The organism is Labedella endophytica (assembly GCF_003990045.1).
Taxonomy (GTDB): domain Bacteria; phylum Actinomycetota; class Actinomycetes; order Actinomycetales; family Microbacteriaceae; genus Labedella; species Labedella endophytica.
This window is the reverse complement of record NZ_RZGZ01000001.1, coordinates 619,478-675,736: the sequence shown is the minus strand read 5'-3', so window position 1 is coordinate 675,736 and position 56,259 is coordinate 619,478. Positions and strand designations below refer to the sequence as shown.

The 56,259-nt window shown below is 69.0% G+C and carries 54 protein-coding genes and 4 tRNA genes (2 of these 58 only partly in view); 18 read left to right on the top strand and 40 right to left on the bottom strand.

Translation table 11 applies throughout. The features are described from left to right. The 6 genes from ELQ94_RS03195 to ELQ94_RS03170 form a co-directional block, all read right to left on the bottom strand. Positions 1–1,611, bottom strand: the 5' portion of a protein-coding gene (locus tag ELQ94_RS03195) for a choice-of-anchor M domain-containing protein (protein WP_127047051.1). 1,335 nt of this gene lie to the left of the window's left edge; only the first 1,611 of its 2,946 coding nucleotides appear in the window; the start codon lies at positions 1,609–1,611; its stop codon lies beyond the left edge, outside the window. Between the two features lie 41 nt (positions 1,612–1,652). Next, on the bottom strand, positions 1,653–2,594 hold the full coding sequence (locus ELQ94_RS03190) for an anchored repeat-type ABC transporter permease subunit (RefSeq protein WP_127047049.1): 942 nt from the start codon (positions 2,592–2,594) through the stop codon (positions 1,653–1,655). Beyond that, a complete protein-coding gene (locus ELQ94_RS03185) occupies positions 2,594–3,355 on the bottom strand; it encodes an anchored repeat-type ABC transporter ATP-binding subunit (protein ID WP_127047047.1) in 762 nt (253 codons plus the stop codon). Before ELQ94_RS03185 ends, ELQ94_RS03190 begins: the two co-directional genes overlap by 1 nt. Further along, positions 3,352–4,323, bottom strand: coding sequence for a choice-of-anchor M domain-containing protein (locus tag ELQ94_RS03180; RefSeq protein ID WP_127047045.1), 972 nt, complete (start codon positions 4,321–4,323; stop codon positions 3,352–3,354). The genes ELQ94_RS03185 and ELQ94_RS03180 overlap by 4 nt, the downstream gene beginning before the upstream one ends. After that, the gene (locus ELQ94_RS03175) at positions 4,323–5,906 is read right to left on the bottom strand and encodes an anchored repeat ABC transporter, substrate-binding protein (protein WP_127047043.1); all 1,584 of its coding nucleotides are present in this window, start codon (positions 5,904–5,906) and stop codon (positions 4,323–4,325) included. The genes ELQ94_RS03180 and ELQ94_RS03175 overlap by 1 nt, the downstream gene beginning before the upstream one ends. A 101-nt stretch (positions 5,907–6,007) precedes the next feature. Further along, on the bottom strand, positions 6,008–9,022 hold the full coding sequence (locus tag ELQ94_RS03170; RefSeq protein WP_127047040.1) for a choice-of-anchor M domain-containing protein: 3,015 nt from the start codon (positions 9,020–9,022) through the stop codon (positions 6,008–6,010). A 185-nt stretch (positions 9,023–9,207) separates the two neighbouring features. On the opposite strand from ELQ94_RS03170, the gene ELQ94_RS03165 reads away from it, so the two are divergent. The 5 genes from ELQ94_RS03165 (at position 9,208) to ELQ94_RS03145 (ending at position 12,425) form a co-directional block, all read left to right on the top strand. Beyond that, a complete protein-coding gene (locus tag ELQ94_RS03165; protein WP_127047038.1) occupies positions 9,208–9,516 on the top strand; it encodes an ArsR/SmtB family transcription factor in 309 nt (102 codons plus the stop codon). A gap of 20 nt (positions 9,517–9,536) precedes the next feature. After that, complete coding sequence (locus ELQ94_RS03160; protein WP_127047035.1) at positions 9,537–9,833, top strand: hypothetical protein; 297 nt, start codon at positions 9,537–9,539, stop codon at positions 9,831–9,833. Positions 9,834–10,038: 205 nt separating this feature from the next. Continuing rightward, on the top strand, positions 10,039–10,893 hold the full coding sequence (locus ELQ94_RS03155) for an alpha/beta fold hydrolase (RefSeq protein WP_127047033.1): 855 nt from the start codon (positions 10,039–10,041) through the stop codon (positions 10,891–10,893). Further along, positions 10,886–11,467, top strand: coding sequence for a TetR/AcrR family transcriptional regulator (locus ELQ94_RS03150; protein WP_127047031.1), 582 nt, complete (start codon positions 10,886–10,888; stop codon positions 11,465–11,467). The genes ELQ94_RS03155 and ELQ94_RS03150 overlap by 8 nt, the downstream gene beginning before the upstream one ends. Before the next feature lie 22 nt (positions 11,468–11,489). Next, positions 11,490–12,425, top strand: a complete 936-nt coding sequence (locus ELQ94_RS03145; protein ID WP_127047029.1) for a MerR family transcriptional regulator — start codon at positions 11,490–11,492, stop codon at positions 12,423–12,425. 314 nt (positions 12,426–12,739) lie between these two features. On the opposite strand, the gene ELQ94_RS03140 is transcribed toward ELQ94_RS03145, so the two are convergent. Continuing rightward, a complete protein-coding gene (locus tag ELQ94_RS03140) occupies positions 12,740–13,129 on the bottom strand; it encodes a MerR family transcriptional regulator (RefSeq protein WP_127047027.1) in 390 nt (129 codons plus the stop codon). A gap of 42 nt (positions 13,130–13,171) precedes the next feature. Continuing rightward, positions 13,172–14,680, bottom strand: a complete 1,509-nt coding sequence (locus ELQ94_RS03135) for a DHA2 family efflux MFS transporter permease subunit (protein WP_127047025.1) — start codon at positions 14,678–14,680, stop codon at positions 13,172–13,174. Positions 14,681–14,905: 225 nt separating this feature from the next. On the opposite strand from ELQ94_RS03135, the gene ELQ94_RS03130 reads away from it, so the two are divergent. Both ELQ94_RS03130 and ELQ94_RS03125 read left to right on the top strand, forming a co-directional pair. Further along, on the top strand, positions 14,906–16,246 hold the full coding sequence (locus ELQ94_RS03130; RefSeq protein WP_127047023.1) for an NtaA/DmoA family FMN-dependent monooxygenase: 1,341 nt from the start codon (positions 14,906–14,908) through the stop codon (positions 16,244–16,246). 30 nt (positions 16,247–16,276) lie between these two features. Then, positions 16,277–17,005: an NADPH-dependent F420 reductase gene (locus ELQ94_RS03125; protein WP_279432474.1), complete on the top strand. Its 729-nt coding sequence runs from the start codon at positions 16,277–16,279 to the stop codon at positions 17,003–17,005. A gap of 94 nt (positions 17,006–17,099) precedes the next feature. Here the strand turns inward: ELQ94_RS03125 and ELQ94_RS03120 are convergent. After that, positions 17,100–17,190, bottom strand: a tRNA-Ser gene (locus tag ELQ94_RS03120). Positions 17,191–17,324: 134 nt separating this feature from the next. On the opposite strand from ELQ94_RS03120, the gene radA reads away from it, so the two are divergent. Further along, positions 17,325–18,671: a DNA repair protein RadA gene (gene radA / locus ELQ94_RS03115; protein WP_127047020.1), complete on the top strand. Its 1,347-nt coding sequence runs from the start codon at positions 17,325–17,327 to the stop codon at positions 18,669–18,671. Between the two features lie 295 nt (positions 18,672–18,966). Then, positions 18,967–19,725, top strand: coding sequence for a GTP pyrophosphokinase (locus tag ELQ94_RS03110; RefSeq protein ID WP_243696844.1), 759 nt, complete (start codon positions 18,967–18,969; stop codon positions 19,723–19,725). A 26-nt stretch (positions 19,726–19,751) separates the two neighbouring features. Here ELQ94_RS03110 and ELQ94_RS03105 read toward each other — a convergent pair whose 3' ends face one another. The 3 genes from ELQ94_RS03105 to ELQ94_RS03095 all read right to left on the bottom strand — a co-directional run bounded on the left by ELQ94_RS03105 (position 19,752) and on the right by ELQ94_RS03095 (position 21,197). Continuing rightward, positions 19,752–20,162, bottom strand: a complete 411-nt coding sequence (locus tag ELQ94_RS03105) for a dehydrogenase (protein WP_127047018.1) — start codon at positions 20,160–20,162, stop codon at positions 19,752–19,754. A gap of 58 nt (positions 20,163–20,220) precedes the next feature. Then, the gene (locus ELQ94_RS03100) at positions 20,221–20,436 is read right to left on the bottom strand and encodes a hypothetical protein (protein WP_166404638.1); all 216 of its coding nucleotides are present in this window, start codon (positions 20,434–20,436) and stop codon (positions 20,221–20,223) included. A 116-nt stretch (positions 20,437–20,552) separates the two neighbouring features. Next, a complete protein-coding gene (locus ELQ94_RS03095; RefSeq protein ID WP_127047014.1) occupies positions 20,553–21,197 on the bottom strand; it encodes a hypothetical protein in 645 nt (214 codons plus the stop codon). Between the two features lie 200 nt (positions 21,198–21,397). On the opposite strand from ELQ94_RS03095, the gene msrB reads away from it, so the two are divergent. After that, positions 21,398–21,883: a peptide-methionine (R)-S-oxide reductase MsrB gene (gene msrB, locus ELQ94_RS03090; protein ID WP_127047012.1), complete on the top strand. Its 486-nt coding sequence runs from the start codon at positions 21,398–21,400 to the stop codon at positions 21,881–21,883. Further along, on the top strand, positions 21,880–22,398 hold the full coding sequence (gene msrA, locus ELQ94_RS03085) for a peptide-methionine (S)-S-oxide reductase MsrA (protein ID WP_127047010.1): 519 nt from the start codon (positions 21,880–21,882) through the stop codon (positions 22,396–22,398). The genes msrB and msrA overlap by 4 nt, the downstream gene beginning before the upstream one ends. Positions 22,399–22,493: 95 nt before the next feature. On the opposite strand, the gene ELQ94_RS03080 is transcribed toward msrA, so the two are convergent. Together ELQ94_RS03080 and ELQ94_RS03075 are read right to left on the bottom strand one after the other, a co-directional pair. Then, the gene (locus ELQ94_RS03080) at positions 22,494–23,051 is read right to left on the bottom strand and encodes an amino-acid N-acetyltransferase (RefSeq protein ID WP_127047008.1); all 558 of its coding nucleotides are present in this window, start codon (positions 23,049–23,051) and stop codon (positions 22,494–22,496) included. A gap of 193 nt (positions 23,052–23,244) precedes the next feature. Continuing rightward, positions 23,245–25,764, bottom strand: a complete 2,520-nt coding sequence (locus tag ELQ94_RS03075; protein WP_127047006.1) for an ATP-dependent Clp protease ATP-binding subunit — start codon at positions 25,762–25,764, stop codon at positions 23,245–23,247. Between the two features lie 192 nt (positions 25,765–25,956). On the opposite strand from ELQ94_RS03075, the gene ELQ94_RS03070 reads away from it, so the two are divergent. Both ELQ94_RS03070 and ELQ94_RS03065 read left to right on the top strand, forming a co-directional pair. Next, positions 25,957–26,586, top strand: coding sequence for a hypothetical protein (locus tag ELQ94_RS03070; protein WP_127047004.1), 630 nt, complete (start codon positions 25,957–25,959; stop codon positions 26,584–26,586). Further along, complete coding sequence (locus ELQ94_RS03065) at positions 26,586–26,816, top strand: helix-turn-helix domain-containing protein (RefSeq protein WP_127047002.1); 231 nt, start codon at positions 26,586–26,588, stop codon at positions 26,814–26,816. The genes ELQ94_RS03070 and ELQ94_RS03065 overlap by 1 nt, the downstream gene beginning before the upstream one ends. A 151-nt stretch (positions 26,817–26,967) precedes the next feature. On the opposite strand, the gene ELQ94_RS03060 is transcribed toward ELQ94_RS03065, so the two are convergent. The 5 genes from ELQ94_RS03060 to ELQ94_RS17535 all read right to left on the bottom strand — a co-directional run bounded on the left by ELQ94_RS03060 (position 26,968) and on the right by ELQ94_RS17535 (position 31,437). Further along, positions 26,968–27,702 carry a ZIP family metal transporter gene (locus ELQ94_RS03060; RefSeq protein WP_127047000.1) on the bottom strand — a complete coding sequence of 245 codons (735 nt, stop codon included), beginning with the start codon at positions 27,700–27,702 and terminating at the stop codon, positions 26,968–26,970. 61 nt (positions 27,703–27,763) lie between these two features. After that, positions 27,764–29,224 (bottom strand): cardiolipin synthase, encoded by a 1,461-nt coding sequence (gene cls / locus ELQ94_RS03055; protein WP_127046998.1) that lies wholly within the window; start codon positions 29,222–29,224, stop codon positions 27,764–27,766. 69 nt (positions 29,225–29,293) lie between these two features. Further along, positions 29,294–29,485, bottom strand: coding sequence for a hypothetical protein (locus ELQ94_RS03050; RefSeq protein WP_341807716.1), 192 nt, complete (start codon positions 29,483–29,485; stop codon positions 29,294–29,296). 32 nt (positions 29,486–29,517) lie between these two features. Next, positions 29,518–31,065 carry a lysine--tRNA ligase gene (gene lysS, locus ELQ94_RS03045; RefSeq protein ID WP_127046996.1) on the bottom strand — a complete coding sequence of 516 codons (1,548 nt, stop codon included), beginning with the start codon at positions 31,063–31,065 and terminating at the stop codon, positions 29,518–29,520. 54 nt (positions 31,066–31,119) lie between these two features. Then, on the bottom strand, positions 31,120–31,437 hold the full coding sequence (locus tag ELQ94_RS17535; protein ID WP_243696834.1) for a hypothetical protein: 318 nt from the start codon (positions 31,435–31,437) through the stop codon (positions 31,120–31,122). An 80-nt stretch (positions 31,438–31,517) separates the two neighbouring features. Between ELQ94_RS17535 and ELQ94_RS03035 the strand changes: the two genes are divergently transcribed. Next, a complete protein-coding gene (locus tag ELQ94_RS03035) occupies positions 31,518–32,114 on the top strand; it encodes a 4'-phosphopantetheinyl transferase family protein (protein WP_127046994.1) in 597 nt (198 codons plus the stop codon). Here ELQ94_RS03035 and ELQ94_RS03030 read toward each other — a convergent pair. The 15 genes from ELQ94_RS03030 to tilS form a co-directional block, all read right to left on the bottom strand. Beyond that, a complete protein-coding gene (locus tag ELQ94_RS03030) occupies positions 32,057–33,442 on the bottom strand; it encodes a M1 family metallopeptidase (RefSeq protein WP_208007509.1) in 1,386 nt (461 codons plus the stop codon). The genes ELQ94_RS03035 and ELQ94_RS03030 overlap by 58 nt on opposite strands. Next, complete coding sequence (locus ELQ94_RS03025) at positions 33,439–37,422, bottom strand: Pls/PosA family non-ribosomal peptide synthetase (protein WP_243696833.1); 3,984 nt, start codon at positions 37,420–37,422, stop codon at positions 33,439–33,441. Before ELQ94_RS03025 ends, ELQ94_RS03030 begins: the two co-directional genes overlap by 4 nt. 19 nt (positions 37,423–37,441) lie before the next feature. Then, positions 37,442–38,143, bottom strand: coding sequence for a hypothetical protein (locus ELQ94_RS17230; RefSeq protein ID WP_166404637.1), 702 nt, complete (start codon positions 38,141–38,143; stop codon positions 37,442–37,444). A gap of 108 nt (positions 38,144–38,251) precedes the next feature. After that, positions 38,252–38,977, bottom strand: coding sequence for a Rossmann-like and DUF2520 domain-containing protein (locus ELQ94_RS03015; protein WP_127046989.1), 726 nt, complete (start codon positions 38,975–38,977; stop codon positions 38,252–38,254). After that, a complete protein-coding gene (locus tag ELQ94_RS03010) occupies positions 38,974–40,605 on the bottom strand; it encodes a PH domain-containing protein (protein WP_127046987.1) in 1,632 nt (543 codons plus the stop codon). Before ELQ94_RS03010 ends, ELQ94_RS03015 begins: the two co-directional genes overlap by 4 nt. Then, a complete protein-coding gene (locus tag ELQ94_RS03005; RefSeq protein WP_243696832.1) occupies positions 40,602–41,336 on the bottom strand; it encodes a PH domain-containing protein in 735 nt (244 codons plus the stop codon). Before ELQ94_RS03005 ends, ELQ94_RS03010 begins: the two co-directional genes overlap by 4 nt. Beyond that, positions 41,296–41,769: a DUF3180 domain-containing protein gene (locus tag ELQ94_RS03000; RefSeq protein WP_127046984.1), complete on the bottom strand. Its 474-nt coding sequence runs from the start codon at positions 41,767–41,769 to the stop codon at positions 41,296–41,298. The genes ELQ94_RS03005 and ELQ94_RS03000 overlap by 41 nt, the downstream gene beginning before the upstream one ends. Next, on the bottom strand, positions 41,766–42,296 hold the full coding sequence (folK, locus tag ELQ94_RS02995; protein ID WP_243696831.1) for a 2-amino-4-hydroxy-6-hydroxymethyldihydropteridine diphosphokinase: 531 nt from the start codon (positions 42,294–42,296) through the stop codon (positions 41,766–41,768). The genes ELQ94_RS03000 and folK overlap by 4 nt, the downstream gene beginning before the upstream one ends. Then, positions 42,293–42,673 carry a dihydroneopterin aldolase gene (gene folB / locus ELQ94_RS02990; protein WP_127046982.1) on the bottom strand — a complete coding sequence of 127 codons (381 nt, stop codon included), beginning with the start codon at positions 42,671–42,673 and terminating at the stop codon, positions 42,293–42,295. Before folB ends, folK begins: the two co-directional genes overlap by 4 nt. 57 nt (positions 42,674–42,730) lie before the next feature. Continuing rightward, entirely contained in the window at positions 42,731–43,513 is a 783-nt protein-coding gene (folP, locus tag ELQ94_RS02985) for a dihydropteroate synthase (protein WP_127047285.1), read from the bottom strand. Between the two features lie 34 nt (positions 43,514–43,547). Beyond that, positions 43,548–44,147, bottom strand: coding sequence for a GTP cyclohydrolase I FolE (gene folE, locus ELQ94_RS02980; protein ID WP_127046980.1), 600 nt, complete (start codon positions 44,145–44,147; stop codon positions 43,548–43,550). A gap of 4 nt (positions 44,148–44,151) precedes the next feature. Further along, positions 44,152–46,158, bottom strand: coding sequence for an ATP-dependent zinc metalloprotease FtsH (gene ftsH, locus ELQ94_RS02975; protein ID WP_127046978.1), 2,007 nt, complete (start codon positions 46,156–46,158; stop codon positions 44,152–44,154). 147 nt (positions 46,159–46,305) lie between these two features. Then, the gene (gene hpt, locus ELQ94_RS02970) at positions 46,306–46,857 is read right to left on the bottom strand and encodes a hypoxanthine phosphoribosyltransferase (RefSeq protein ID WP_127046975.1); all 552 of its coding nucleotides are present in this window, start codon (positions 46,855–46,857) and stop codon (positions 46,306–46,308) included. A 117-nt stretch (positions 46,858–46,974) separates the two neighbouring features. Next, positions 46,975–47,769, bottom strand: coding sequence for an isocitrate lyase/PEP mutase family protein (locus tag ELQ94_RS02965; protein WP_127046973.1), 795 nt, complete (start codon positions 47,767–47,769; stop codon positions 46,975–46,977). Next, the gene (gene tilS / locus ELQ94_RS02960) at positions 47,766–48,818 is read right to left on the bottom strand and encodes a tRNA lysidine(34) synthetase TilS (RefSeq protein ID WP_424976766.1); all 1,053 of its coding nucleotides are present in this window, start codon (positions 48,816–48,818) and stop codon (positions 47,766–47,768) included. The genes ELQ94_RS02965 and tilS overlap by 4 nt, the downstream gene beginning before the upstream one ends. A gap of 175 nt (positions 48,819–48,993) precedes the next feature. On the opposite strand from tilS, the gene ppa reads away from it, so the two are divergent. Continuing rightward, positions 48,994–49,488: an inorganic diphosphatase gene (gene ppa, locus ELQ94_RS02955; RefSeq protein WP_127046971.1), complete on the top strand. Its 495-nt coding sequence runs from the start codon at positions 48,994–48,996 to the stop codon at positions 49,486–49,488. Between the two features lie 82 nt (positions 49,489–49,570). On the opposite strand, the gene ELQ94_RS02950 is transcribed toward ppa, so the two are convergent. After that, a complete protein-coding gene (locus tag ELQ94_RS02950) occupies positions 49,571–50,950 on the bottom strand; it encodes a peptidoglycan DD-metalloendopeptidase family protein (protein WP_127046969.1) in 1,380 nt (459 codons plus the stop codon). A gap of 266 nt (positions 50,951–51,216) precedes the next feature. Between ELQ94_RS02950 and ELQ94_RS02945 the strand changes: the two genes are divergently transcribed. The 3 genes from ELQ94_RS02945 (at position 51,217) to ELQ94_RS02935 (ending at position 51,594) form a co-directional block, all read left to right on the top strand. Next, positions 51,217–51,289, top strand: a tRNA-Glu gene (locus ELQ94_RS02945). Positions 51,290–51,364: 75 nt separating this feature from the next. After that, positions 51,365–51,441, top strand: a tRNA-Asp gene (locus ELQ94_RS02940). An 80-nt stretch (positions 51,442–51,521) separates the two neighbouring features. Beyond that, positions 51,522–51,594, top strand: a tRNA-Phe gene (locus ELQ94_RS02935). Positions 51,595–51,728: 134 nt separating this feature from the next. On the opposite strand, the gene ELQ94_RS02930 is transcribed toward ELQ94_RS02935, so the two are convergent. The 5 genes in view from ELQ94_RS02930 to ELQ94_RS02910 are tightly spaced (at most 58 nt apart) and all read right to left on the bottom strand, a layout consistent with a single transcriptional unit that may run on beyond the window. After that, positions 51,729–52,565: an aldose epimerase family protein gene (locus ELQ94_RS02930; protein WP_127046967.1), complete on the bottom strand. Its 837-nt coding sequence runs from the start codon at positions 52,563–52,565 to the stop codon at positions 51,729–51,731. A gap of 5 nt (positions 52,566–52,570) precedes the next feature. Next, entirely contained in the window at positions 52,571–53,548 is a 978-nt protein-coding gene (locus tag ELQ94_RS02925) for a carbohydrate ABC transporter permease (RefSeq protein ID WP_243696830.1), read from the bottom strand. Then, a complete protein-coding gene (locus ELQ94_RS02920) occupies positions 53,545–54,495 on the bottom strand; it encodes a carbohydrate ABC transporter permease (protein WP_127046965.1) in 951 nt (316 codons plus the stop codon). The genes ELQ94_RS02925 and ELQ94_RS02920 overlap by 4 nt, the downstream gene beginning before the upstream one ends. Before the next feature lie 58 nt (positions 54,496–54,553). After that, positions 54,554–55,921, bottom strand: a complete 1,368-nt coding sequence (locus ELQ94_RS02915) for an ABC transporter substrate-binding protein (protein ID WP_127046963.1) — start codon at positions 55,919–55,921, stop codon at positions 54,554–54,556. A gap of 36 nt (positions 55,922–55,957) precedes the next feature. Beyond that, a protein-coding gene (locus ELQ94_RS02910) for an NAD-dependent epimerase/dehydratase family protein (RefSeq protein WP_127046961.1) crosses the window boundary here: on the bottom strand, positions 55,958–56,259 show its end. The gene runs 670 nt beyond the window's last position; 302 of the gene's 972 nt are visible here — the last part of the coding sequence; the start codon falls outside the window, past its right edge; it ends in the stop codon at positions 55,958–55,960.

The window sequence follows — 56,259 nt, the reverse complement described above, 5'->3', positions numbered from 1 at the left end:
GGCGGTCGGCTTCTCGCGCACATCGCCCTCGACGGTGACCGTCACGGCTCTCGAGGTGGACGGAGACGCCTCGTTGCTCCACCGCGGCACGAACTCGGCGACGATGTCGTGCGGTCCGGCGGCGAGCGCCGACGTGACGAAGCTCGCCGAACCCGCCGTGACGGGGGTGTGGCCGAGGATCACGCCGGAGGTGCGGTCGCGGAACTGCACGGCTCCAGCAGCGGCCGGGGAGACGGTCGCGGTGAAACGCAGCGGAGCCCCGCTCAGGGCGGATGGTCGTTCCGCTCGCAGGGTCGTGGCCGTCGACGCGCGATGCGCGGCGAGGTCGCCGACCACCATCGTGTAGGTGTTCGTAGCCGTCTGCGTGCGTCCGTCCACGACACCGCGTGCCTGGAACGTCATCACGTAGGTGCCGGGGGCGCTGAACGCCCAGTTCATGTGCGTGTGCTGCGGCACCCCGGTCGTCCAGGGCGCGAGCGCCGTCGTGGAGCTGAACGTGCGCGTCACGCTGTTCGTCCCGCCCTGCAGGAAGACTTCGACGTCACCCGGGCCGTCCACGCTCTGGAGGCTGATGGCGAGCTTCGCGTCCCTGACCTTCCCGGACAGGCTCGGATGCTCGGTGCTGAAACCGGGCCAGATGAGGGCGTGGTCCTGGGTCTGCGGCGCGAGCCAGACGTCCGCCCCGGGCGTGCCGAGGAAGGAGAAGACCGGACTCGACGGAATCGACATCTTGCTCGCCCCGGCGAGGTGGAAGAGCGTCTGGGTGGCCGTCAGCCGGGTGCCGAGGTCGACCCCGTCCCCGTCTATGTCGATGTCCGCCTTGCTGTCGAGCGTGAGCGCATCCCCGTCGAGGAAGGCCGACACCATGTCCGTGTGGACGGCGCCGATGACGCGCTTCTGGCTGCTCGCAGGGGCGGGCTGGCTCGACTGCCCGGGGGGGATCGTCGGGTCGACGGGAGGGGGCGGATTCCCGGGGGTTCCCGGGTCGGTCGGGGTTCCCGGGTCGGTCGGGGCCTCCGGATCGGTTGGAGCCCCCGGGTCGCTCGGGTTCTCCGGATCCGTCGGCGTCTCCGGGTCGGTCGTCCCGGCGACGCGGAAGGAGAGGACAGCGGACGTGGACGGGCCGCTCTCCGCTCCCGTGGCATCGAGCGCGGTGACCCGCATCTCGATGCGGTAGTCCCCTGCGCCGACGAAGGTCCACTCGACCGCGCTCGAGGTCAGAGGAGAGAGGTCGACGCTCGTCGGGCCCGCCTCGGCCGAGCCGAGGAGCACCTCGGTGCCGAGTTCCGACCGCACGGAGACCGACGGGTCGGTCTGGGTGCCCGCGTCGGGCAGGTCGACGCTCACCCAGTCGAGACGGACCGGTCCGCTCGAGACGCTGTCGGTGTCGAGCGCGGCGCCGACGGCGCCCGAGGCGGGGACATCGATGATCGTCGTCGACGGGTCGTGACGTTCCCCGGATGCGGAGACGATGTCGACGACGAGCCCGGTGTCGTCCTGGCGGATGGACGGAATAGACGCACCCTCAGCGGAGATCGCGGACGGCGCGGCGGCGGCCGACGCACCGGACGGGATCAGGAGACTCGCGAGCACGGCTGCGACGAGACTCACGCCGGTCGTCGAGCGGCGGAGCGATCGCGCCCCGACCCGGCTCACGAGCGGGTCCCGATGAGGTCGCGGGCGCTTGCGTCGGTGAGCGGGTCGCGCTCGTCGTCACTCTCGCCCTCGATCGGGACGGCTCTCCTCCGGAGGTAGGCCATGAGGAGACCGTGTCGGGGCGCGAAGAACCAGGCGATGAGGAACACGGCCGTCGCGACGAGGACGATGACGCCGCCGACCGGCAGGTCGAGGCTCCAGGACAGGTAGAGCCCGAGGAGGGCCGAGGAGCCGCCGATGACCGGGGCGAGCAGCATCATCACGCCCAGCCGATCCGTCAGGAGGCGCGCGGCGGCCGCCGGGGTGATGAGCAGCGCGAGCACGAGGATGTTCCCGATGGTCTGGATCGAGATCACGATCGCCACCGCGACCATGACGTACAGCACGAGGTCCAGCGCGAAGACGGGGACCCCTGTGGACCGGGCCGTCTCCCGGTCGAGGGTGACGGCGACGAACTCCTTGTGGAAGAGGAAGACGACGAGCATGAGGATCATGCCCGTGATGGCCACGGTGTAGATGTCCTCGTCCGGGATGCCTGTGATGGATCCGAAGAGGAACTGCTGCAACGATCCCGCGTAGCCGGGAGCACGACTGATGACCACGATGCCGAGCGCGAACGCGGCGACGAAGAACACACCGATGATGCTGTCCTCCTTGATGCGCCGATTCTGCGAGAACACGGCCACGAGGATCGCGGTCAATACACCGGCGACCGCACCGCCGAGCACGAGGTTGCCCTGGATCACGAACGCCACGGCGAGGCCGGGGAAGACCGCGTGGGCGACGGCGTCGCCGATGAAGGCCATCCCGCGGAGCACGACGTAGCAGCCGATGACACCGCACACGATGCTCGACATCACGGCGATGACGAGCGCCTTGGGGAGGAACCCGAGGTCCGGGTTCAGGAGGTCCTTCAGGAAATCGAGAGGAGAAAGCATCAGGCGACGACCCCCAGGGTCTTGAGCAGCGGATTGGTGGCCTTGACGTCGAACGTGCGCATCCACACGGCCGGGTCGTCGAGAGCGGCCGGTGGACCGTCCGCGACGATCGCGCGGTTGATGAGGCACAGTCGGGAGCATTCGTGGAGCGCGCCCACGAGGTCGTGAGTCGTCATGAGCACCGCCTTGTCCTCGGCGCTCAATTCGCGGAAGAGGTCGATGAGCAGTTCCTGAGTCGGCATGTCCAGTCCGGTGAACGGTTCATCGAGGAGGAGGAGGCGCGGACGGAGGGCGAGGGCGCGGGCGACGAGCACGCGCTGCCGCTGGCCCCCGGAGAGCTCTCCGACGGGGCGCGTGCGGAGGTGATCCATGTGCACGCGTTCGAGGGCTTCCGCGACGGCATCGAAGTCGACGAGTCCCGGCCGACGGAGCCAACCGATCCGACGCACCCGCCCGGTCATCACGACGTCCTCGACCGAGATCGGGAAGTCCCAGGCGAACTCGTGGCGTTGCGGGACGTAGCCGATGAGGGAACGGTTCTGCGACGCGTCCGTGCCGTCGACGGCGACCCGGCCCGATTGCAGCCTCGTGAGTCCGAGGATGGCGCGCAGGAGCGTGGTCTTGCCGGCACCGTTCGGTCCGATGAGGCCGACGAATTCGCCCGTCTCGATCGACAGGTCGATGTCGTGGAGGACCCGGCGTCCCCCGAGGTGCACCGTGAGGTCGCTGACGGTGAGCGCCGGGGTGCTCGACTCGCTCATTCGCCGGCCTCCCTCGAGGCGCGGGCCGCGAGCACACGCTGTTTCGCGCGGCGCGTCGCCGTGAGCATCACGATGACCGCGATGACGAGGGCGAGGGTGACGGCACCGACGACGGCGGACACGACGACCGCGGTCGGGATGCCGGACGCGGTGTCCGCGCCGCTCGCATCCGACTCTTCCTCGGCGGGCGCAGGAACAGCCTCGTCACCGGCGGCCGCCTCGTCGACGGTGGAGACCGCGTCGAAGGCGTCGTCTGCGTTCGTCTCGTCACCGACGGCGAAACGCAGGGTCGCTTCGGCGCTCTCCGTCGTGCCGTCGATCAGGTCCGCGTCGAAGCGGATGTCCACGAGGTACACGCCGGGATCGCTGAAGACCCAGTTCGCGTGCGTGTGGGTGTTCACCTCGATCCACGACTGCTGCGGGAACGGCTGGCTCGTGGACCAGAGGGGCTCGGGATCGCCGAAGTTGCCGCTCTGGAGGTACACGGACACGTCGCCGGGGCCGTCCACACCGAGGACGCTGAGCGTCGTCCCGAGGTTCATGATCTCGAGCACGCCGGGCTCCTGCGTGTTCCAGCCGACCCAGATCACATCGGTCTTCTGGGTCTGCGGAATCACGTAGACCTCCGATCCCGCCTCCTGTCCGAGGAAGTCGTAGGCCTCGTCGTCGGGGACCTCGAGCATCGACGCATCGTTCACCCGCAGGACGACGTCGTCGACGTCGCGCCAGTACTTCGGGGTCTCGGTGTCATCGTGGAGCTGCACCGCCCACGCGCCGGTCGCGAGCGTCGGCCCGAAGTCGACGTGACCGCGGTCGCGCACCACCTGGCCGGTGCCCTGGGCCTGGTCGGGGTCGATCGTCTGATCCAGGTCGTCGTCGGTCGCCGCCTGGGCGGACGTCGCCGACAGCAGGAGGGCTGCCGTCGTCGCGACGAGGAGGGATCTCGTGAGGAGGGTGGGGGTCTTCATCAGTTCTCCTTCGCGCCGCCGAGGCAGTCGCGGATCGATTGCGCGTTGAAGCGCATCATGTCGATGTAGGTGGGTACGTCCTCCGAGAAGGCGTCGCCGTAGATGTCGCAGACGGCGATGCCCTGGTCGGCCGCGACCTCGACGAGCGTCGAGGAGCGGGAGGAGAGGTTCGGCTCGAGGAAGACGGCTGGGACCTCGAGGTTGCGGAGCGTCTCGGTGAGCCGCTTCCGTTCGGCGAGGCTCGGCTCGATCGCCGGGTTCGGCGTCACGAAGCCGGAGATGGTGAGGTCGTATGCCTGCGCGAGATAGCCGTAGGCGTCGTGCGTCGTCACGAGGGTGCGATTGGCCTTCGGCACCTCGGCGATCGTCGCTGCTACCTCGGCGTCCAGGTCCGCGAGTTCCTCGAGGTAAACCGCGGCATTGGCCGTGTAGGTCGCGGCACCCTCCGGGTCGACGTCGATGAGGGTGTCTCGCATGATCTCGACGTAGGACATCGCGTTGCGGACGTTCTGCCACAGGTGCGGATCGATCTCCCCGTGCACGTGCTTGCCGAGAACGGCTTGCGGGAGCTGGTACACCGGGTTGCCCGCGCGGCCGAGGAACCGATAGGCCGGGTCGCCGGGGATCTCGTGGAGCGCCTTGTTCGGCACCTCGACGACGACGTCGTCGAGGTCGAAGAACTCCTGGTGCACGTGGCCCGAACCGTGTTCGTGGTCGAGCAGCACAGTGAAGGACTGCGTGTCCATGTCGAGCGTCACGTCGGAGTGCCCGGCGTCGAGGATCGTGGCGTCGCTCTTCCCGGGGACCGAGTAGGGGTCGACTCCGACGGCGAAGGTGACCTCGCCGCTCGCGACCTCGACGGGGCGCTGGTCGGAGGAGGTCTGCAGTTTCGCCCGGAGGTCGAGCGTGTAGATGCCTGGCTCCGAGAAGGCCCAGCTGAGGTGGGTGTGTGCGTCGGGCGGGAGGACGACGGTGTCGTCGCGGTACCCGTCCGCCTCGTCGAACCCGTCCGTCGAGTCGATGTAGCGGTCGACGTCGCCGAAACTCCCGGTGAGGTACGCGTGCAGCTCCCCTGGGCCCTCCATGTCGGTGGCCGAGACGAGGACGTCCGAGGTGCGCGTCGCACTGAGCGCCGCGCCGTCGCCGCGAACACGGAGTCCCAGCCAGATCGTGTCGAGCGAGACGTCCTCGACGAGCGGGATGATCTCGGCCGCGTACTTCACCGCGTCCTCGGCGAGCGAGATGTTCGGGACGCCGTCCGGCAGGTTCGTGTCGAGTGCCTTGATGAGGTTCTGCTCCTCGAGCATGAGGTAGTTGCTGAACGCGACGTCGGCGTAGACGATGTCGCGGATGTCCCGCAGGCTCGGCTCGTAGCTGTGCGGGTCTCCACCCTCGGGGACGAGCGAGAGGACCTCCGCCCGGTCGCCGGCGACGTTCCGCGCGAGGTCGGCGAGGATGCCGGTCGTGGTGACGACGCGCAGGCCTTCCGGCTCGGAGGCGGGAGTGGGTGTGGCGCAGCCGGAGAGGAGCGCGGCGCCGAGGGCGACGGCGAGGACGGCTCGGCTCCGTGAGCGGGTGGGCACAGAGGACCTTTCTATTCGAGATGCGGGCCGGTGACGGCCCGCATGAGGATGCGGTGGCCGCCGGTTCGAACCGGCGGCCACCGCGTGTCACACGCTTCGGGTCACTCCGCTGCTGCGGAGCTCCGACGGCGCTTCATGACGACGAGAGCGGCTGCTCCCATGAGGAGCAGGAGCGAGGCACCGGACAAGAGCCCGACCGCCTCTCCACCCGTGACGGCGAGGCCGTCGCCCGCGTCACCGTCTCCGGTGTCGTCGGCGACGCCGTCGCCATCCGCGTCGCCCGCGTCACCGTCGCCGGGCACGTCGGCCGCGGCGGCGATCACGAGGTCGTCCCACCCGATGAGGGCGCCGTCGGCGTCGAAGACGGCGAGGCGGTGCTCACCGGTCGTCGCGTCCGCGGGGATCGTGACCGCGATCCGGCCCTGCGCGTCGGCGCGGACCCAGTCCCCGCCGAGCAGAGTGGGCTCGGAGAACAGCCACGCGGCCGCCCACTGACCGGCGTACGCCGTGTCGTCGCCGAGCTGGACGGTGATGACCTGCCCACGTTCCGGGGTCGTGTCCGACAGCGTGATGCCCCCGGCCTCGACGCCGTCGAGCTCCTCGCCCGTCCGCGACTCCGGTGCATCGGCGGGCTTCGCCTCGCCCGAGCGCACGGAGAGCACGACCGGCTCGGATTCCGCGATGACCGCGTGGTCGTGGTTGTACAGCTTCGCCATGATCGACGCACCCTGGTCGCCCTCGGCGATCGTGTAGGCCAGGTCGGCCGACAACGCTCCGGAGATCATCGCGTAGTCCGCGTCAGCCGAGCGCTTGATGAACCAGTGGTAGTGGTCCTCGCCGGTCTCCGGCGTCTGAACGGCGGACAGTGCAGCCACGTCACCGACGTCGTAGGCCGCCACGAGACCGTCGATCGACAGGACCGTGTCGACGGGCTCGGGCTCGGTGGCCACGGGCTCGACGGCGAGCGTCACGGGAGCGGACTCCGCGAGAACGGCGTGGTCGTGATCGAAGAGGCGGATGACGAGCTGGGCGCCGTCGTCCTCCACGGTGACCGGGAGGTCGAGGTCCTTCTCACGCGACTGGTCCACCCACACGTAGTCGGCGGCGCCGGCTCGCTTGATGTACCAGTGGTAGTGCTCGTCCTCGGTCTGCGGCGTCTGCGGCGTCTGCGTCGACTCGAAGTGAGCGACGTCGCCGGCGACGTAGGTTGCCTTGTCCTGCGCGACGGTCAGCACCGTCGTCGCCGGGAGCTGCTCCGCCGTGATCGTGACGGGCTCGGAGGCGGCGTGGACGCGCTCGCCGTCGACCAATTCGACACGGACCTGGATGCCGCTGTTCGCGAGCGTGGGCTTGAACGCGTAGGATGCGCTCGTCTGTCCCTCGACCGCCGTGAACGACTCGGCTCCCGGGAGCTTCGTGTACCACTGGTAGGTCGCGAGGCCGGTCGGAACCGACTGCACGGCCGTGAGCGTCGCCGTCTGACCGACGAAGTAGTCGTCGGCGTCGCGGCTCGTCGTGATGGTCAGGTCCGTCTCGGGGATCTCCTCACCCTGGTCGGCGATCGTCACGATCGCCGGGGCGGACTCCACATAGGCGGTGCCGTCGGAGTAGGTGAGCTTCGCGATGACCGCGGCGCCGGCGAGCTCGTCGGTCGCCTCCATCGTGACGGTCGGGCCGTTCTCTCCCTCGACGAGCACGGGTTCCGTGGAACCGGTCACCTGGACATACCACTCGAAGCGGTCGAGGACGGACGCGGGTGCGACCGATGCGGTCAGCGCGATGTCCGCGCCGACCTCGTACTCGTCGGCGAGACCGGTGATGCTGACCTTCTGCAGCGGAGCCGATCCGTGGTCGTCGACCTCGATCGTGACGGCTGCGGTACGGGCGATGCTCGCGCCGTCTGCTCCGAGGAGCTCGGCGGTGACGGTGGCGCCGTGGAGGGCCTGCTCGGCCGTGAGACGGTGGGTCGCACCCGAGACGCCGGCGATCCGGACGGGCTCGTCCTGATCGGAGCGCTGGAGGTACCACGCGTAGGTGGCGCCCTCGACGGCTGGCGTGGCCGTGGCCACGAGGTCGACGGGAGAGCCGCTGTGGTAGTGGCCCGCGAGCGGTGCGAGGGAGACCGTCTGCTCGACGGGCGCCTCGATGGCGACGGTCACCGGCGAGGACTCGACGACGATGGGCTGTCCCGAACCCTTCGCGATGTCCTGACCACCGGAGATGGTCGCGCGGTACTGCGCGCCTTGCGCGGCGGCGACCGTGATCGATGCGCCAGCCTCTCCGGCGATCTCCTGCCAGTCATCGCCGTCCGACGCGCGTGTGAACCACGCGTAGTCGGAGAACGTCGAGGAGGCCGGCGTCTGCGCCGCGCTGAGCGTGAGCTCGGCGCCGTCGGCGACGGGCGTCTCGGCACCCGAGATCGACAGTGCGGTCGGAGCCGGGAACACCTCGAAGGAATAGGAGGCGACGTTCGTCGTGGACGTCTTGGTCCCGTCGGCGCTCGCCACCGATGCCTGCACGGTCAGCCCGTAGGAGCCCGGCTGCGTGAAGCCCCAGTTGGAGTGCACGTGGCTCGTGAAGTTCTGGTGGATGGTGCCGGGGAGCTTCCAGGAGTTCTGGATGATCTGCGTCGGGGTTCCGAAGCCACCCTGCGACCAGAGGTAGACCTCGCCCGGTCCGGAGACGTTCGTGACGTTGATGTCGATCTTGGCGTTCGCCCCGTAGACGGACGCGATCCCCTGGCTGTCCCACCCAGGCCAGATGAGGTCGTAGTCCTGCGTGAGCGGGAGGAGGTGGAAGTCCTCCGGGAGACCGGCCGGGACGGCGCCGGCCGGGATGTTCGCGACGGCCGCCTGGCTCTTGACGGCCAGGGTGACCGATTCCGGCGTGCGCTGGACGTGCGAGCCGGTCACGTCCTCTTTGAGGTTGAGCTGGACGCTGTCGTCGGCGTTGAGTGCGAGGTTGAAGGCGTCGATGTGGCCGGTGGTGAAGGTGATCGGGTCGTCGAGGACGACGGGCGCATCGGCGGCGTTCGCCGGTGATGGCAGGAGCAGCGCGCCGGCGAGCGCGACGACTCCGGCGATCGTGCCCGCCCGAGTGGTTCGGGAGACGTGCATGAATGGTGCCTCTCAAAGAGCAGTGAGAATCCCATCAATTTAATGAGAATGATTATCTTTAGCATTAATACGCTTCGCCCTCCAAGTTCGCTTGCCGTTTCCGCACGGCTTCCGATGGCGATGGGAATCATTCTCGATTAGATGCATATATTGCAATGTCTTTATATGTGTGGTGGAATCGAGCCATGCACGAGGAACCGGGACTGGCAGCGGCAGCACAGCTGTTCAAGGTGCTCGGAAGCGAGTCGCGACTCGGACTCCTCCGAGTGCTCGGAGACGAGTCCCGCACCGTCGGCGCTCTCGCGGACACGACGGGAATGTCGCAACCACTCGTCTCCCAGCACCTCCGCCTCCTGCGCCAGATCGGCCTCGTCACGGCGACGCGCAACGGCAAGGAAGTCTCGTACTCCGTCGCCGACGTGCATGTCACCCACGTGATCGCGGACGCCCTCGCCCACGTGCAGGAGACCGACCGGCCGGACCCGGCCGAGTGACCATCGAAAGGAACAGAACCATGAGCACGACCGAGACCCACGCAGAGCACACCATCACGGAGCACGCCCACGGCGCCGACTGCGGACACGACACCGTGCAGCACGGCGACCACGTCGACTACCTCCACGACGCGCACCACCACGCCGAGCACGGCGACCACTACGACGAGCACGAGCCCACGGCCGAGCACTCCACTGCGGAGCACGCGCACGGCACCGACTGCGGACACGACGCCGTCGAGCACGGCGACCACGTGGACTTCGTCCACGACGGCCACAAGCACGCTCAGCACGCCGACCACTACGACGAGCACTGAGTCCGTAGCCCCGCTTGCGGGGATACACCTCGCGAACATCAGATGTCCTCGGAGGCTCCATGCGGAGCCGCCGAGGACTTCTGCGTGACGCGCGCAGATCGGGCACCAGAGACTCGTCGATCGAATCCATGCTCTCTTGACTTCTATGGCTAATGGCCTTAGCTTAAGGCTAATGGCATTAGCCACCCCATATCTGGAGGACATCGTGACCGAATTTCTCACCCTGACGGACGGCACCATCGCGTACGACCTCGAGGGCGAGGGACCGCTCGTCGTCCTCGCCCACGGCATGGGCGACAGCCGTCGTTCGTATCGCTTCATCGTGCCCGCGCTCGTCGCCGCCGGTTACCGCGTGGCGAACGTCGACATCCGCGGTTGCGGTGAGTCGAGCGTCGACTGGCCCGGCTACAGCCGCACCGACATCGCCGGCGACCTCGTCGCCCTCGTGCGCCACCTCGGCGGTCCCGCCGTCATCGTCGGACAATCCATCAGCGGCGGCGCGGCCACGATCGCCGCAGCCACCGCGCCCGAGCTGATCGTCGGGCTCGCGGAGCTCGCCCCCTTCACGCGGAAGCAGTCGATGGACATCGGCGGACTCGTACGCAACAAGCAGCACCGGTCGGGCACCATCGAGCTCATGAAGGTCATGATGGGCCGAGGCCTGAAGCCCTGGCTCGCCTACCTCGACCTCGCGATCCCCACCAAGCCCGCGGACTGGACCACTGAGCGTGCACGCATCGAGGACAGCCTCGGCCGTCCGGAACGGATGCGGGTGCTCCTCGCGATGACGAAGACGACACCGGCCGACGCCGGCGCCCAGCTGCCGAACGTGCAGTGCCCCGTGCTCATCGTCGAAGGAAGCGCCGACCCCGACTGGGCCGACCCGCGAGCCGAGGGCGAGAAGATCGTCGCCGACCTCCCCGCAGGACTCGGTCGGGTCGCCGTCATCGACGGCGCCGGCCATTACCCGCACTCCGAGACTCCGGGGCAGTTCCTCGCTCTGCTCCTGCCCTTCCTCGGACGGACGCTCGCCCCGACGACCCCGGCTGGCAATGCCTAGGGCGGGTCTCGACGCCGAGGTCGTCACGGAAGCGGGGGCCACCCTCGCCGACGAGATCGGGATCGGCCAACTCAGCATGAGCATCCTGGCCACCCGGCTCGGGGTGAAGACCCCGTCGTTGTACAAGCACGTCGACGGGCTCGGCGCGCTCACCCACCGCATCGCCGTACTCGGCGCCACCGAGGCGGGCGACGCCGTCGAGGAGGCCGTCCGGGGCCGGTCCGGCGTGGAGGCCCTCGCCGCCGCGACGCAGGCCCTCCGAGGCTACGTGCGCCGACACCCCGGCCGGTACGCGGCGACGACCGGCGCACGGCCCACCGGAGACGACGACCCGCTCGGCCCGGCCCTCGCGCGGCCCATCGCCTCGCTCGCCGTCGTCTTGCAGGACTACGGGCTCGAGCCCGATGAGGAGATCCACGCGCTGCGCATGGTGCGCAGCATGGTGCACGGCTTCGCGACCATCGAGGACACCGGCGGCTTCCAGTGGGCCGCCGACGTGGACGAAAGCTTCACCTGGATGATCGACTTCCTCGACCATGGGCTCCGCGGGCGCCACGACTTGCACCTGCCGTAGCGTCATGTGATTCGGTGGACTCATGTCCCACTCCACCGAGGAAAACCTCCCCACGTTCTCATCCTTCATTCCGCCGCGTCGTGTCACGATCGGTGGCGCGGCGATATTCGTCGGCACCACGCCGCGAGCGATCCGTCACTATCACGAGATCGGCCTCCTGCCCGAGCCCGAGCGGGGCAGCGACGACCGCCGTCGGTACGGCTACGAGGAGATGGTCCAGTTGCTGTGGATCCGACGCATGGCCGACGCCGGGATCGCCCTGGACGACATCCGCGACGCCTTCGCGGACACGTCACCCGCAGTTCCCGACTCCGACGACCAGGTCACGGGCATCCTGGAGCGGCTCGAGAGCACCCTCGCCGACAGGGAGGCGGAGATCCAACGGCAGCGCACGGCCGTGCAGCGCATGCGCGCCGAAGGCAGCAGGATGGGGCTCCTCTCCGACATCGTCAGCGACCGTCTCGGGAGCCTGCCCGATGGGTCCCTGCGCCAGGACGACCTGGACACCCTCCTCGTCACCGAGCGGGTCCTCGGCCCGCTCGTCGCGGCCGCCCAGGCGTCGCGATTTATCGCCCTGGCCACCCACCCGGATCTCCGTGAGGAGTCCGACCGCGTCGACGCCGCCGAGGAGGCGCTCGACGACTCGGTCGCCGTCGACGACCCTCGCGTGGCGCAGGTGGCCGCGGAACGGCACGCGTTCGACCAACGGTTGAACGCGGTCATCGAGGACTCCGGTATTGCTCGCGAGGAGCAGGCCATCTTCGACGGCTGGGACGCCGCCCACCCGGATGCCGACGAGGGCGGAGGGGGTGCCACCGACGACGATCGGGGCGCGGGGCACGCCACCACGAGCCTCAGCGAGGCCGTTCAGATGATGCCCTACGACTTCTCGCCGGCCCGCTGGCGCTGCATGGAACTGGCCCTCGAGCTCGGCGCGGAGGAGCCGAGCGCGTCGTGAGCGCGACCTCGTGATGCGAGTCGGGGTGTCGGTCGGACGTGGGTGCGTCGTCCCGTAGATGTCGAGCGGCTGCCGGTCGGCATCGGGTCCACGGCCGCGCCGTCCCAAGAAGCACGAACTCGGTCCTTCATCTTCGTGGTTGGGCCCTCCAACCACGAAGATGAAGCCCGCGGAACTGAAGCCGCGTGCCGGATCGGCGGCGGCCGCCCTCATCGGGGCCCTCTATGACAATCCGGTCATGAGCGAGTATTTTCACCGATCACAACGACCCGGGCGTCGGACGATGCCGCGCCCGCTTCGTCGTACGCTCGCCCTCAGCTCGCCTCGGCGACGCGCGCATCGGACATCGCGGCGTCCAACGCCTCGATGTACTGCGTGATCGCGTCGCGGTTCTGCACGAGGAAGTCGATCTTCTGCGACATCCGGTCGCGTTCCTTCACGAGCGTGTCCCGGAGTTCCGGGTCGGCGTCGCGGACGACGATGGTCTGCGGCTTGTCGAGGCACGGGAGGATGTCGATGATGATCCGCGACGGGATGCCGCTGTCGACGAGGCCTCTGATCTTGTTCACGCGATCGACGAGATAGTCGCCGTAGTCGCGGTAACCGTTGTCGAGTCGCTGGGGCGTGATGAGGCCCTGTTCCTCGTAGTACCGGAGCATGCGCGGCGGCACGCCCGTCTCCTTGGAGAGTTCTCCGATTCTCATTTGCTTCCTTCCCGTCCCGGACCCTCACACGAATGGCAGTGTTCAGCCTACGACTGATTCCGGATCGACATCCCCTGGGTTTCTGTCGGCCGACGCCGTCTCCCCCGAACCCGCGCGCCGGTGCCGTCCGATGAAGAGCGTCCCGATCATGCCCACGAGCGCGAGAGCACCGGCCGTGATGAACGCGGCCTGCCCAGCGGAGATCGTCTGAGCGACACTGAGGTGCCCGGCGTCCGCCGGACCGGCGCCGATCGTGTAGGCCGAGATCAGGACCGCACCTCCCGCCGCGCCGGCGAGCTGCTGCACCGTCGTGAAGGCGGCGCTGCCGTGCGGGTAGAGATCGGGCCGCAGCGACGAGAGCGCCAGCGTCGTCACCGGCCCCCAGATCATCGCCTGTCCGGTCGTCATCAGCAGGTAGAAACCGAGGAACGCCCAGACGCCATCGGCAGTGTCGAGCGTACTGAGGAACCAGATGCTCGTGGCCCAGATCACTGCGCCCGGAATCGCCAGCGGCAGCGGCCCCCAACGGTCGTACACGCGTCCGCCGAGCGCGGAGACGGAGGCGATGATGAGGCCGCCCGGAACGAGGAACAGCCCGATGGCGAGGGTGCTCAATCCCAACGCCCCGGTGAGGACGAGGGGAAGCACCAGCGCGACTCCGAACCCATTCATCGCCACGAAGAACATGATGAGGATCGCGACCGAGAAGGTCCTGCTGGTGAAGATGCCCATGTCCAACAGGGCAGTCCCTCGTCGGCGGAGTGTGATTTGGCGGAACACGAAGGCCACGACCCCCACGACGCCGATCAGGAGCGGGACCAGCGGAGGCAGAGGAGCATGCCCCGAGACCGACTCTCCGATCACGGACAACCCGAGTACCAACCCTCCGAACCCGACGGCCGACAGGACCAAGGACAGCACATCCAGGCTCGCTCGCTCGGGGCTCGTGATGTTCCGGAGCCTCAGCGCACCCGCGATGAGAGCGATCACGGCGACCGCGAGCACCAGGATGAAGAGCCACCGCCACGGCAGGTAGGTGAGGACGAGACCGGAGACGGCCGGCCCGACGGCCGGAGCAAGGGCGGGCACAGCTGTCACGATCGCCATGATCCGGCCCCGACGCGACTCGGGCACGAGTCGGATCGCCGTCGTCATGAGCAGCGGAACGAAGACGGCCGTGCCCACGGCCTGGACGATCCGACCACCGAGGAGGATCTCGAAACTCGGGGCGATCGCCGCGACCGCGGTTCCCAGGATGAACACCGAGAGCGCGGTGAGGAAGATCGTCCGCAGGTGGAATCGACGCATGACGTACCCGGTCGCCGGAACCAGGACCGCCAGGGTGAGCAGGTACCCGGTCGTCAACCACTGTCCAGCCGACGGCGTGATGCCGAGGTCGGCGATCAGCGTGGGCAGAGCCACTCCGAGGAGCATCTCGTTGAGGAGCACGAGGAACGTCGAGGCCATGAGCAGGCCGATCACGAGGGCGTCGCCAGGCCCGAGACGCTCGACCGTTGGTCTGTCTCTGAGGGAGCGGGTAGAAGAAGTCATAGCCCCATCCTCAACAGTGACATTAGTGTCAATGTCAAGCTGCAGAGGATTCGGGAGCTCGAGGCTCGCGCACGCCACGAAGCGGATCGACTTTTTGTTGCCCCGAGCTTGACCCTCACATAAGTGAGAGGGTCGGAGGATGGTTCCGAAGGCGTGCGCGAGCGCACGGTCGTCGTCGCGAGCGCTTTCAGCACCCTTCCATCGACCTTTCTCTCGGAGAATCACATGTCCTCACGCAGGATGCTGCTCGGTATGCAGTTCGGCAACGGCTACGGAGCCCAGGTGACATCCTGGCGTGCGCCGAATGTCGACCCGAAGAACTACACCGACATCGATGCCGTCGTCCGGTACGCGCAGGCCGCCGAGCGCGGCAAGATCCAGTTCCTCTTCCTCCCCGACACCCCGGCCCTCTCGAGCGATCTCACCCACGAGGCCCCGCAGATGACGCTCGATCCCCTCCTCACGCTCGCGGCCGTCGCGCGCGGCACGTCGAGGATCGGAATGGTCGCCACGGGCTCCACCACGTTCATCGAGCCCTACAACCTCGCCCGACAGTTCAAGGCGCTCGACGTGATGAGCCACGGGCGCGCCGGGTGGAACCCCGCGACGACGAGCGACCCCAACGCCGCAGCGAACTTCGGCCAGACGATCGCCGAGCGACCCGAGCGCTACGGACGCGCCCACGAGGTGATCCAGATCGTCCAGGCCCTCTGGGGCAGCTGGGAGGAGGACGCGTGGATCGCCGACCCGACGACCGGCATCTTCGCCGACCCGGCCAAGGTGCGGCCCGTGAACCTCGGCGGCCAGTACGTCTCATCGCGCGGCCCGCTTCCCATCCCGCCGTCCGAGCAGGGCCAGCCGGTGCTGTTCTCGGCGGGCGGCGGCGAGTACGGGCTCACTCTTGCCGGTCGCTACGCCTCCGGCGTCATCGGCTCCACGTTCTCGATCGACGATGCGCGGGCCCAGCGAGACGCGGCTCGAGAGGCGGCGGGCGCCGCCGGTCGCGACCCCGACGAGGTGAAGTTCTTCGCCGGGCTGATGCCCGCCATCGCCCCGACCGTTCGCGACGCCGTCGAGCGACGCATGCTCCTCGGCACCAACACCTTCCCTCAGCGTGTCCCCTACCTCGGCCAGATGCTCGGCCTCCGGCTCGACCCGCGACAGATCGACGAGCCGCTCACCGCCGAGCAGCTCGCCGCGGCCCGTCCGTCACCCTACGACCCGCGAGCGCCCCGCGCGTTCGAGGTCGCGAACCAGGGGTGGACGCTTCGGGAGATCCTCGGCCACGGCGTCATCGACTACCACCCCACACCCGTCGGCCCCGCATCCGTCACCGCCGACCACATGCAGGAGTGGTTCGAGGCCGGGGCCGTCGACGGTTTCTGGGTCTCGATCGACACCTACGAGGACGGAATCGACACGTTCGTCGACGAGGTCGTCCCCCTCCTCCAGGAGCGCGGACTCTTCCATGAGGACTACGAGGGGAAGACCCTCCGCGATCACCTCGGCGCAGCCCCGCAGTATGGACTCGACCCGCGCGTGTCGGGAGTCGGCGTCGCCCACTGACCATCCGCGCCTCCCCGGCGCGGTCCCCCTATCGACACGAAGGAGAACACCATGAAGCGCATCGGAATCATCGGCAGCGGAGCGATCGGAGCGGCGATCGCTCGACTCGCCGTCGCGGCCGACTACGACGTCCTCATCGCGAACTCGCGAGGACCCGAGTCACTGACGGAGCTGATCGCCGAGCTCGGTCCGCGAGCGCGAGCGGGAGAGGTCCGCGACGCCATCGAGTTCAGCGACATCCCCGTGCTCGCGGTGCCGCTCGTCGCCTACCCGGAGCTTCCGGCTGACGCGCTCGTCGGTCGAACGATCCTCTCGACGGGAAACTACTACCCGTCGCGCGACGGGCGGATCGCGCAACTCGATTCCCTCGAGACCACGACGGCGGAGTACGAGCAGGGCCTCCTCCCGGGGACGCGCATCGTGAAGGCGTTCAACAACATCGTCGCGCACCACATCCCCCGTCTCGCCGCATCGCAGCCGCGCACAGCCCTCCCCACGGCAGGGGACGACGCCGACGCGAAGCAGGCGGTCGCGACCATCGTCGAGGACCTCGGCTTCGACACGGTCGACGCGGGCACGCTCGCCGAGTCCTGGACCTTCGAGCCGGAGTCCGGCGCCTACACCGCGATCTACGCGGCCAGTCAGGAGGGCTTCAGCGAGGACTTCCTCGCCGACCAGGGCGCTCCCCTCGCGGCCGACCGGTTGCGCGAACTCCTCGCGGCCTCACACCGGCCGGACGTGGCGGCTCGCCAGTTCTGACCATCACGGGAATCGCCGACAAGCGGAAAGAGCCGCATGATGACGAAAGTCCCCGGTCGCACCTGAGAATCAGGGGCTACCGGGGACTTCGTGGTGGCGGTGACGGTGGGATTTGAACCCACGGTAGGGGTTTGCCCTACACAACTTTTCGAGAGTTGCACCTTCGGCCGCTCGGACACGTCACCGCCGTCGAGTGTAGCCGAGCACCGGCGTCGGCGCGAATCGACGCCGCGCGTCCACAGGCGCGGTGCCGCGCACCTTCTCCGCCGGCTCGGGTCGTCGGAGCACCGGTGTCGGAGGGGGTCGTTACGCTCGGAACATGGCCAAGAACTCGAGCGCGTTCCAGTGCAGTGAATGCGGATGGCAAGCGGCCAAATGGGCGGGGCGCTGCCCGGAATGCCAGCAGTGGGGCACGGTCGTCGAGGCCGGCACGGCCTCGGGCATCGTCACACGCATCCGTCCCTCCACCGTCTCCGAAGACCGGGTCGCGCGGCGCATCACCGACATCCGCACCGTCGAGGTCGAACGCTGGTCGAGCGGCATCAGCGAGTTCGACCGCGTGCTCGGCGGGGGCTTCGTCCCGGGCGCAGCCGTCCTCCTCTCGGGCGAACCGGGCGTCGGCAAGTCGACGCTCCTCCTCGAGGTCGCGGCGCGCGCGGCCCGCGAGGGGCGCCGTGTGCTCTACGTGAGCGCCGAGGAGTCCGTGGGCCAGGTCCGCTTGCGCGCGCAGCGCACCAACGCCCTCACGGACAACCTCTACCTCGCGGCGGAGACCGACCTCGCCACGGTGCTCGGACAGGTCGAGGCGGTCTCGCCCGACCTCCTCATCGTCGACTCCGTCCAGACGGTCGCGAGTGCCACGGTCGACGGCCTCGCCGGACAGCCCAGCCAGGTCCGCGAGGTCGCGTCCGCGCTCATGCGCCTGGCCAAGGAGCGGGATCTCCCCCTCGTCCTCGTCGGACACGTCACGAAGGACGGCTCGATCGCCGGTCCGCGTGTCCTCGAGCACCTCGTCGACGTGGTCTGCCACTTCGAAGGCGACCGCCACACCGCACTCCGCTTCATCCGCGCCCTCAAGAACCGCTTCGGCCCCACCGACGAGGTGGGCTGCTTCGAGATGACCGGCGACGGCATCGCCCAGGTGAGCGATCCGAGCAAGCTCTTCCTCAGCCGCACCGGGTCCGTCCCCGGCACGTGCATCACGGTCTCGATGGAGGGCAAACGCGCCATCCCCGTGGAGATCCAAGCGCTCGTGGTCAAGACCTCGGCGCCCAACCCCCGCCGGGTGGTGAACGGCGTCGATGCCTCGCGCGTGGCCATGCTCCTCGCCGTCCTCGAGCGCCGCTGCGGCACCACACTCTCCGACCACGACGTCTATGTGTCCACGGTGGGCGGCGTGAGGCTCACGGAACCGGCAGCCGACCTCGCGATCGCCATCGCGATCGCCTCCGCGGCGAGTAACTGGCCGATCCCCGAGACCCTCGCGGCGTACGGCGAGATCTCCCTCTCCGGCGAGGTCCGCCCCGTCACGGCGGCACCGCACCGCGCGTCCGAGGCACGACGCCTCGGGTACCGCAAGCTCCTCGACTCCGCCGCCGGTTCTCTCCGCACGGCCCTCGGTATGGCACGATCCGCCGCCGAACCCGTGGTCGCGCCCGAGTTCTGATCAGCTCCTCATGGACAATCCCGTCGCCAGGGCGCTCGCCCTCGCGCCCCCGCTGTCGCGCTTCACGGTCGGAGGTCTCACGCCAGCCGCGCGTCCCGGTCCCCAGCCGGACGGCCGTTTCACCCAACCGACAGGAACCGGCCATAGGCTCGACGACGTGACCGACTCGTCTTCGCCCGCGTCCGACCTCCCGCCGTCATCGGATCGGCCTGCGGCCACAGAGACCGCCGGGACGGACGGAACCGGGCCCGGCGCTGACGTCGAGCCGTCGGCCGGTCCTTCGCTTCCCTCTCTCGTGGGCGCTATCGACCCCGCATCGATCGCCGAGGCGCGTCGCCTCCGCACCGAGTTCACGCGGTTCATGATGCAGTACCAGTTCGCGATCGACGAGGTGCTGACGAAGATCTCGATCCTCCAGGACGAATTCACCCACCTGCACTCCTACAACCCGATCGAGCACGTGAACTCACGGGTGAAGACACCCGAGAGCATCATCGAGAAGGTGTCAAGGAAGGGCTGCGACCCATCGTTCGAGGCCATCCGCTCCACGATCACCGACATCGCCGGTGTGCGCATCACGTGCAGCTTCATCGCCGACACCTACCGGGTGCTCGAGATGCTCACGGCGCAGAGCGACATCACCGTTCGCGAGATCAAGGACTACATCGCCGAGCCGAAGTCGAACGGCTACAAGAGCCTGCACGCGATCATCGAGATCCCCGTGTTCATGTCGAACGGCGTCGTGCCCGTTCTCGTCGAGCTCCAGATCCGCACGATCGCCATGGACTTCTGGGCGAGCCTCGAGCACAAGATCTACTACAAGTACAGCGGCGAGGTCCCCGACCATCTCGTCTCGACGCTCACGGAGACCGCGCAGATCGCCTCGCAGCTCGACCGACGGATGGAGGACCTCCACGCCGAGGTCCGTGCACTCGATTCCGAGACGGACCCGTGGGGCGACGACTCCCCCACCCCGACCGAACCGCCACTACCGGAAGCCATCGTCACCCAGCTCCAGGACCTCCGACGACGAGGCGGCACGCAGCAGGTCTGAGGGGGTGGCGCGCAGGCCGACCGAGACTACTCGGTGGAGCCGTTCACTTCGGGGTCGATCGCCAGGACCCGCCGGAGTTCGTCCGGCGTGGCCTGCATCGGGTAAGGACCCGCGACGTCGAAGAACACCGTCTCGATGTCGTCCCCGAAGGTGCGGAGGAACGCGGCGAGCCATTCTCCGTCGAGGTGACCGACGTCGGAGGGCAGCTCGGCCGGCTTGGTCGACTCCGAGGAGAAGAGCAGGAGCGCGAGGCGAGCGGTCTCCGGCTGCCGGTACATCCAGACGTCCGGCGCCGCGTCGGCCGTCTCCCGCACCGATGCGAGCGGAACCATGACGGGGTGGTGGCGCAGCGCGAACGCGACGGCCGCCATGTCCCGTTTCTCGAGAGCCTCGGCCAGGACGGGAGTGAGGGGATCGGGCGTCACGGTCGGGTCCATGCGGACCAGTCTTCCAGCCGGCCTCACCCTGCGGGGGCGGTTCCGCTCGGGGCGATATTCAGTCGACGGTGCCATCGATCGTGCTGTCGACGGTCGTCACCGCGGGCGACTCGACGACGACACTCTCGCTGAAGGTCGGGCCGGACGTCTGCTCGTTCGAGGACAGGACGGCGAGCCCACCGACGAGAGCGACGAGGCTCACCCCCAGTGCGGACACAGCGCCGACACCCGTCGTGTGAGCGAGGTCGTACGGGTGCATGCGTCGCGCGTTCATCGGAGGCTTTCGGGTCGGGAACGATGTCACGACACCAGGAATGATCACCAATGCCGCTGCACTCATCCTGCCCTATATAGCTAGATAGCCTAGCTACTTGACAACCTAGACGAAGATCAGTACAGCAGGAACTGCGCCGAATCCGTGGACTCGATGCCCGCGACCGATGTGTCGAGGTGGTACGACGCGCCGCCGGCGGGGACCGCCGGTCGCTCCCCGTCGCACGTGTCGGTCGCCGAACGGGTCCGGTCCCATGCGATCGCGGGGTTCGACGAGATGGTGGTACCCGGCTCGAGCACCGTCACCGCGTTCGTCGGCTCCGTCTGGCAATCCGTCGATGTCCAGTACGTGTCGTCGCCGCTCGTGATCGTGAACACCTGCTGGCTCGTGCCGGCGTCGATCGTGCAAGGAACGGATCCGGTGTTCGTGAGTGAGAGCGACAGCTGCGGGAGTTCCCCCGCCTGGTAGGTGCTCTTATCGGTCTTCGCCTCGACCACGACGGTGTCGGCCGTACAGGCCTGGTCGCCGTCGGCCGCCGACTCGGACGGCGACGGCGTCGCCTCCGGTTCCGCGTCGGCGTCGGCGTCCGCTGCCACGGTGGGCGTCTCGCTCGGCTCGTCCGTCTGGCCGGACGAGGAACCGGGCTGGATGATCAGGAGAGCCACGACGGCGATGACCGCGAGGATGCCGAGCAGCACGACGAGTCGGCGCCGACGGTAGACGGCCTTCGACGGTCGCGCGGGGCGTTCGGTGGTCGACATGGGGCAAGGATAAATCGCCCACCGCCGGATGCCCCGACGGCACGCGGGTTCTCGACCGCCGGAGACACGGAACTCATTGCTTCACAGTCCGGTCCCAGGTTCGGGCGGAACAGGCGGCGTCGCACATCCGTTGCACCGAGTGACGCCGAACTTCCGGCGTCGCAAGGCGCCGCAGCCAGCGGTGCCGAGAAGGAGGACCCGTGGCACAGGACTACAGCAAGACTCCCGAGGCGCTCGCTCGCCTCACCCCCACCCAGTACCGCGTGACGCAAGAGGAGGGCACGGAGCCCGCCTTCCGCAACCAGTACTGGGACACCCACGACGACGGGCTCTACGTCGATGTCGTGTCCGGCCAGCCGCTCTTCAGCTCCCGCGACAAGTTCGACAGTCGCTCCGGTTGGCCGAGCTTCACCCGGCCGATCACGCAGGACGCGATCACCGAGAAGGTCGACCGCCAGCTGTTCATGAAGCGCGTCGAGGTCCGATCCTCGGGCGCAGACAGCCACCTCGGCCACGTCTTCGACGATGGCCCCCGCGACGCCGGCGGACTGCGCTACTGCATGAACTCGGCGTCTCTGCGCTTCGTGCCCGTCGACGAGCTGGAGAAGCAGGGCTACGGTGAGTACCGCTCGCTGTTCGAGACCACCGGGACGCAGACCGCGTCCCCGAAGGAGGACGCATCATGACCACCGAGACCGCAATCCTCGCCGGAGGCTGCTTCTGGGGAATGCAGGAGCTCATCCGCTCCCGACCGGGCGTCGTGTCGACGCGCGTCGGCTACGCGGGTGACGACAGCACCCCGAACGCCACCTACCGCGCCCACGGCGACCACGCCGAGGCCATCGAGATCGTCTTCGACCCGACCGTGACCTCGTTCCGCGAGCAGCTGGAGTTCTTCTTCCAGGTGCACGACCCCACGACGAAGGACCGTCAGGGCAACGACCGCGGTCGCGGTTACCGCTCGGCGATCTTCCCGCAGAGCGACGCGCAGGAGAAGACCGCTCTCGACACGATCGCCGACGTGAACGCGTCGGGGATCTGGCCGGGACCGGTCGTCACCGAGGTCTACCGCGTGCGGGACTTCTGGGAGGCCGAGCCGGAGCACCAGGACTACCTCCAGGTGTACCCGAACGGCTACACCTGCCACTTCGTGCGGCCCGGGTGGAAGCTCCCGGTGCGCGACAGCCAGCCCGTCGCCTGATCGAATAGAACCACGAGAACGCCCCGCCCGATCCTCATGGATCGGGCGGGGCGTTCGTCGTCTACGGAACCGGCCGCGCGCTGAGCGACCCGTCGTCAGCGGCCGGGCGGCGTCTCCGCTTCCGGCGCGGTGGTGGCCGGGGCGGGATCGAGAACCTTGAGCATGCGCGTGTTCCCGAGCGTGTTGGGCTTCACGCGCGCGAGCTCGAGGAACTCCGCGACGCCCTCGTCGCTCGAGCGGACGAGTTCCGCGTAGACCTCGGGCGGCACGACCGTCTCGCCGATCGTTCGGAACCCGTGCCCCTCGAAGAAGTCGACCTCGAAGGTGAGGCAGAAGAGTCGCTTGAGTCCGAGCGATGACGCGGCCCGCTGCAGCTCCTCGAGGATCGCGTGGCCGACCCCGCGGTGGAGCCAGTCCTCCGACACCGCAAGAGTGCGGACCTCGCCGAGGTCCTCCCACAGGGTGTGCAGCGCACCGCAGCCGACGAGCGAACCGTCGGGCGCTTCGGCGACCTGGAACTCCTGGATCGACTCGTAGTACGCCACTCGCTCCTTGCCGATGAGGATGCGGCGGTGCACGTAGGGCGCGACGAGCTGCTCGATCGAGGGCACGTCGGAGGCACGGGCACGACGGACGGTGAACGGTGAGGCCATCCCCCCACCCTAGATCGCCCACTCCCCTCCCCCTCCCGCCACCCCTCACTCTCCTAAAAACTTCCTATGTGCTTGAAAATTCGAGCACATAGGAAGTTTTTAGGGGGTGAGGGGAGAGGGACGCGGAACGCCCCCGGCGGTGAGCCGAGGGGCGTTCTCGTGGTGCGGGTGGTGCGGGTGCGGACGGGACGAGCTAGATCGCGAGGTCCGGGGTCTGCGGGCCCGTGCCGAGCGAGCGGCTCGAGTTGATCCCCGCGCCGACGGCCTCACCGCGGGACGAGGTCGTGAACACGAACTCCGTCCCGATGAAGTCGACGTGCACGTGGTCGCCGGGGTTGAGCTCGCCGTGAAGGATCTTCTCCGACAGTCGGTCCTCGACCTCGTTCTGGATCGCACGACGCAGCGGGCGAGCACCGAGTGTGGGGTCGAAGCCCACCTCGATGAGGCGCTCCTTGGCGGCGAGCGTGAGCTCCACCGTCATGTCACGGTCGAGCAGACGATCCGACAGACGCTTCACGAACAGGTCCACGATCTGGAGCAGCTCGGGCTTGCTGAGCTGCGGGAACACGATCGTGTCGTCGACACGGTTGAGGAACTCGGGCTTGAAGTGCTTCTTGAGCTCCTCGTTGACCTTGCCCTTCATGATCTCGTAGGTCACCGACGAGTCACCCTCGACCTGGAAGCCGACGGGTCCGCCGGAGATCCCCTTCGAACCGAGGTTCGTGGTCATGATGATGACGGTGTTCTTGAAGTCGATGACGCGACCCTGGCCGTCGGTGAGACGACCCTCCTCGAGCACCTGCAGCAGCGAGTTGAAGATGTCCGGGTGCGCCTTCTCGATCTCGTCGAACAGCACGACGCTGAACGGCTTGCGTCGGACCTTCTCCGTGAGCTGGCCACCCTCTTCGAAGCCGACGAATCCGGGAGGGGCACCGAAGAGGCGGGAGACCGTGTGCTTCTCGCCGTACTCCGACATGTCGAGCGAGATCATCGCGTCCTCGTCGTCGAACAGGAATTCGGCGAGCGCCTTGGCGAGCTCGGTCTTACCGACACCCGTGGGGCCGGCGAAGATGAACGAGCCCGAGGGACGCTTCGGGTCCTTGAGGCCGGCACGCGTGCGGCGGATCGTGCGGGAGAGAGCCGCGATGGCCTCCTCCTGACCGATGACGCGCTGGTGCAGGGCCTTCTCCATGAAGACGAGCCGCGAGGACTCCTCCTCCGTGAGCTTGAACACGGGGATGCCGGTGGCCTGCGCCAGCACCTCGGCGATGAGACCCTCGTCCACCGTTGCGGTGGTCTTGACCTCTCCGCTCCTCCACTGCTTCTCGAGGCGGAGACGCTCGCCGAGGAGGTTCTTCTCCTCGTCGCGCAGGCTCGCGGCCTTCTCGAAGTCCTGATCCTCGATCGCCGTCTCCTTCGCGGCACGCACGACGGAGATCTTCTCGTCGAACTCGCGCAGCTCGGGCGGGCTCGAGAGGATCGACAGCCGCAGACGGGCGCCGGCCTCGTCGATCAGGTCGATGGCCTTGTCCGGGAGGAAGCGGTCGGAGACGTAACGATCGGCGAGGTTCGCCGCCGAGACGATCGCGCCGTCCGTGATCGAGACCTTGTGGAACGCCTCGTACTTGTCGCGGAGTCCCTTGAGGATGTTGATCGTGTGGGGCAGGCTCGGCTCGGCCACCTGAATCGGCTGGAAGCGACGCTCGAGCGCAGCGTCCTTCTCGAAGTGCTTGCGGTACTCGTCGAGCGTGGTCGCACCGACGGTCTGCAGCTCGCCACGAGCAAGGAGCGGCTTGAGGATCGACGCCGCGTCGATCGCACCCTCGGCGGCACCCGCACCCACGAGGGTGTGGATCTCGTCGATGAAGACGATGATGTCGCCGCGCGTGCGGATCTCCTTCGTGACCTTCTTGAGGCGCTCCTCGAAGTCACCGCGGTAGCGGCTTCCGGCGATGAGCGAACCGAGGTCGAGCGAATAGAGCTGCTTGTCCTTGAGTGTCTCGGGCACTTCGCCCTTGACGATCGCCTGGGCGAGTCCCTCGACGACGGCGGTCTTGCCGACGCCGGGCTCTCCGATCAGGACGGGGTTGTTCTTCGAGCGACGCGACAGGATCTGCATCACGCGCTCGATCTCCTTCTCGCGCCCGATGACCGGGTCGAGCTTGTTGTCGCGCGCGGCCTGCGTGAGGTTGCGGCCGAACTGGTCGAGGATCTGCGATCCCCCCTGGGCCTGCTGCTCGCTCGCGCTGCCGCCGACGGCCGCGGCCTCCTTGCCCTGGTAACCCGAGAGCAACTGGATGACCTGCTGGCGCACCTTGTTGAGGTCGGCTCCGAGCTTGACGAGCACCTGAGCGGCGACACCCTCACCCTCGCGGATAAGTCCGAGGAGGATGTGCTCGGTGCCGATGTAGTTGTGGCCGAGCTGCAGCGCTTCGCGCAGGCTCAGCTCGAGGACCTTCTTCGCACGCGGCGTGAAGGGGATGTGACCGGTGGGCTGCTGCTGGCCGGTACCGATGATGTCGGTGACCTGCTCGCGCACGGAATCGAGGGAGATCCCCATCGACTCGAGCGCCTTGGCTGCGACACCCTCACCCTCGTGGATGAGTCCGAGGAGGATGTGTTCCGTGCCGATGTAATTGTGGTTGAGCATCTTGGCCTCTTCTTGGGCCAGTACGACGACACGACGTGCTCGGTCGGTGAATCTCTCAAACATCAGGGCTCCTTCCGGCGTGTGGGCAAGGTTCACGCCGATATACAGAGAGTAACCGCGGTGCGCCGCGGATAATCCGTTGTTCGCCGTGGGCGCATCATGCGGATGGCTGGGACCCGAACCGCTTGCGTTTCATATCGATCCTCGATAACTTATCGATATTCGTTGTTATCGATCATCGTGAAGGATATCGCCATGAAGTTCCGCAGCACCGTCCGCACCGCCGTCCTCGACCGCTCGGACGTCTTCGTCCTCTGGCTCTTCGCCGTCCTCGCGGCACTCGTCGGGGTCGCGGCACTCGTCACCGCCGTCACCGCGATCGGCGGGCTCTTCGGCGACGCGGTACCCGTGACCCTCTCCACTGTCATGCCCGTGCCGGCGGACGCCGCGACGGGGACCGCCACGATCGTGTCGGGCTCGTTCGATCGCGCCGATGTCGTCGTCTCGGGAATCGATATGGGCGCGCGATTCGCCCTGGCCGGTTCGATCGCCGTCTCCGCGCTCACGACGGCGATCGTCGCCGCGAGCATCGCCGCCCTCTGCCGCGCGGTCCTCCGCGGGCGCCCCTTCGTCCGGAGCATGACCTGGCTGCTCGCGACCGCGAGTATCACCCTCATCGCGGGCACGCTCATCGCCGCCGGTCTCGACACCGCCGCGATGTTCTCGATCGTCGCGGCCCTCAATCCCGATCCGATGGACGCCGTCTTCCCGTTCATGAGCGAGTACGACTTCGGACCGCTGCTCATCGGGCTCGTCCTCAGCGTCGTCGCGACCGCGTTCCAGTTGGGCCAGAAGATGCAGCGCGACACCGAGGGGCTCGTCTGATGCCCCCGGCAGACGACGAGGCCACCGGCGTCCACTGCCGGCTCGACGAGTTGCTCGCCGAGCGGGGCATGTCCCTCACGGAACTGAGCAAACGCGTGGGCGTGAGCATCGTGAACCTCTCGGTGCTCAAGAACGACCGCGCGAAGGCCATCCGCTTCTCCACCCTCACCGCCATCTGCGAGGTGCTCGATTGCGAGATCGGCGAGCTCCTCGTCCGCGCCCGCCCCTGACCTCCGCCGCTCCGGCCCCCACCATCCTGCCGACCGCTACACCGGTCGCCGAGCGCACCACGAATTCGTGTGGCGCTCGGCTGATGGTGTAGCGCTCGGCGACGAGACAAGGTTGGGTCGAGCAGATCGGGCGGCAGCGTGGGGTGGGACCTCAGGAGAGGGCGTGGATCGCGAAGCTGACGAAGAAGCCGATCACGGCGAGCAGGCCCGTGAACGCCTTCGTGTCGCGGAACGCCTCGGGGATCATCGTGTCGCAGATCATCGCCAGGATCGCCCCGGCCGCGATCGCCGTGACGAAGGCGGTGACCTCCACGGGCGCCCCGTCGAGCAGGAGGTAGCCCGCGAGCGACGAGACGGCGCACGCGACGGCGATGCCGATCCACAGGGCGAAGACGTACCGGGCCGACCGGCCGTCCTTCTTGAGCTCGGCGGTCGAGGCGAGACCCTCGGGGAGGTTCGAGATCACGACGGCGGCGAGCACCGGGATGCTGAGCCCCGACCCCGTCGTCATGCTGAGCCCGAGCACGGCCGTCTCGGGGACTCCGTCGAGCAGCGCGCCGATCGCGATGCCCGTTCCCGTTCCGGGGCTCTCCCCCGACCCCCTCCGATTGCGCGCGTCCCGCCAGTCCAGCAGCAGGTTGAGGCCCACGTAGACGATCGCGCCGCCGAGGAATCCCGCCATCGTCGGAACGAATCCGCCGGACTCCTCCGCCTTTTCGACGAGATCGAAGGCGAGTGCGGAGATGAGCACCCCGGAGCCGAACGCCATCACACCGGCGACGACAGGACCGGGCACCCGCACGAACCAGGCCGCGACGGCCCCCACGATGAGCGCCCCTCCGGCGAGGAGTCCGGCCCCCGCGGCTCCCCAGATCTGCGTATCCATGGCTCCATCCTGGCGCGCCACGTCGACGACCCGCGCGGCTTGCGCGGACGGAACGAGCGGGCTACTGGAGGGCGGAGGTGAGGCGGGCGAGGTTGTCGAGCACCGTGGAGCGCAGCGGCTGCTCGAGCCACTCCTCGAGGGTGAGCTCGCGGCTCACCTCCCGGTACTCGTCCTCGATGTTCCGCATGTCGTCGACGAACGAGGTCCCCTTCACGAGCAGGGACACCTCGAGATTGAGGCCGAACGAGCGCATGTCCATGTTGCTCGAGCCGATCACAGCGACGTCGTCGTCGATCGTGAAGAACTTCGAGTGCAGGATGTACGGCGCCGGGTAGAGGAAGATCCGCACGCCCGCCCGCAGAAGCTGCTCGTAGTAGCTGCGCTGCGCGTGGAAGACGAGCGCTTGGTCGCCGATCTCGGAGACGAAGAGGTCGACGGGCACCCCTCGGAGCACCGCCGTCGTCACCGCGTAGAGGAGCGACTCGTCCGGCACGAAGTAGGGGCTCGTGATGACGATGCGCTTCTGTGCGCCGTACAGGAGCCCGAGGAAGAGGCGCAGGTTGTTCTCGCCCTCGAACCCGGGGCCGCTCGGCACGATCTGGCACGCGAGATCACCGCGGTCGGGATTCGGGTCGACCACGTCGATGTCGTTGAGGAGGTTCTCCCCCGTCTCGCTGTACCAGTCGGTGAGGAAGATCGCCTCCATCTCTCCCACGACCGGGCCCTCGAGCCGTGCGACGAGTTCCTTCCACTTGAGGCCCCGCCGCCGGTTGGCCCGCGTGTTGTAACCGCGGTCGATGATGTTCTGCGAGCCGAGGAACCCCACGAGGCCATCGACGATGAGGAGCTTGCGGTGGTTCCGCAGGTCGGGGCGCTGGAACTTGCCCTTGAGCGGCTGCAGCGGAAGCATCAGCTCCCAGCGCACCCCGATGGAATCGAGCTTCGCGATCGTGCGGCGGTAACCCGTGCGTCGGAGGCTCGCCCAGTGGTCGAGCAGCACGTGCACCGTGAGCCCGCGGTCGACCGCCCGTTCCATGGCCTCGAAGATCGGGGCGGTCGCCGAGTCGAACGAGATGATGTACGACTCGACATAGACGTACGTCGTCGCCGCATCGATCTCGTCGGCCATGGCGATGAGGGTGTCGTTGTAGTCGCTCATGAGCCGCGCCTCGTTGCCGCCGAGGATCGGCATCGCCCCGAGTCGCTCGTTGAGCACGACGAGCGACTCGAACCATTTCGGGCCGGAGAATTCGAGGTCCTGCTTCGGCAGGTTGTCCACGGCCTGCTCGATCGCCGTGTTGACGCTGTCCTGGATCTTTCGGCGCTTGCGCGGCAGCTTGGGGTTGCCGATGAGCAGGAAGAGCAGGATCCCGATGTAGGGGATGAAGAAGACGGCGAGCAGCCAGGCCATCCCGGCCGTCGGCTTGCGGTTGCGCGGGATGATCACGACGGCGACGGCGCGTACGACGAGGTCGACGGCGATGCCGATCCAGAGCAGCCAGAGGGTGAGCGTCTCGTTCATACTCTCCCCGGCCGTGAGGCGACGGCACCGATCGCCGACGTCGGCCTCAGTTTACGGGTCGAGCGTTGCTCAGGAGGTCGCGGAGGGCTTCGGAGGCAGTCCACGCTTCGCGCGCTCCTCCGCCTCGATCTCCGAGTACGCGCGGCGCTCGTTGCGGTCGACGCGGATGACGGAGCGCATGACGAAGTAGAAGATGACACCCAGCACGATGGTCGGGAAGAGCGACCAGATGGCGTTGAGCCAGAAATTCTCGATCATCATGATGGGCCCCAGTCTACGTCAGGCTCCCTGGCTCAGCCCTGAGTCTCCTTGACGAGCGGGAAGAGGATCGTCTCGCGGATACCGAGCCCCGTGAGCGCCATGAGGAGACGGTCGACGCCCATTCCCATGCCGCCCGTGGGGGGCATGCCGTGCTCGAGCGCACGGAGGAACTCCTCGTCGAGCCGCATGGCCTCGACGTCGCCCTGCGCGGCCAACAGCGCCTGCGCCACGAAGCGCTCGCGCTGCACGACGGGATCGACGAGCTCGGAGTAGCCCGTGGCGAGCTCGAACCCGCGCACGTACAGGTCCCACTTCTCGACCACGCCGGCGATGGAGCGGTGGGCGCGCACGAGCGGGCTCGTGTCCACGGGGAAGTCCATGACGAAGGTGGGGCGGACGAGCCCGCCCTTCACGAAGTGCTCCCACAGCTCCTCGACGTACTTGCCGTGGATGGGGTGGGGAACCTCGACGCCCTCGCGTTCGGCGAGCGCCGCGAGCTCCTCGATCGGCGTCTCGGGCGTGATGTGTGCGCCGGCGGCCTCGGAGAGGCTCTCGAACATCGAGATGCGGTCCCACTCGCCGCCGAGGTCGTACTCGGTGCCGTCGGCCCACGTCACGACGTGGCTCCCGGACACGGCGACGGCGGCCTCCTGGATGAGGGTCTGGGTGAGATCGGCGATCGACGAGTAGTCGCCGTACGCCTCGTAGGCCTCGAGCATCGCGAACTCGGGGCTGTGGGTCGAATCCGCGCCCTCGTTGCGGAAGTTGCGGTTGATCTCGAACACGCGGTCGATGCCGCCGACGACGGCCCGCTTGAGGTAGAGCTCCGGGGCGATGCGGAGGAACAGCTCGGTGTCGAAGGCGTTCGAGTGGGTGACGAACGGGCGGGCGGAGGCTCCGCCGTGCATCACCTGGAGCATCGGGGTCTCGACCTCGAGGAAGTCACGGGCGGCGAAGGTGGCACGGAGGCTCGCGACGGCCTTCGAGCGCGTCACGACGTTGCGCCTGGCCTGCTCGCGGGAGATGAGGTCGAGGTAGCGCGAGCGAACCCGCGTCTCCTCGGAGAGCTCGTTGTGAAGGTTCGGGAGCGGCTGGATCGCCTTCGACGCGATGCGCCACTCGGTGACCATGATCGAGAGCTCGCCGCGGCGGCTCGCGGCGGCCTCACCTGACACGAAGACGTGGTCGCCGAGGTCGACGAGGTCCTTCCACGCGGCGAGGCTCTCCTCACCGACGGCGGCGAGGCTCACCATGGCCTGGATGCGCGTGCCGTCGCCGGACTGCAGACTCGCGAAGCACAGCTTGCCCGTGTTGCGGAGGTGCACGATGCGGCCGGCCACGGCGACGGTGTCGCCCGAGGCCTCGTCGGCGGCGAGGTGACCGTATGCCTCCCGGACGGCGGGGATCGTGTGCGTCACGGGGACGGAGACGGGGTAGGCCCCACCGGAGGCGTCGACGGCCTCGTCGATCAGTCGCTGGCGCTTCGCGAGGCGAACGGCCTTCTGCTCGGTGATCTCCTGCTCCGTGGGTTCCGCCGGTGCGGAGGACGGGTCGGACGGGGCCTGCGGGGTGACGGACATGCGGGGAGAACTCCTCTGACGGCTCCTTTTAGCTTATGGGGTGTCGCGGGGTCGTCACGCGACGTAGAAGGTGCGCGACCGGCTCGCGTCCACGCCGTCGACCCGTGCTGCGATCGTGACCGTGACGGTGCCGCTGTGCCCGCTGTCGAGGGCTCCGCCTGTCTCCCCGTCCACGGTGCTCACACGCACCAGTTCCACGTGGGGTTCACCCATGAGGGAGGCCTGCCCGGCGGCGATGACGGCGTCGAGACCGCCGTCGGCCGCGGAGGCCGCAGCCTCGAGCGCGTGGCCGAGAACGGTGCGCGTACGCGCCGCTCGCATCGCGGATGCCGTCGAAGCGGCGGGGGCGGGGGTCTGGTCGGTGGCGCTCACCCCCTGATGGTAGTCGCCACCCGACCCGACCTCGTGCCGCGTGGCACGATGGTGCCGTGGAGCGGGATCGGGTAGACGGGGTGAACATCACGGGCCGCTTCGCGCTCGGCGACGGCCTCGTCGTGCTGCTCCACCGGGACGATGGTGTGATGCGTTCGCGGGACGAACGACGCTCTCTCGGTCGCCGCCTCCTCGCGGACGCCGCCTCGATCCTGTTCGGCGTCGACGCCGCGGACGTTTCCGTGACGGCGCGTTGCGTCCGGTGCGGGGCCGACCACGGGCGGCCCGTCCTCTCCGTGCGAGGGCAGAGCACGGAGGGCACGGCGAGCGTGTCCCACGCCGGGACAGACACGGTGGTCGCGGTCTCGACGGGCGTGATCGGCATCGACGCGGAACCGGTGGTCGGCAGCGCCGACCGCCCCGTGGCCATCCGCACGCTCCTCGGTCCGTGGGCGGCCCAGGCGGCCGATGGACCGGAGGCGCTCGAGGCGTGGACCGTCGTGGAGTCCGTGCTCAAGGCCGACGGCCGCGGCCTCGAACTGGATCCCGGCCGCGTCCACGTGGAGGGGATCGGCGCCGGAGCCGGTCCTCGCGGAACGATCGACGGGACGGGGGCGTCCTACCGGTTGTCGTCGACCGTCGTCGACGGGCTCGTCGTGACGGTCGCCGCCGGGTAGGGCGGGAGAGCGGCCGCGTCGAGCCACACCGAGAGGAGCGCATCGAGGGCGGATGCGGGCATCCCCGGCACCGTGGCGCACGAGCGGGCGACGAGGGCCCGGAAGTCGTCCGTCGAGACGACGCTGTGCCGGTTCTCGGAGACCCAGCCGCGCACGATGTCGAAGAAGAGCACGTCGCCGACGGCCAGCCTCACCGCGTGGAGCGTCAGCGCGCCCCTCTTGTAGACCCGGTCGTCGAACATGTCACGGGCGCCCGGATCGCTCAGCACGATGTCGCCGCCCGCGCGCGCGAGCACGGCGTGATGCTCGCGCGCGAGCGCGTCGGCCGTCGGGCCGCCCGACGCCTCGGACCACACCCACTCGGCGTAGCACGCGAAGCCCTCGTTGAGCCAGATGTGCCGCCATTCCGAGACGCCGACGGCGTTGCCGAACCACTGATGGGCGAGCTCGTGCGCGACGAGTCGCTCCCAGTCACCCGAGCCCGACAGGTGGTTCGACCCGAAGATCGCGAGGGACTGCGCCTCGAGGGGGATCTCCAGCACGTCGGCCGTCACGACGACCGCATAGCCCGCGAAGGGGTACGGCCCGAAGGCACGCTGGAAGACCTCCATCATGCGCGGGACGTCGGCCAGGTCGGACTCCACGCGGCGCCGGATCGCACCGGGGAACACCATGCGCCCGGGCACGCCGTCCCAGACCGCGTCGATGCTTTGATAGCGACCGATCTGCACGGTGGCGAGGTACGTGGCCGTCGGCTCCTCCTGCTCGAACAACCAGGTGGCGCGGCCCGATCGCACGGTTCTACTCAGGAGCCGCCCGTTGCATACGACGGTGTACGGCGCTTCCGTCGTCACCCGGATCGAATACGACGCCTTGTCCGAGGGCACGTCGTTGCACGGGAACCAGGTCGAGGCCCCGCTCGGCTGCGACGCCACGATGACGCCGTCGGCGAGCTCCTCCCAGCCCACCGGTCCCCACGTGCTCGAGCGCGGTCGGGGCGCCCCGGAGTATTCGACGGCGACCCGGAACCGCGTGCCCGCGTCGATCGATCGCTGGGGCGTCACGGTCAGCTTGTGGGTCGACTGGCTGTACCCGGCCACCCGCTCGCCATCGATGCGCACACTCGCCACCTGGAGGCGCGAGAGGTCGAGCGTGAATCGCGCGAGGTCGGCGGTCGCGAGCACGTCGAGCCGCGCGACCGCGCTCAGACGGTTCGTCGTCAACCGGTAGTCGAGCTCGAGCTCGTAGCGCTCCACCGAGAGACCGGCGTTGCCGTTCTTCGGGACGTAGGGGTCCGAACCCGCGGGTACCGTTCGCCCCCGCATCATCGGGACGCGGCCGACACGTGGTAGTCGCCCACCACGACGTCCCGCCAGGGTCCGATCGGGTTGCCGCTCCACCGCCCACCGTCCGGGACGGTCTCGCCGCGCATGACGAGGGAGGAGGGTCCGATGGTCGCATGGTCGCCCACCCGCGCCGCGGGGAGCGCCACGCTGTGGGGTCCGAGCGTCGCTCCGGCGCCGAGGGTCACGTGGTCCATGCTCATGATTCGATCATGGAACAGGTGCGTTTGCACGACGCAGCCCCTGTTGACCGTCGATCCGTCCCCGAGGGAGACGAGATCCGCCTCCGGGAGCCAGTAGCTCTCGCACCAGACGCCGCGCCCGATGCGCGCTCCCAGGGAGCGCAACCACACGACGAGGGCGGGGGTACCGGCCGCGCCGTTCGCGAACCAGGGCGCGGCCACCATTTCGGTGAATGTGTCCGCGAGTTCGCTGCGCCAGATGAACGATGACCACAGCGGATGCTCGCCGGCGCGGATCCGCCCGATCAGGGTCCACTTCGCGAGACTCGTGAGCCCCGCGGCCACCGCACCAACGAGGATGAGCACGACACCGCCGACGGCCAGGGTCGGAACGAGACCGACGACCTCGACGCCCATCGCGAGAGCCCACAGGAGGAGCAGCCCGATGGCGACGGAGACCACCACGGGCACGACCCGGGCGAGTTCCCACGCGGCCCTGGCCACCCGTAACCGGCCCGGGGGCGAGAAAGTGAGCGCGTCGTCGACGACCGCGGGGGTACGCCGGAGTCGCACGGTGGGCGAGCCGAGCCAGGACGAGCCGGCCTTCGATTTGCGCGGCGCCACGGACAGCACCGCGACGAGGCTGTCCCGCGGGATCCGTCGACCGCCAGCCGCCATCCCCGAATTACCGAGGAAGGAGCGGCGACCGATCTCCGCCCGCCCGATGCTCACGTAGCCCCCGCCGAGCTCGTAGGACGCCACGAGAGTGTCGTCCGCGAGGAACGCGCCGTCGCGGATCGTCGTCATGCTCGGGATGAGGAGCACGGTGGACGCCTCGACGTCACGGCCCACCTCGGCCCCGAGCAGTCGCAACCAGACCGGCGTGAAGAGGCTCGAGTAGAGCGGGAACAGGATCGTGCGGGAGAGATCGAGCAGGCGCTCGGTGGCCCACACCTGCCATCCCTGCCGGCTGCGGACCGGGAAGACGCCCTCGGTGAGCCCGATCGCGAGGGCCCGCGTGACGAGCACGACCTCCGCGGCCAGGACGAGGCCAGCGACGAGCGTCGCCGGGACGACGAGTAAGAGGGCGCGGAGCCCTGCCTCCCCGATCGTGTCCGCCCCGCCGATCGCCGGCACGAGCACGGCGGCGCCGCAGACGAGAGCGACCGCGGGCAGCAGCGCGAGCACGGAACTCGAGGCTGCGTAGACCCACCACCAGCCGCGGCCGCGCGGGGGCGGCGCGTCCGGCCACCACCGGCGCGCCCGACCCACCCGCACGGCGGGCGAGCCGGCCCACCTCTGCCCGGCCCGCACCCGCCCGAACACGGCGGAGGCGGGTTCGATCTGTGCGTCGCGCCCGATGCGGGTGCCGGGAAGGAGGGCGCTGCGAGCGCCGATGACGCTTCCCGCGCCGATCCTGACCTCGCCGACACGGAGGATGTCCCCGTCGATCCAGTACCCGGAGAGGTCGACCTCGGGTTCGACCGAGGCCCCCTCTCCGATCGTCAGCATGCCCGTGAGCGGCGGCAAGGAGTGGAGCGTGACCTCGCTCGCGATGCGGGCACCCAGGAGACGGCCGTAGGCCACCACGAACGGTGCCCCGGACAGACCGACGCCGCCGAGGGCGTGCGCGATCGATTCCACGGCCCAGATGCGGCGGTGCACCGACCCCCCACGCGGGTAGTCCCCTGGCCGGAGTCCGCGGAGCAGCACACGAGCGGCGAGCGCCGTCAGGAGCATGCGCCCGAGCGGCGTCACGAAGAGGAGGACGAGAAGGGCGACGACCCAGCCGTCCGGTCGCGGCAGGGGCCCGGCGAGACCGAACAGCCCGAGTACCCAGGCGACCGCGAGCAGGGACGCGAGCCAGCGCGCGGCGGCGAGGGAGGCGATCGGCACGCTCGCGATCGTCTGGAAGACGCCCATCGCGCGCGGAGTCGGCTCCACCCGGTGGAAGTCGGTGGGGCGGCCTCGACCGCGATCCTCGTCGTCCCGCTCGTCGAGCGCCGCGGCCATCGCGACGAGTCGCGGCAGGGCGTAGACATCCGCGACGGTGAACTCCGGGTCGCGGGCGCGGACGCGGGTGACGAGTTGCGCCGCGGCGAGGGACCCGCCGCCGAGGTCGAAGAAGTTCGCCTCGGCGCTCGGCACGGGAACGCCGAGGACGGCGGTCCAGTCCTGTGCGAGCAGGCGCATCCCCTCCGGCACGGCGTCCTCCGACGTCTCCTCGACGGGGAGCGGCCACGGCAGGGCCGCCTTGTCCACCTTCCCCGACGTGCGCGTCGGCAGCTCGTCGACGAGGGCGAGCACGGGAACGAGGGCGGCGGGGAGTTCGGCGCGCAATGCCGCGATCGCTGCCGGACGATCGAACGCCGACCGATCGGGCACGGCCAGGTACCCCACGAGCACGGGGGATCCGGAGGACGACGAGCGCACGGCCGCGGCCGCCCCCGCGACGCCCGGAAGCGCCTGGAGGGACGCCTCGATCTCGCCGAGCTCGATGCGCCGTCCGCCCACCTTGACCTGATCGTCGACGCGACCCTGGAAGACGAGGCCGGCGGCCTCGAAACGGACGAGGTCACCGCTGCGGTACGCACGGTTCCAGCCGAGCGTCGGCGCGGGAGCGTACTTCTCGGCGTCCTTCGCCGCGTCGAGGTAGCGACCGAGGCCGACCCCGCCGATGACGAGCTCGCCCACCTCGCCCTCGGCGACACGCTCGCCGGCGGCGTCCACGACGGCGAGGTCCCAGCCGTCGAGCGGGAGGCCGATGCGCACGGGTCCCGCCCCGCCGAGCGGTGCGGCGCACGCGACCACGGTCGCCTCGGTCGGGCCGTAGGTGTTCCACACCTCGCGACCGTCGACCGCGAGGCGCTCGGCGAGTTCGGGCGGGCAGGCCTCGCCGCCGAAGATGAGCAGGCGCACGTTCTCGAGGGATTCGGCCGGCCAGAGCGCTGCCAGCGTCGGCACGGTGGAGACGACGGTCACCCCGCGGGCGACGAGCCACGGCCCGAGGTCCACGCCGCTGCGCACGAGCGAGCGCGGGGCGGGCACGAGACACGCGCCGTGGCCCCACGCGAGCCACATCTCCTCGCACGAGGCGTCGAAGGCCACGGAGAGGCCGGCCAGGACCCGATCGTCGGGGCCGATGGGCTCGTCCGCCAGGAAGATACGGGCCTCCGCGTCCACGAAGGCGGCGGCCGAACGATGGCTCACCGCGACGCCCTTCGGCACACCGGTCGACCCGGACGTGAAGATGATCCATGCGTCGTCGGTGGGACGGGGCGGCGCGACCACCGTGAGCGCCGCCGTGTCGACCGTCGGTCGCTCGTCGGCCGCGACCATCGTGCCGGGTCCGTCCACGACCATGTCTCCGCGGCCATCGGCACGGGGCACGAACACCCCGTCGCCCTCGAGGATGCCGACGACATCGGCCTCCCCGAAGACGAGCGTCGCGCGTTCTTCGGGGTCGTCGGCGTCGACGGGCACGTAGGCCGCCCCCGCGACGAGGACGCCGAGGATCGCGATGTAGAGCTGTCGCCGCCCCGACTGCATCCGGATACCCACCCGGTCGCCGCGGCGCACACCCGCCGCGGCGAGCACGGCCGCGACCCGGACGGCGTGGGCCAGGACCTCGCGATAGCTCAGGGAGACGGTGCCGTCGTCGAGCGCCGACGCGTCGGGGTACCGGGCGGCCGAGTCCCGCAGGATGTCCACGAGCGTCCGCTCGGCCGGTGCCGCGTGCGCGCGCGACAGGACGTCGAGTTGGTCGGATGTCCGCCCGGTCACGCTCCCCGTCGCCGACGCCTCAGACGTCACGCGGCGTCTCGGAGAAGAGGTCCAGGAGCTCCTGCTTGCGCTTACGCGAGAGGGCGGTGAACCCGCGCGAACGGGCGAAGGACCGCAGTCGCACGACGGACCACGACGCGTCGGGGACGGGGCTCGGCTCGGAGGTGAGGGATTCAACCTCCGCCTCGCCCGCGGCGGTGCGTCGCGCGCGCTCGGCCGCGGCGCGAGCGACGGACGCGGCTTCCTCGCGGGCGTTCTTCTCCGCCCGAGCGATCGACGCCTTCTCGCGCGCCTTCCGCTCCGCCTTCTCCGCCTTGGCCTTCTGCTTGGCCTTCTTCTCGGCCTTCTCCGCCTTGGCCTTCTGCTTGGCCTTCTTCTCGGCCTTCTCCGCCTTCGCGCGCTCCTTCGCCTTCTTCTCGGCCTTCTCCGCCTTCGCGCGCTCCTCCGCCTTCAGCTCGGCCGCCCGCTGGGCGGACTTCTTCTCAGCCTTCGCGGCCTTCGCCGCCTTCTCGGCCTTCGCGGTCTTCTCGCGGTCGGCGAACTTCTTCGCGGCCTTGGCCTTGTCTTTCGCCTTCCTCGCGGCCTTCTCGAGGCGCTCGTCCTCGGCGTCGGCTCGTTCGGCTTCGACGGTCACCGCACGCTTGATCGCCTTGCGCTCGGCCTTGTCCGCCTCGCTCGACTTCTTCTTCGACGTCTTCACGGACGAGTCGCTCTTCGCCATCCGTCTCCCTTTCGGTCCGGGTCGAGATCGCGACGGGCACGCGCGATCGCCTCGCCGTGCGAGGCGAGTGCCCACACGGTAGCGGTCGAAGGTGAACGGACGGTTCCGTCAGCCAGCGTTCCGGTCGTCATCGATCGCGGATCCGTGCCACGAGCCGGGGGACGCGAGGGCGTTGTCCACGGCGCTCCGCACGAGCGAGGAGAGGTAGGCCCCCGGGTTGTCCATGCCGATCCGGGTGAGGATCGCGCTCGACTGCGCCACGATCGATCGCGAGAATTCCGTGGCCGTCGCGATCGCCTCCGCATAGGCCGGCCGGTCCTCCTCGGCCACGACGACCGGCTCGGCACCCATCTCGACCACGAGCGCCTGGGCGATCGGTAGCACGGGGGCCGGCGCGGTCACGGCGAAATAGCTCTCCCGCAACCGGGCGAGGTCGAGGGATGTGCCCGTGAAGGAGATGGCGGGATGGATAGCGAGCGGGATGGCTCCGGCCGCCTGGGCCGGCCGCAGGACGGCCGCGCCGAAGCGCGCGGAGGTGTGGGCCACGAGCTGGCCGGGCTGCCACACCCCGGCGGCCGCGAGCCCCGAGACGAGAGCCTCGATCTCGTCGTCCGGGATCGCGATGAGGACGAGCTCGGATCGTTCGACGAGCTCGGGGATCGTGAGGATCGGCGCACCCGGCAGGATCGCTCCCGCCCGGTCCCTGCTGGCCTCGGAGACGGCGGAGACGCCGACCACCGCGTGCCCGGCGCCCGCGAGCGCCGCTCCGAGGACGGGACCGACGCGTCCGGCCCCGAGGATGCCGACTCCGAGTCGACCGGCGCGATCGTTCATCGCTCCTCCGATGCCCAGCGATGACTGTGGTCCTGCGACGACGCCCGCACGGCCGCGAGCGAGGCGCGATCGAACAGCAGGGCGGCTTCGTCCTTCGCGATCGTCGGGAGCACGGCGGAGACCGGCCCGATCACGGTGTGGACGCGAGCCGATGACAGCCGGAGCATCCGCTCGAGCGGCCCTTGGGAGATCTGGACGCTCTGGATCCGCGCGAGCGGCAGGATGACGAGCTTGCGCCACAACACACCGGTCCGGAAGACGAGCAGCGTGGGGCGGAGGGCGTAACCCGTGCGGCGCCAGGCGAGCGGGTCGATGAGGCGCGCGCGCTTCGGAGCGAGCACGAAACCGGACTCCCCCGGTCGCATCATCGCCGCTTCGACCTGCTCGTACGTGGAGTCCACATCGGCTCCGTCGAGCATGAGCTGGACGACGGCGGTCGCGTCGCGCAACGTTCCGACCGGGAGGATCGTGGTGTTGCCCTTTCCTCCCGCGGCCGCCTCGGCCGAGAGTCCCGCCTTGTTGATCTTCACCTGCCACCAGCCGAACGGCCGCCACAGCAAGGGCTGGGAGATCTGGACGGCGTGGACGCGCCCGGGCGGCAGGGTGTCGTTGCTCGTCGAGAGCAGGCCGAATCCGATCCGCACACCGCTCGGCGTGCCGGCGATCGAATACCGCAGGGACTTCGTGATCGTCGACCAGTAGTAGCTGCCGATACCGAGCAGGGTCGGGACGAGGGTGAAGATCACCCACGTGTTGCCGTTCGCGATCATGACGATCCCGAACACGAGGATCGCGGTGACGAACACCGTGCCCTCGTTGACGACCGTCGAGGCGACGAGCCGGCCGACCGGGATGCGCACGATCGACTCGGGAGGTGCCTGGTCCTCCGGCAGCTCGGGCGAGAGGAAGTCGTTGGCACGGTCCACGACGTGTCGGGTGATGAGCCCGTCACCGGGCGACACGACACCGGCGGGCCCGGCACCGGGCAGAGGCGCCTCGCCCTCGGCGAGGCGCACGCCCGACGCGAGGGTCAGGACGTCACGCCGCAGCTTCTCGGCCGGGCGCGTCGACAGGTACTCGAGCTTGACGTCGGCCGACTGGCCCGCCACGTTGACGTCGAGACGCGCCGCTCCGAAGAGTCGCGGGAGGAAGGGCTTCGAGAGGCCGACCCCCTGGACCCGGTCGAGCTTGGCCTTGCGGTGCGTGCGGAACAGGATGCCACTGCGCACCTCCACGGCCTCGTCGGTCACGCGGAAGCTGTGCATGCGCCAGGACAGGAAGAAGCCGCCGATCACGACCACGAGGAGCACGGCGAGACCGAGGAGGACCCAGCCGACGTAGCCGTGACTGAACGTGTAGTCGAGCGGATCGAAGTTCTCCCCGTCGTAGCGGTAGTCGCCGGCGAACTGAGGGAGGAACATCTCGACGAGCCGCTCGCGCAGGTTCGCGATGACGATACCGAGGATCGCGATGAAGGCGATCCCTCCGCGCAGGAGCGGCGTCGCCGGGTGCAGCCGGTGCCACTCCCCGTCGGCCAGGGTGCCGCTCGCGAGGACCGTCGAGCGCGCGATCTCGCTCGCCTCCGGGATCGGCCGCTCGGGAGGAGGGGGCGTTCCGGCGTCGCTCACAAGCCGGTCCGTCGGCTCTCGGCCACCGAGACGAGGTGATCGCGCAGCCCCTCGGCCTCCTCGAGCGGCAACCCGGGGATCGTGATGCCCGCGGCCGGTGAGGCCGTCACGAACTTGAGCTCGGCGAGCCCGAACGCACGCGCGAGCGGGCCCCGGTTGATGTCGACGAGCTGCATGCGCCCGTAGGGCACCGCGACGAAACGCTGCCACATGATGCCGCGGCGGAAGAGGAGATCGTCCTCGCGGAGCAGGTAGCCGATGGAACGGATCCGTCGAGGCACGAAGGCCGCGGTGATCACGGTCGCGAGGACGATCGCCCCGCCGGCGATGAGCGGCCACGGGTGATCGATGAGGAGCCAGACGACCACGGCGATCGCCACGACCACGACCGTGCCGATCGCGTCGCCGACGAGCTCGATCGTGATCGCTCGCGGTGACACGCGCCGCCACTCCCCCGCGATCTCGAGACGGCCGGGCGTCTCGACGGCCGGCTCCGGGGCCTCGATGGGGGTCGCGAGGGAACCCGCGAGCGTGTCGGGCAGGCCCGGTCCGGATTCGACGGGGGCGGGGGCCGACTCGGTGCCCGGTCCGACGGGCGTGGCGCCGTCGTGCGATCGGACGGACGAGTGCGGCTCGGCCGGTGCCCGCGGCTCAGCAGGCACCTGCGACTCCATCGGCGTCGCGTCGGCGTCAGCTGGCGGGGGCTCCGGCGGGTGGTTCGTCATCGTCATCTTTCGGCAGCGTGCACAGGCGTTCGGCGACTAGCCCCGCGACCGTCAGGAGCACCGCCCCCGCGGAGGCCGCGACGGCCAGCCATAACGATGCTATCCCGGGCTGCGTCGACCGCGAGAGGAGGAAGACGAGGATCCCGAGGCCGAAGCCGGTGAGGAGCGAGCCCGCGAGGCTCGACGCCTTCGCGAGCGCGACGACGCGGGTCGCCTGGAACGGATCGATCGCACGCTCGGATCTCCCGGAGACACGACGGTGGATGGGGATCGCGAATGCCACGACGATCGCGCCCACCGCGACGAGCGTGAGGGAGAACGACAGCGGCGGGATGATCGTGTTCGCTCCCCGCGACACCAGCAGGAGGTCCAACAGGAAACCGGCGAGGAAGCCGCCGACGGCGAGGGCGAGGAGCGGGCCGGGTCTCGTGCGCGTCATCCGGCCGTCCCCCGGAGCGCGGCGAGGAGATCGGCGACGCGACCGCGGCCCGTCAACCGCGCCTCCGGCTCCACCTCGAGCCACGGGGCGAGGACGAAGTCACGGTCACCGGCACGCGGGTGGGGAAGCTCGAGCGTCTCGTCGTGCACGCGACGCCCGCCGACCTCGACGAGGTCGATGTCGATCGTCCGGTCTCCCCACCGCTCCGTGCGGACGCGTCCGAGGGCGTCCTCGATCGCGGAGGTCGCCGACAGGAGCCGGTGAGGTTCGAGGTACGTGTGTCCCACGAGGACGCCGTTGAGATAGGGCGGCGCCGAGTCGTCGGGGCCCGACGTGCGCACGGCGACCGACTCGACGAACGTCGACACCGCTCGCGCGAACACCCCGGGGGTCGCCGAGATCCGCTCGACGGCCTCGGCGAGGATCGCGTGCCGGTCGCCGAGATTGCTCCCGAGGGCGATGACGAGGTGCTCCGGTCCGCCGCGGCGGATCGGGTCGTGCACGATCGGGCGGGCGACGGGTGTCACGATCCGTCTCCGCGATCCCTCGTGATCCGCACGACCACGTCGGCGAAGTCCGCGTCGATGGGCGCGTCCGGCTTGTGCACGGCGACCTCGGCGCGGCGGACCGACTCCCACGAGAGCGCCACAGCCGCGACGCGCTCGGCGACGGTCTCGATGAGGTCGACCGGGTCGGTCGTGACAGCCGCGACCACACGCTCCGCGAGCTCCCCGTAGTGCACGGTGCTCGCGAGGTCGTCGCCGGCCGCGGCCGGGTGGGCGTCGAGGTGCACGGTGACGTCGATGACGAACGTCTGACCGTTCTCGCGTTCGAAGTCGAAGACGCCGTGATGCGCGTGGACGCGCAGACCGACGAGGCTGATCGTGTCGAGGGGCGTGGTCACATCACCACTCTCCCACGCGAATCGGGGCTGACGCTGGGATCCGGCTCACGGGAGAGGTCAGCGGGCCGCGCGGAGTGCGGCTCGCGCATCGAGGGCGAGGCGGGTGGCGGTCACGTCGTGCACGCGTACGGCCCAGACGTCATCGACGAGCAACGCGCTGAGCACCGCCGTGGGAAGGTCTCGATCCTCGATCGACGCGGTCGGGCCGGCGAGTTCACCGAGGAACCGCTTCCTCGACGCGCCCACCATCACCGGGAAACCGAGGCCCGCGAGGGAGTCGAGGTGCGCGAGGAGGATCCAGTTGTGCGCGCCGCGTTTCGCGAACCCCAGTCCCGGATCCACGACGATGCGCTCCCGGGCGACGCCGGCGGCGACGGCAGCCGCCGCCTGCCGGCCGAGTTCCCCGATCACGTCCTCGACGACGTCGTCGTAGCGGGCGCGGTCCTCCATGACGATGCTGTGACCGCGCCAGTGACTGATGACGAACGTTGCATCGAGCGCCGCGACGGTGCGGTTCATCGCGGCGTCGGCGAGACCGCCCGAGACGTCGTTGACGATGCGCGCACCGGCATCCACGGCCGCACGCGCGGTCGACGCGTTCATCGTGTCGACGGAGACGACGACACCCGCGGAGGCGAGGGTCTCGACGACGGGCAGGATGCGGCGGAGCTCCTCGTCGAGCGCGACGCGCGTCGCACCCGGACGCGTCGACTCGCCGCCGACGTCGATGATGTCGGCCCCCGCGGCGACGAGGGCGAGGCCGTGGGCGATCGCGTCGCCCGTCTCGGCGTAGAGTCCCCCGTCGCTGAACGAATCGGGTGTCACGTTCAGCACACCCATGATGCGGGTGCCGCGAGCCGGCCGCGCCGGTGACTCAGTCGTGTGCACGGCCGGAACCGATGAGAGCGAGCACGTCCGACCGGCCGGGGCCGGAGGCCAGGGTCCCCCTGCTCGCCACCGTGACCGTCGTCGACGCGGTCTGACGGGATCCCCTCGTGGTGACGCACTGATGACTCGCATCGAGCACGACGAGCACACCGAGCGGGGCGAGCCCCTCGTCGATCGCGCTTGCGATCTGCTCGGTCAGCCGCTCCTGCACCTGCGGCCGCGACGCGAGTGTGTCGACGACCCTCGGCAGCCGACCGAGACCGACGACCGCGTCCCCGGGGACGTAGGCGATGTGCGCGACACCCGTGAACGGCAGGAGATGGTGCTCGCAGACGGACCGGAAGGCGATGTCGCGCACGATGACGGTCTCCCCCGTCAGCTCGCCGACCGAGTCGGACGATCCCGTTGGGATCGTCTCCCTCAGATGGTCGAGAGGGTCGGCTCCGATACCGGCGAAGAACTCCGCGTACGATTCGGCGACGCGCTGCGGCGTCGCGTCGAGCCCCTCGCGATCGGGGTCCTCCCCGATCGCGAGCAGCAGTTCCGTCACCGCCGCCTCGATCCTGCGGCGGTCGACTCCCGCCATGGGACTAAGCCGTCGCCGGACGGGGCGCGGTCTGCGTCCCGGGAGCCGGCGTCGCCTCGGGCTCGGAGCTGACTCCGCCGTCCGTCGCGTCGGCCGCGATGGGCGCCTTCGGGCGCGGCACCGCGATCGGGGGACGGTCGCTGACCGGGCGGTCGCTGCTCGAGAGCCACTGGGGCCGCTCGGGGAGCTTGCGCACGTCGGCGAAGATCTCGGCGAGCTGGTTGTGGTCGAGCGTCTCGTGCTCGAGCAGGTCGCCCGCGAGCTTGTCGAGGATGTCGCGGTTGTCGCTGATCACCTGGAACGCCTCGTTGTGCGCCTGCTCGAGGAGCGCGCGCACCTGGCCGTCCACCTGCCGTGCGATCTCCTCGGAGTAGTCGCGCTGGTGGCCCATGTCACGACCGAGGAAGACCTCGCCGGACGACTGGCCGAGCTTGACCGGACCGACATCGGTCGTCATGCCGTACTCGGTGACCATCTTGCGCGCGATCCCCGTGGCCTTCTCGATGTCGTTGGAGGCACCGGTCGTGGGGTCGTGGAAGACGAGCTCCTCAGCCACCCGGCCGCCCATCGCGTACGTGAGCTGGTCGAGCAGTTCGTTGCGCGTCACGGAATAGCGATCCTCGATCGGGATCACCATCGTGTAGCCGAGGGCGCGTCCGCGCGGGAGGATCGTCACCTTGGTGACGGGGTCCGTGTTCCGCATGGCCGCCGCGGCGAGGGCGTGACCGCCCTCGTGGTACGCGGTGATGAGCTTCTCGTGATCGCGCATGATGCGCGTGCGGCGCTGAGGTCCGGCGATCACGCGGTCGATCGCCTCGTCGAGGGCACGGTTGTCGATGAGCTGCGCGTTCGAGCGGGCCGTCAGCAGCGCGGCCTCGTTCAGCACGTTCGCGAGGTCGGCGCCCGTGAACCCGGGGGTCTTGCGGGCGACGACGTCGAGGTCGACGCTCGGGGCGAGGGGCTTGCCCTTGCCATGCACCTCGAGCACCTTCTTGCGGCCGATGAGGTCGGGGGCGTCGACGCCGATCTGGCGGTCGAAGCGACCGGGACGCAGGAGCGCCGGGTCGAGGATGTCCGGACGGTTGGTGGCCGCGATCAGGATGACGTTCGTCTTCGGGTCGAAGCCGTCCATCTCCACGAGGAGCTGGTTGAGCGTCTGCTCCCGCTCGTCGTGCCCGCCACCCATGCCGGCGCCGCGGTGTCGCCCGACGGCGTCGATCTCGTCGACGAAGATGATGGCCGGGGAGTTCTCCTTGGCCTGCTGGAAGAGGTCGCGGACGCGGCTCGCGCCGACACCCACGAACATCTCGACGAAGTCGGAACCGGAGATCGAGTAGAAGGGCACGCCGGCCTCGCCCGCGACCGCACGGGCCAGCAGGGTCTTACCCGTTCCGGGAGGGCCGTACAGCAGCACGCCCTTGGGGATCCGCGCACCGACGGCCTGGAACTTGGCCGGCTCCTTGAGGAAGTCCTTGATCTCCTCGAGCTCTTCGATCGCCTCGTCGCTGCCCGCGACGTCCGCGAAGGTCACCTTGGGCGACTCCTTGGAGACGAGCTTGGCCTTGGACTTGCCGAACTGCATGACCTTTCCGCCGCCGCCCTGCATGCTCGAGAGCATGATCCAGAAGAAGACGCCGATGAGGAGGAGAGGGAGCAGGATCGTCAGCAGCGACCCCCAGAAGCTCGCCTGCGGGACCTCGTCGTTGAAGCCGTCGGACGGGGCCGCCGCATCGATCGCGTCGACGACGGCCTCCGCACGGGCGTCGAGGAAGTAGAACTGCACCATCGTGCCGTTGTCACCGTCGGCCTTGTCGAGCGTGAGGTCGACGCGGTTCTCGCCCTGCGTCAGGGTGGCCTCGGCCACCGTGCCACCGTCCAGGAGCTCGAGGCCCTCCTGCGTCGAGATCTCCTTGAAGCCACCGATGTTCAGCAGGCTCGAACCGATCCAGAACACGAGAACCGCGAGGAGGATGTAGGGCAGCGGGCCCTTGAAGATGCGCTTGAAGTCCATAGTGTTGACGGGCAGCTCGGCCCGACACCTTTCTGACAGCCGGTGACTCGGGCGCTCGGGGCGCCCTCAGGGGTCAAGATTAGCCGCACGGCGCTGGGCGGCGCCTCCATGTTCCCCGAGGGCGGACAGAGAGCCCGCCGGGCACTCTCAGGAGTAGACGTGGGGCGCGAGGACCGCCACGTCGCGGAGGTTGCGGTACCGCTCCGCGAAGTCGAGACCGTAGCCCACGACGAACTCGTTGGGGATGTCGAATCCCACGTACTTGCAGTCGATCTGCACCTTGGCGGCGTCCGGCTTCCGCAGCAGGGCGCAGACCTCGATCGAGGCGGCGCCGCGGGATTCGAAGTTCTCGAGCAGCCAGGAGAGGGTCAGCCCGGAGTCGATGATGTCCTCGACGATGAGCACGTGTCGGTTCGTGAGGTCGGAGTCGAGATCCTTCCGGATCTGGACGACGCCGCTCGACTTCGTGCCGGCCCCGTAGGAGCTCACGGCCATCCAGTCCATCTGAACGTGACCGCAGAGGGAGCGGGCGAGATCGGCCATCACCATCACGGCACCCTTGAGGACGCCCACGAGGAGCACGTCCTTCCCCGCGTAGTCCTCGTCGATCCGGGCGGCGAGCTCACGCAGCTTGTCCTGGATCTCCTTCTCGGTCACGAGGATGTCGGTCAATTCGTCGCGGATGTCGCTCGATTCCATCCCCCGAGTCTATGGCCCTCGAAACCCCCGTGAGGTGTCGCATTCTGTTGCTCTCCACGACGGAAAGACAACAGATTGCGACACCTCACGGGAGGTGGTGGGGCGGGAGACCGAGGGTCAGAGGGCGAACTCGAAGCCGAGGTCGTCGGGGTAGTCGCCGAGGGCCGTGACCTCGGCCGCGGTCCGCTGCAGGTTGGCGAGAGCCGAACCGAGGGCGAACGGACCGAAGCTCACACGGCTCACACCGAGCTCCGCGAGGCGCCCCAGCGGAACGGCACCCGGGTGCCCGATGACGGAGATCTTGCCGTGGACCTCCGCGATCGCACGCTCGACCTTCGCCTCGTCGGAGAGGCCGAGGAAGAAGATCACGTCGGCGCCCGCGTCGAGGTAGGCGTTGGCACGGGCGACGGCGTCGTCCCACTCCCCGCCGCCGGCGAGGGTGTCGACGCGCGCATTGATGACGAGAGGGACTCCGGTGTCCTCGGCGGCGGCGCGTGCGGCCGCGACACGCGCAGCGGCGACCTCGATCGGGAACGTCGGCGCCTTCTCGGCCCCGACGCTGTCCTCGATGTTGATTCCGACGGCACCGGTCTCGATGAGGCGGACGACGTTCGCGCGGACCCCCTCGGGATCGTCCGCGTAGCCCTTCTCGAAGTCCGCGGTGACGGGGAGGTCGACGGCCGCGACGATGCGGCGGATGGAGTCGAGTGCCTCCTCGACGGGCATGCCCTCGCCGTCCTCGAAACCGCGGGCGTTGGAGATGGAGTGGCTCGCGCTCGCGAGCGCGCGGACGCCGGGCGCCCGCGCCACGGTCGTCGCGCTGATGGCGTCCCACACGTTCGTGAGGATGAGGGGGACGCCTGGGACGTGGAGGGAGCGGAGGAGTTCGGCCTTCTCGATCTGTGTGGTCATTCCAGCAGTGTCGCACCGCTGTCGGGCGCCGAGAAATGAAGACGGCCACCGTTGCGGGTGACCCGGATACCGGGTACGTCGATCGGTCCCTGGCCCCGCCAGTCGGTCACGAGCGCCGCGATCGAGAGGGTGTGGGCGCGCGAGAGCGAGACCCCGAATTCGCTCCGGGCGACCAGCCGGATGATGCGGTTCCGCACCGCGGCCGGGTTGGCGGCGAGGGGACCGAGGTCCACGGACAGCCCGGCCTCTGCCGGTTCGCAGATCTCCTCGATGAACTCCTCGATCATCTCGGCGAACGCCTCGGCATCCTCCCTCTCCTGCTCGGCCGTGCGGGCGAGCGCCTCGGCCACCCCCGGCCCGAGCTCCGCCTCGAGGACCGGCAGCACGCGGGTCCGAACCCGGACGCGGGCGAAGGCCGGGTCGTCGTTGTGCGGGTCGTCCCACGGCTCGATCCCGAGCTCGGCGACGGCCGCTCGTGTCTCGGCTCGACGGACGCCAAGGAACGGTCGCACGAGCAGCCCGGTCACCTCGGCCATGCCCTGGAGGCTCCCCGAGCCGGAGCCGCGCGCGAGACCGAGAAGGACCGTCTCGGCCTGATCGTCGAGCGTGTGCCCGAGGAGGACGGCCGCGGCGCCCCATCGTCCTGCCGTCTCGTCGAGCGCCGTGTAGCGCGCCTGTCGGGCGGCCGCCTCCGGGCCCCCGACCGATCCGACGACGACCGGGACGACCTCGGCCTCGACCCCCAGCGCGCGAGCCGCATCGGCCGCACGATTCGCCACCTCGGCCGATCCGTCCTGCAGCCCGTGGTCCACGACGGCGGCGACCACCCGGATCCCGAGGCGGGGGGCGGCGTGCGCGGCCGCCGCCGTGAGGGCGAGGGAATCCGCACCCCCGCTCAGGGCGACGAGGACCACGGGCGCTCGATCGCCAGCGGGGCGACCGGGCAGCACGGCGGACAGTGAGCGCTCCACCTCGCGAGCGAGGCGGTGGACCGTCGGTGGAGCGACCGCCGGGAAACCATAGGGAGAAGGGAACGGGGAGTCGGACACGAGGACACGCTAGTAGAAGGGACGTCGCGAATCCTGTTCGTCGAGGCTCGGTCACGGCGCCGCGCGAACGCCTCGGGCCGGACGACCCCCATCGGTTAGTGTGGAGGGCGCCGGCGTACGACCGGCCCGATCGGCATCCGATCACAGTGCATCCGAACACAAGGAGAACCGCCGCATGGCCGCATACGACGTCGTCGTGGAGATCCCCAAGGGCAGCCGCAACAAGTACGAAGTGGACCACGAGACGGGCCGGGTCTACCTCGACCGCGTGCTCTTTACGGCCTTCGTCTACCCGGTCGACTACGGCTTCTTCGAGAACACGCTCGGCCTCGACGGCGACCCCGTGGACGCCCTCGTGCTGCTCGAGTACCCCGTCTTCCCCGGTGTCGGTGTGAAGGTGCGCCCCATCGGCGTCCTCAACATGAGCGACGAGGCCGGGTCCGACGCGAAGGTCGTCGTGGTCCCCCACAAGGACCCGCGCTGGAGCCACATCCAGGACATCGGCGACATCTCCGAGCAGACCAAGAACGAGATCGAGCACTTCTTCGCCCGCTATAAGGACCTCGAGCCCAACAAGTGGGTCAAGATCGAGGGCTGGGGCGACGCCGCCGAGGCCGAGGAGATCGTCAAGGCCGGTTTCGCGAAGCTGGAGGCCGAGGGATCGCACTGACCCCTCCCCCGAACGATGATGGGCGCCGCACTCGATCGAGTGCGGCGCCCATCATCGTTCCGGGCCCGTGGACCCGCTGGTCCTAGAGGGACACCCCGCGGTTGCGCATGAACGGCACCGGGTTGACGGCCTGACCGTTCACCCGGGTCTCGAAGTGCACGTGCGGTCCGGTCGAGTTGCCGGTGCTGCCCATCGCGGCGATGTGCTGCCCGGCCGAGACCGTCTGCCCGTAGCGCACGTAGATGCCGCCGGGATTGATGTGGCCGTACGCGGTCGTGATCCCACCGCCGTGCGAGATGCGGATGAAGTTCCCGTAGCCGCCGTTGACGCCGGCGTACGTCACGGTGCCCGCCGCCGCCGCGTAGAGCGGCGCTCCGTAGCCGTTGGCGATGTCGGTCCCGGCGTGGACCGTGCTGCCGCCGTTGCCCGGGCTTCGCCGCGGGCCGAATCCCGAGCTGATCCACCCGGACGCCGGTCGCGTCCACCCGGAGCTCGACGAACCGCCGCCGCCTCCGCCGCCGCCGCCGCCGCCGCCACCGCCCCCGCCGCCGTTGTTGTTGTTGTTCTTTGCGGCTTCTTCCGCGGCCTTCTTGGCCGCTGCTTCCGCCGCAGCCTTGGCAGCAGCAGCGGCGGCGGCTTTACGCTTCCGCTCCTCCTCGACGCCCTTCTGGTACTCCGCGACCGTCTTCGCCGTGGTGTCCTTCAGCGCGGCGAGCTGCGCCTCGAGCTCGACCTTCTTGTCCTCCTGCTCGGCGAGAGCGGCAGCGGCGGCGTCCGCCGCGGCCTGCGCCGCCACCATCGCCTCTTCGGCGAGGGTGCGGAGGCGCTCCCGTTCGTCGCGAGCGACCTGGGCCTGGTCGCTCAGCGACTGGGCGGAGTTCCGGGCGTTGACCGCCTGGTCGTAGACCGACTTGTTGTGCTCGAGGAGCTTGCTCATGGTGCCGAGCGCTCCGAGGAGCGCGTCGGGGCTCGCGGAGGAGTCGAAGAAGAGGCTGAGCGAGACGTCGCTGCCACCGCTGCGGTACAGCTGCGCCGCGACCTGGCCGGCCTTCGCGATCGACTCGTCGGCCTCGACCTTCTTGTCGTCGGCCTGCGACTGGAGCGAGTCCGCCCGCACCGCGGCGTCATCGAAAGCCTGCTGGGCGGCGAAGTACTCCTCGCCCTTCTTCTCGGCCTCCGCCTGGGTCGACGCGACCTGGGCCTCGAGACCGGCGATGAGATTCTGGATCGACGTGACCTGGGCTGCCGCGGCCGCCTGATTGTTCTTGGCCTTCTGGACGTCGTCCCACGAGGGATACTTCGCCGCCCAGGCCGGGGTGACCCCGGCGACGACACCGGCCGCCGCGAACACTCCGACGGCTCCGATCGCGAGCACCTGACGCCTGGAGGTGTCGCCGGTCGCGGCTCGACGAGATCTCCAGCGGAACACGCTGCCGCGCTTCGCCTTGTCTTTCGACATCATTCTCCTCAACCGGTATTCACATCAGTAACATGCACAACACCATCAACACTAACGATCCGCCTGGATTTGGCCAGACCCCGATCACGTGACAGACAGGTCGCGTCGGGCACGAATCTAGACCGATCGTGCCCTCCCGAGCCGCATATCGGCGGGCCGGTCGGAACTCGATCACCGTGGACGTCGACATCGAATCGGGTTCGTTTTGGATTTCGCCGCGCGCACCCGTATGCTTATACGCCGGTAGCCCTTGAGCTTTCGAGCTCGTCGGCCCCATCGTTTAGTGGCCTAGGACACCGCCCTTTCACGGCGGCAGCACGGGTTCGAATCCCGTTGGGGTCACGTGAAAATCACGGCGACAGTTACCGTTACAATAGAAAACGCACCACCCTGAGTCGGCTCGCCGGCTCGGATCATGGCCCTGTAGCGCAGTTGGTTAGCGTGCCGCCCTGTCACGGCGGAGGTCGCGGGTTCAAGTCCCGTCAGGGTCGCCATGGTGAGGGACCCTTCCGAATACGGGAGGGTTTCTTACCAGTGGGACCACGTTCGTCTGAACGACATGATCGTCCCGTACGGCTCTGTAGCTCAGTTGGTAGAGCGCACGACTGAAAATCGTGAGGTCACGGGATCGACGCCCGTCGGAGCCACTGAAACCCTCGTGAGGCTTCTACTCATGGGGGTTTCTTACTTTTCCAGGCCAGCTGCAGGTGCAGCGAGAGCCGGATGTCTGCGACATCGACCCGGCCGGCATTCACACGGAGATGCACGGACGGAAGTCCGCTCAGCCCGTGAGCAGTTGGCTCGTCGGACCGATCCGGAGCGACATCGTCGCCTCCATCGACTCCCCTGGCCCCAGGCGGAGGGGGCCGAGAGCGGTGCGCTCGAGGTCCGGAGCCTGCGATGCCGGTTCGATCGCCAGCGCATCGGCCCTCCCGTACCAGGGGAATCCGCGGGTCGCGCCCCGCTCCTGCCACACGTAGACGTGGGAGGACGACGCGCCGCGCCAGGTCAGGTGCGCCGACGTGCGCGAGCCGGTCACGCGCGCGTCGCGCACACCCGTTTCCGCGACGAAGAAGTCCTTCCCTCCGGCGTCCGTCACGGCTCGCGATTCCGAGCCCACTGTCACGACCCCGCCGTCGAAGAGGCCGGCGGACAGCGTCGGATGCTCACCCCATCCGAACAGGGCCGGATCGACGCCGTAGTTCGACACGACGGTGCGCAGTGCGAGTCGAGCGCCCCGACATCCGGCGGTCAACTCGACACGGCGGGTGATCCGCAGCGGCACGGTCCGCAATGCGACGGTCAACTCGCAGCGTCGACGGGATCGAGCAGACAGCCGCCAGTCGATCCAGGCCGCCTCCCCGTGGTAGGGCTGATCGATGCCGTCGACCTCGGCGGGGCCGAGCGGTCGCGGGATGAGAGGGTGCCACCCGCCGCTGTATGTCCGGTGCCATTCAGTGCTCGACCCAGGAAGCAGCGCCTGCCCGTCGGCCGGCGCCCAGGGGGCCACCATGAGCGCTTCGCGCGGGCCCTCGTCCAGGACGACGACGAACGAGCTGATATGCGCGCCCCTGAGCCGCACGACGGCTCGTGCTCCCCGGTGTCGGAGAACGGCCATGCCGGTCATCCCTTGAGAGCTCCGGCGTTGCCGGCGGCCTGCAGGAATTGTCGCTGGAACACGAGGAACACAGCGATGGGGACGATGGAACTGATGAAGAGCGCCGCCATGAACGGAGCGAACTCCGTCGTGCTCGCGAGGCGGGGAAGGACGACCGAGATGGGCTGGAGGTCGGGACTCGGGAGAACGAGGAGGGGCCAGAGGAACTCCTTGTACGCACCGACGAGGGTCAACAACGCCACCACGCCGAGGATGGGCCGTGACATGGGGAGCACGAGGGAGAAGAAGACGCGGACGGGGCCGGCCCCGTCGACCCGAGCAGCCTCGAAGATCTCTCCCGGCAGGGAGGCGAAATACCGCTGCACGATGAGGACGTTGACGGCGTTCGCCGCGGCCGGCAGCCAGACCGCCCAGAACGTGTCGATGAGACTGATGCCGAGGAGCGGGAGGTCGATGACCGTGAGGTACAGGGAGACGAGCGAGATGACCCCGGGGATGAACAGGGTCGCGAGGATGAGCGCCGACACGAAACCCGAGCCCTTCGGCTTCAGTACCGCGAGCCAGTAGCCGCCGGTCGTCGCGACGGAGACACCGAGAACGAGGGAGCCGAGCATCACCCACACGGTGTTGAGGAAGTACTTCCCGAACTCCACCTGGGTCCAGATGTTGACGAAGTTCTCCAGATGGAGGCCGCTCGGCCAGAGCGAGAACGGGTCTCCGAGCGTCTCGTTCGTGGTCGACGTCGCCGCCTTGAACAGCCAGAGCATGGGCCCGGCGCACACCACGATGAGCGACATCACCACGAGGGTGATGAACACGGTGATGAGCATCCGCTTGACCGGATCGCGCCGGTCGAGGTTCGAGAGGACACTACGGTCCCCCTGGCCCTCCTCTGCTCGACGCATACGGCGCGCGGACGCCTCGGGGATGGGGCCGGGGATGGGCGCGGAAACGTCCTCTGGGGCAGTGCGGATCAGGCTCATGATGAGCTCCACTTCTTCGTCAGGCGCAGGTAGATCAACGACACGAGGGTCAACGCGACCGCCAGGAGGAGGGAGAGCGCGGTGGCTCGCCCGTAGTCCCCGGAGATGAAGGCGTACCGGTAGATGAGCATGAGGATGGTGACGGTCCGGTTCTCGGGTCCGCCGCCGGTCATGATGAACGGCTCGGCGAACACCTGCAGTGTCCCGATTATCTGGAGGAGGACCAGCACGAGGATCACCGATCGCAGCTGCGGCAGCGTGATGTGCCAGATGCGCCGGAAGAACCCGGCGCCGTCGACCTCGGCCGCCTCGTAGAGCTCAGGGCCGATGCTCATGAGGGATGCCAGGTAGATGATCGTCGCCGTGCCGAAGCTGGCCCACGTCGCCTGGACGACGATCGCGGGCATCGCCAGGTCGCCGTTGTTGAGCCAGGGAATCGGGTCCATTCCGACGGAACCGAAGATCGAGTTGAAGAGCCCCGTGGAGCTGGGGTCATAGAACGCCTTCCAGAGGAGCGTCGCGACCACCGGGGGCAGGATGACCGGCATGTAGGCCAGGACCGAGGCGATGCCCCGAGCGCGGCGCATCTCCGACACCGCGACGGCGAGCAGGAGGGGCACGGGGAAGCCGATCACGAGGGCGAGCGCGGCGAACCAGATCGTGTTCACCGTCGCGGTCCCGAGGAGGGGATCGGCGAACACCCGCGTGAAGTTCTCGAGACCCACCCATCGCGTCGTGACGAAGTTGGTCTGCTGCAGGCTGATGCCCAGCGAGCGCACGATGGGCCACCACGCGAAGAGACCGAAGACCAGGAGCGTCGGCAGGATGAAGAGGAAGCGGACGGGTCCGCCGTACTTCAACCAGCGCGCGATCGGATGCGATCGTCGTCCCGCTCTCGTCGAACTCCCCATCGACGTCGAGCGTGGCCTGAGGGTGGTGGTCGCCATGCGCATTCCTTCGGATCAGTGGGGTGTGGCGGGCGCCGGAGGGCGCCCGCCACACGGGTCAACCTGCGTCGATCGCCGATTGCGCGGCGGATTGGGCGCTCTCGAGGAGGGCGGGGATATCCGCGTCCTCACGAGTGAGGACGGCCTGCACCACGGGGTCGAGGAGCGCGTAGACCTCCTGGGCCTTGGTCGCGGGCTCCGGAACGAGCGGGAGCGTCTCGACGCTGTCGAGGAACACGGTGAAGTTTTCCCGAGGGACGTTGATCAGGTCGTCGATCCACGACAGGTAGGTGGCGTAGACGGCCTCGTCGACGACGGGCGATTCCGGAGATCCGACAGTGACTCCTTCCGCCACTCCGGCTTCGGCCTCCGCGCGGGCGGCCTCCTCGCTCGAGTACTTCTCGAAGCGGTGGAACTCGATCCACTTGATCGCGGCAGCCGCCTCGGCCTCCGTCGCGGTCGGGGTGATGACGGCGACCGTGCCGCCGGCGAGCGTGCCGAGCCCGTTCGACTCCTGCGGGAGGGGGGCGATGCCCACGGAATCCGGCGTCATGCCCAGCGAGTCGACCATGCGGGGGTAGGCGTCCGAACCCTGCAGGAACATGCCGATGTTGCCGGCCGCGAACTGCTGCGAGGCGTCGTCGTAGTTCAGCAGGAAGTTGTCACCGAAGACGTTGTCCTCCCAGCGCAGAGTCTGGTAGAACTCCAGGACCTCGCGCATGGCGTCCGTGTCGACGGTTGCCTCCGTTCCCTCCTCGTTCTCGACGAGACCGCCGAACGAGTAGGCCATCGTGGCTGCGGCCCAGCCGCCCGCGTTCTCCGTCGTCATGCTGCCGAACCCCTGGGCGTCGGTGCTCTCCGTGATCGCCACGGCGGCCTCACGCACCTCGTCCCACGTCGTCGGTGGTGCGTCGGGATCGAGACCCGCTGCCGCGAAGAGGTCGCGGTTGTAGAGGAGCGACATCGTATAGGCCGTCCACGGAACGCCGTAGATCTTGTCGTCACTGCTCACGACCTCCTGAACGCGGGGGTTCAGCTGCGAGAGGACCTCGCTCTCAGACGTGTATGGCGTGACATCGAGCACCTGCTGCCGGCTGATGAGGCCCTGCATCTCGGTGAACGGCACGTTGATGAGGGTGGGTAGGCCTCCGCCGGCCAGGAGCGCGTTGAACGTGTTGACGTCGTAGCGGGTCTCCTCCCCCTCGATCGTGATGTCCGGGTTGGCCTTCTCGAACTCCTCGATGCGGTTCTGGAAGAACGCCCGCTCCTCGGGTCGCTCGGTGGTGGGCATCCCGCCCACCGAGATCGTGACGGGCCCGTCGACGGTACCGTCCGAATCGGCATCGCCCGTCGCGCAGGCCGCCAGCCCGGCGACCGTGACGACCGCGACGGTTCCCGCCATCCAACGTTTCGCAAGCATCTTCATTGAGACTTCCTCGTGATAGGTGACCCCGGAGCGGGGTCAGGTGTCCGATGGCGTGAGCGCGCCATCCGTACCGCTGATCCGCGCAGCGGCCGACGGCCGCTGTTCGGGTTCGACGGGAGCGTGGTCGCCGGAGGCGGCGTGCACCGAGAATTCGGGACGCCATCCGAACAGGCGGAGGGCACGGCCGGAGTCTACGAGACCCGTCCGGCCGGTGATCCGAGTGCGCACGGGCACGTCGGGTGCGTAGCGTCGGAGCAGTTCGTCCGTCGGCAGGTCGATGACTGTGTCGTCGGCGGCCACCATGAGCACATGAGCGCCGGCCGGTCGATCGGCCAGGC

Coding starts and splice junctions, on each gene's coding strand:
- ELQ94_RS03075 (WP_127047006.1), bottom strand. CDS start 25,764: ATGTTTGAGAGATTCACCGACCGAGCACGTCGTGTCGTCGTACTGGCC.
- folP (WP_127047285.1), bottom strand. CDS start 43,513: ATGGGTGTGCTGAACGTGACACCCGATTCGTTCAGCGACGGGGGACTC.
- ELQ94_RS17230 (WP_166404637.1), bottom strand. CDS start 38,143: ATGGCGAAGAGCGACTCGTCCGTGAAGACGTCGAAGAAGAAGTCGAGC.
- msrA (WP_127047010.1), top strand. CDS start 21,880: ATGACCACCGAGACCGCAATCCTCGCCGGAGGCTGCTTCTGGGGAATG.
- ftsH (WP_127046978.1), bottom strand. CDS start 46,158: ATGGACTTCAAGCGCATCTTCAAGGGCCCGCTGCCCTACATCCTCCTC.
- ELQ94_RS03170 (WP_127047040.1), bottom strand. CDS start 9,022: ATGCACGTCTCCCGAACCACTCGGGCGGGCACGATCGCCGGAGTCGTC.
- ELQ94_RS03180 (WP_127047045.1), bottom strand. CDS start 4,323: ATGAAGACCCCCACCCTCCTCACGAGATCCCTCCTCGTCGCGACGACG.
- radA (WP_127047020.1), top strand. CDS start 17,325: ATGGCCAAGAACTCGAGCGCGTTCCAGTGCAGTGAATGCGGATGGCAA.
- ELQ94_RS03135 (WP_127047025.1), bottom strand. CDS start 14,680: ATGACTTCTTCTACCCGCTCCCTCAGAGACAGACCAACGGTCGAGCGT.
- ELQ94_RS02950 (WP_127046969.1), bottom strand. CDS start 50,950: ATGATGTCGAAAGACAAGGCGAAGCGCGGCAGCGTGTTCCGCTGGAGA.
- ELQ94_RS03000 (WP_127046984.1), bottom strand. CDS start 41,769: ATGACGCGCACGAGACCCGGCCCGCTCCTCGCCCTCGCCGTCGGCGGC.
- hpt (WP_127046975.1), bottom strand. CDS start 46,857: ATGGAATCGAGCGACATCCGCGACGAATTGACCGACATCCTCGTGACC.
- ELQ94_RS03005 (WP_243696832.1), bottom strand. CDS start 41,336: ATGACGATGACGAACCACCCGCCGGAGCCCCCGCCAGCTGACGCCGAC.
- ELQ94_RS03130 (WP_127047023.1), top strand. CDS start 14,906: ATGTCCTCACGCAGGATGCTGCTCGGTATGCAGTTCGGCAACGGCTAC.
- ELQ94_RS02965 (WP_127046973.1), bottom strand. CDS start 47,769: ATGACCACACAGATCGAGAAGGCCGAACTCCTCCGCTCCCTCCACGTC.
- ELQ94_RS03190 (WP_127047049.1), bottom strand. CDS start 2,594: ATGCTTTCTCCTCTCGATTTCCTGAAGGACCTCCTGAACCCGGACCTC.
- ELQ94_RS03080 (WP_127047008.1), bottom strand. CDS start 23,051: ATGGCCTCACCGTTCACCGTCCGTCGTGCCCGTGCCTCCGACGTGCCC.
- ELQ94_RS02915 (WP_127046963.1), bottom strand. CDS start 55,921: ATGAAGATGCTTGCGAAACGTTGGATGGCGGGAACCGTCGCGGTCGTC.
- lysS (WP_127046996.1), bottom strand. CDS start 31,065: ATGTCCGTCACCCCGCAGGCCCCGTCCGACCCGTCCTCCGCACCGGCG.
- ELQ94_RS03165 (WP_127047038.1), top strand. CDS start 9,208: ATGCACGAGGAACCGGGACTGGCAGCGGCAGCACAGCTGTTCAAGGTG.
- ELQ94_RS03160 (WP_127047035.1), top strand. CDS start 9,537: ATGAGCACGACCGAGACCCACGCAGAGCACACCATCACGGAGCACGCC.
- ELQ94_RS03030 (WP_208007509.1), bottom strand. CDS start 33,442: ATGATGCGGGGGCGAACGGTACCCGCGGGTTCGGACCCCTACGTCCCG.
- ELQ94_RS03140 (WP_127047027.1), bottom strand. CDS start 13,129: ATGAGAATCGGAGAACTCTCCAAGGAGACGGGCGTGCCGCCGCGCATG.
- ELQ94_RS03060 (WP_127047000.1), bottom strand. CDS start 27,702: ATGGATACGCAGATCTGGGGAGCCGCGGGGGCCGGACTCCTCGCCGGA.
- ELQ94_RS02920 (WP_127046965.1), bottom strand. CDS start 54,495: ATGGCGACCACCACCCTCAGGCCACGCTCGACGTCGATGGGGAGTTCG.
- ELQ94_RS03145 (WP_127047029.1), top strand. CDS start 11,490: ATGTCCCACTCCACCGAGGAAAACCTCCCCACGTTCTCATCCTTCATT.
- ELQ94_RS02925 (WP_243696830.1), bottom strand. CDS start 53,548: ATGAGCCTGATCCGCACTGCCCCAGAGGACGTTTCCGCGCCCATCCCC.
- ELQ94_RS03095 (WP_127047014.1), bottom strand. CDS start 21,197: ATGTCGACCACCGAACGCCCCGCGCGACCGTCGAAGGCCGTCTACCGT.
- ELQ94_RS03100 (WP_166404638.1), bottom strand. CDS start 20,436: ATGAACGCGCGACGCATGCACCCGTACGACCTCGCTCACACGACGGGT.
- folE (WP_127046980.1), bottom strand. CDS start 44,147: ATGGCGGGAGTCGACCGCCGCAGGATCGAGGCGGCGGTGACGGAACTG.
- ELQ94_RS03185 (WP_127047047.1), bottom strand. CDS start 3,355: ATGAGCGAGTCGAGCACCCCGGCGCTCACCGTCAGCGACCTCACGGTG.
- cls (WP_127046998.1), bottom strand. CDS start 29,224: ATGAACGAGACGCTCACCCTCTGGCTGCTCTGGATCGGCATCGCCGTC.
- ELQ94_RS03065 (WP_127047002.1), top strand. CDS start 26,586: ATGCCCCCGGCAGACGACGAGGCCACCGGCGTCCACTGCCGGCTCGAC.
- ELQ94_RS03015 (WP_127046989.1), bottom strand. CDS start 38,977: ATGAACGATCGCGCCGGTCGACTCGGAGTCGGCATCCTCGGGGCCGGA.
- ELQ94_RS03150 (WP_127047031.1), top strand. CDS start 10,886: ATGCCTAGGGCGGGTCTCGACGCCGAGGTCGTCACGGAAGCGGGGGCC.
- ELQ94_RS03070 (WP_127047004.1), top strand. CDS start 25,957: ATGAAGTTCCGCAGCACCGTCCGCACCGCCGTCCTCGACCGCTCGGAC.
- ELQ94_RS03050 (WP_341807716.1), bottom strand. CDS start 29,485: ATGATGATCGAGAATTTCTGGCTCAACGCCATCTGGTCGCTCTTCCCG.
- ELQ94_RS02930 (WP_127046967.1), bottom strand. CDS start 52,565: ATGGCCGTTCTCCGACACCGGGGAGCACGAGCCGTCGTGCGGCTCAGG.
- ELQ94_RS03105 (WP_127047018.1), bottom strand. CDS start 20,162: ATGGACCCGACCGTGACGCCCGATCCCCTCACTCCCGTCCTGGCCGAG.
- ppa (WP_127046971.1), top strand. CDS start 48,994: ATGGCCGCATACGACGTCGTCGTGGAGATCCCCAAGGGCAGCCGCAAC.